At 52.5% G+C, this 57,017-nt stretch carries 58 protein-coding genes (2 of these 58 cut by a window edge); 43 read left to right on the top strand and 15 right to left on the bottom strand.

Annotated features, from left to right (window positions below):
• On the bottom strand, positions 1–307 hold the 5' portion of the coding sequence (gene erpA, locus ACMZ66_RS17525; RefSeq protein ID WP_416939115.1) for an iron-sulfur cluster insertion protein ErpA. The gene continues 35 nt to the left of window position 1, outside the view; the window shows 307 of its 342 coding nt (coding positions 1–307); its start codon is at positions 305–307; the stop codon falls past the left edge of the window.
• Positions 308–553: 246 nt separating this feature from the next.
• Here erpA and argS point away from each other — a divergent pair, with 246 nt between their 5' ends.
• The 14 genes from argS (at position 554) to ACMZ66_RS17455 (ending at position 13,589) form a co-directional block, all read left to right on the top strand.
• A complete protein-coding gene (gene argS / locus ACMZ66_RS17520) occupies positions 554–2,305 on the top strand; it encodes an arginine--tRNA ligase (RefSeq protein WP_416939114.1) in 1,752 nt (583 codons plus the stop codon).
• 3 nt (positions 2,306–2,308) lie between these two features.
• Positions 2,309–3,163, top strand: a complete 855-nt coding sequence (locus ACMZ66_RS17515; RefSeq protein ID WP_416939112.1) for an SPOR domain-containing protein — start codon at positions 2,309–2,311, stop codon at positions 3,161–3,163.
• Positions 3,150–4,220 (top strand): beta-N-acetylhexosaminidase, encoded by a 1,071-nt coding sequence (gene nagZ / locus ACMZ66_RS17510; protein ID WP_416939110.1) that lies wholly within the window; start codon positions 3,150–3,152, stop codon positions 4,218–4,220. The genes ACMZ66_RS17515 and nagZ overlap by 14 nt, the downstream gene beginning before the upstream one ends.
• Positions 4,217–4,900, top strand: a complete 684-nt coding sequence (locus ACMZ66_RS17505; protein ID WP_416939108.1) for a site-2 protease family protein — start codon at positions 4,217–4,219, stop codon at positions 4,898–4,900. Before nagZ ends, ACMZ66_RS17505 begins: the two co-directional genes overlap by 4 nt.
• A gap of 42 nt (positions 4,901–4,942) precedes the next feature.
• Complete coding sequence (locus ACMZ66_RS17500; RefSeq protein WP_416939107.1) at positions 4,943–5,815, top strand: segregation and condensation protein A; 873 nt, start codon at positions 4,943–4,945, stop codon at positions 5,813–5,815.
• Positions 5,816–5,834: 19 nt separating this feature from the next.
• Complete coding sequence (gene scpB, locus ACMZ66_RS17495) at positions 5,835–6,680, top strand: SMC-Scp complex subunit ScpB (RefSeq protein ID WP_416939105.1); 846 nt, start codon at positions 5,835–5,837, stop codon at positions 6,678–6,680.
• 106 nt (positions 6,681–6,786) lie between these two features.
• On the top strand, positions 6,787–7,830 hold the full coding sequence (locus ACMZ66_RS17490) for an ABC transporter ATP-binding protein (RefSeq protein WP_416939104.1): 1,044 nt from the start codon (positions 6,787–6,789) through the stop codon (positions 7,828–7,830).
• A 175-nt stretch (positions 7,831–8,005) separates the two neighbouring features.
• Positions 8,006–8,236 (top strand): twin-arginine translocase TatA/TatE family subunit, encoded by a 231-nt coding sequence (tatA, locus tag ACMZ66_RS17485; RefSeq protein WP_068519123.1) that lies wholly within the window; start codon positions 8,006–8,008, stop codon positions 8,234–8,236.
• A 35-nt stretch (positions 8,237–8,271) separates the two neighbouring features.
• Positions 8,272–8,667 (top strand): Sec-independent protein translocase protein TatB, encoded by a 396-nt coding sequence (tatB, locus tag ACMZ66_RS17480; protein ID WP_416939102.1) that lies wholly within the window; start codon positions 8,272–8,274, stop codon positions 8,665–8,667.
• A 2-nt stretch (positions 8,668–8,669) separates the two neighbouring features.
• A complete protein-coding gene (gene tatC, locus ACMZ66_RS17475) occupies positions 8,670–9,650 on the top strand; it encodes a twin-arginine translocase subunit TatC (RefSeq protein WP_416939192.1) in 981 nt (326 codons plus the stop codon).
• A gap of 100 nt (positions 9,651–9,750) precedes the next feature.
• Entirely contained in the window at positions 9,751–11,025 is a 1,275-nt protein-coding gene (serS, locus tag ACMZ66_RS17470) for a serine--tRNA ligase (RefSeq protein ID WP_416939100.1), read from the top strand.
• An 11-nt stretch (positions 11,026–11,036) separates the two neighbouring features.
• Entirely contained in the window at positions 11,037–11,804 is a 768-nt protein-coding gene (gene surE / locus ACMZ66_RS17465; RefSeq protein WP_416939098.1) for a 5'/3'-nucleotidase SurE, read from the top strand.
• Positions 11,801–12,454 (top strand): protein-L-isoaspartate(D-aspartate) O-methyltransferase, encoded by a 654-nt coding sequence (locus tag ACMZ66_RS17460; RefSeq protein ID WP_416939096.1) that lies wholly within the window; start codon positions 11,801–11,803, stop codon positions 12,452–12,454. The genes surE and ACMZ66_RS17460 overlap by 4 nt, the downstream gene beginning before the upstream one ends.
• An 82-nt stretch (positions 12,455–12,536) precedes the next feature.
• Positions 12,537–13,589 carry a peptidoglycan DD-metalloendopeptidase family protein gene (locus ACMZ66_RS17455; RefSeq protein WP_416939094.1) on the top strand — a complete coding sequence of 351 codons (1,053 nt, stop codon included), beginning with the start codon at positions 12,537–12,539 and terminating at the stop codon, positions 13,587–13,589.
• Between the two features lie 57 nt (positions 13,590–13,646).
• Here the strand turns inward: ACMZ66_RS17455 and ACMZ66_RS17450 are convergent, their stop codons facing one another.
• Complete coding sequence (locus ACMZ66_RS17450; RefSeq protein ID WP_416939092.1) at positions 13,647–14,510, bottom strand: ATP-binding protein; 864 nt, start codon at positions 14,508–14,510, stop codon at positions 13,647–13,649.
• A 235-nt stretch (positions 14,511–14,745) separates the two neighbouring features.
• Between ACMZ66_RS17450 and yajC the strand changes: the two genes are divergently transcribed.
• The 5 genes from yajC to ACMZ66_RS17425 all read left to right on the top strand — a co-directional run bounded on the left by yajC (position 14,746) and on the right by ACMZ66_RS17425 (position 19,281).
• Positions 14,746–15,117 carry a preprotein translocase subunit YajC gene (gene yajC, locus ACMZ66_RS17445; protein WP_416939090.1) on the top strand — a complete coding sequence of 124 codons (372 nt, stop codon included), beginning with the start codon at positions 14,746–14,748 and terminating at the stop codon, positions 15,115–15,117.
• A 143-nt stretch (positions 15,118–15,260) separates the two neighbouring features.
• Positions 15,261–16,835, top strand: coding sequence for a protein translocase subunit SecD (gene secD, locus ACMZ66_RS17440; protein WP_416939088.1), 1,575 nt, complete (start codon positions 15,261–15,263; stop codon positions 16,833–16,835).
• A 19-nt stretch (positions 16,836–16,854) separates the two neighbouring features.
• Positions 16,855–17,784, top strand: coding sequence for a protein translocase subunit SecF (secF, locus tag ACMZ66_RS17435; protein WP_416939085.1), 930 nt, complete (start codon positions 16,855–16,857; stop codon positions 17,782–17,784).
• A 108-nt stretch (positions 17,785–17,892) separates the two neighbouring features.
• Complete coding sequence (locus ACMZ66_RS17430; RefSeq protein ID WP_416939190.1) at positions 17,893–18,825, top strand: DMT family transporter; 933 nt, start codon at positions 17,893–17,895, stop codon at positions 18,823–18,825.
• Positions 18,826–18,900: 75 nt separating this feature from the next.
• Positions 18,901–19,281 (top strand): Mth938-like domain-containing protein, encoded by a 381-nt coding sequence (locus ACMZ66_RS17425; RefSeq protein WP_416939083.1) that lies wholly within the window; start codon positions 18,901–18,903, stop codon positions 19,279–19,281.
• Positions 19,282–19,292: 11 nt separating this feature from the next.
• Here ACMZ66_RS17425 and ACMZ66_RS17420 read toward each other — a convergent pair whose 3' ends face one another.
• Positions 19,293–20,645 (bottom strand): NAD(P)-binding protein, encoded by a 1,353-nt coding sequence (locus ACMZ66_RS17420; RefSeq protein ID WP_416939082.1) that lies wholly within the window; start codon positions 20,643–20,645, stop codon positions 19,293–19,295.
• A 109-nt stretch (positions 20,646–20,754) separates the two neighbouring features.
• Between ACMZ66_RS17420 and ACMZ66_RS17415 the strand changes: the two genes are divergently transcribed.
• The 3 genes from ACMZ66_RS17415 to ACMZ66_RS17405 all read left to right on the top strand — a co-directional run bounded on the left by ACMZ66_RS17415 (position 20,755) and on the right by ACMZ66_RS17405 (position 23,513).
• The gene (locus ACMZ66_RS17415; protein WP_416939080.1) at positions 20,755–21,927 is read left to right on the top strand and encodes a mechanosensitive ion channel family protein; all 1,173 of its coding nucleotides are present in this window, start codon (positions 20,755–20,757) and stop codon (positions 21,925–21,927) included.
• Between the two features lie 5 nt (positions 21,928–21,932).
• Positions 21,933–22,778, top strand: a complete 846-nt coding sequence (locus ACMZ66_RS17410) for a phytoene/squalene synthase family protein (protein WP_416939079.1) — start codon at positions 21,933–21,935, stop codon at positions 22,776–22,778.
• Positions 22,779–22,931: 153 nt separating this feature from the next.
• Entirely contained in the window at positions 22,932–23,513 is a 582-nt protein-coding gene (locus tag ACMZ66_RS17405; protein WP_416939077.1) for a hypothetical protein, read from the top strand.
• 54 nt (positions 23,514–23,567) lie between these two features.
• Here the strand turns inward: ACMZ66_RS17405 and trmFO are convergent, their stop codons facing one another.
• On the bottom strand, positions 23,568–24,914 hold the full coding sequence (gene trmFO / locus ACMZ66_RS17400) for a methylenetetrahydrofolate--tRNA-(uracil(54)-C(5))-methyltransferase (FADH(2)-oxidizing) TrmFO (protein WP_416939076.1): 1,347 nt from the start codon (positions 24,912–24,914) through the stop codon (positions 23,568–23,570).
• Positions 24,915–25,109: 195 nt separating this feature from the next.
• Between trmFO and ACMZ66_RS17395 the strand changes: the two genes are divergently transcribed.
• On the top strand, positions 25,110–26,087 hold the full coding sequence (locus ACMZ66_RS17395; RefSeq protein ID WP_416939074.1) for a hypothetical protein: 978 nt from the start codon (positions 25,110–25,112) through the stop codon (positions 26,085–26,087).
• Between the two features lie 38 nt (positions 26,088–26,125).
• On the opposite strand, the gene uvrA is transcribed toward ACMZ66_RS17395, so the two are convergent.
• The 7 genes from uvrA to ACMZ66_RS17360 all read right to left on the bottom strand — a co-directional run bounded on the left by uvrA (position 26,126) and on the right by ACMZ66_RS17360 (position 35,237).
• A complete protein-coding gene (uvrA, locus tag ACMZ66_RS17390; protein ID WP_416939072.1) occupies positions 26,126–28,954 on the bottom strand; it encodes an excinuclease ABC subunit UvrA in 2,829 nt (942 codons plus the stop codon).
• Positions 28,955–29,165: 211 nt separating this feature from the next.
• Positions 29,166–30,245 (bottom strand): class II fructose-bisphosphate aldolase, encoded by a 1,080-nt coding sequence (gene fbaA / locus ACMZ66_RS17385; protein ID WP_416939070.1) that lies wholly within the window; start codon positions 30,243–30,245, stop codon positions 29,166–29,168.
• A gap of 20 nt (positions 30,246–30,265) precedes the next feature.
• The gene (locus tag ACMZ66_RS17380) at positions 30,266–31,333 is read right to left on the bottom strand and encodes a Gfo/Idh/MocA family protein (RefSeq protein ID WP_416939068.1); all 1,068 of its coding nucleotides are present in this window, start codon (positions 31,331–31,333) and stop codon (positions 30,266–30,268) included.
• A 42-nt stretch (positions 31,334–31,375) separates the two neighbouring features.
• Positions 31,376–32,512, bottom strand: a complete 1,137-nt coding sequence (gene nagA, locus ACMZ66_RS17375) for an N-acetylglucosamine-6-phosphate deacetylase (RefSeq protein ID WP_416939067.1) — start codon at positions 32,510–32,512, stop codon at positions 31,376–31,378.
• Positions 32,512–33,555, bottom strand: a complete 1,044-nt coding sequence (locus ACMZ66_RS17370; protein ID WP_416939065.1) for an SIS domain-containing protein — start codon at positions 33,553–33,555, stop codon at positions 32,512–32,514. Before ACMZ66_RS17370 ends, nagA begins: the two co-directional genes overlap by 1 nt.
• A 42-nt stretch (positions 33,556–33,597) precedes the next feature.
• Positions 33,598–34,359 (bottom strand): GntR family transcriptional regulator, encoded by a 762-nt coding sequence (locus tag ACMZ66_RS17365; protein WP_416939063.1) that lies wholly within the window; start codon positions 34,357–34,359, stop codon positions 33,598–33,600.
• Entirely contained in the window at positions 34,356–35,237 is an 882-nt protein-coding gene (locus ACMZ66_RS17360; protein WP_416939061.1) for a BadF/BadG/BcrA/BcrD ATPase family protein, read from the bottom strand. The genes ACMZ66_RS17365 and ACMZ66_RS17360 overlap by 4 nt, the downstream gene beginning before the upstream one ends.
• 275 nt (positions 35,238–35,512) lie before the next feature.
• Between ACMZ66_RS17360 and ACMZ66_RS17355 the strand changes: the two genes are divergently transcribed.
• From ACMZ66_RS17355 to ACMZ66_RS17270, 18 genes are all read left to right on the top strand, one after another.
• Positions 35,513–36,400 carry an N-acetylmuramic acid 6-phosphate etherase gene (locus ACMZ66_RS17355; RefSeq protein ID WP_416939059.1) on the top strand — a complete coding sequence of 296 codons (888 nt, stop codon included), beginning with the start codon at positions 35,513–35,515 and terminating at the stop codon, positions 36,398–36,400.
• A 48-nt stretch (positions 36,401–36,448) separates the two neighbouring features.
• Positions 36,449–37,711: an ABC transporter substrate-binding protein gene (locus tag ACMZ66_RS17350; protein ID WP_416939057.1), complete on the top strand. Its 1,263-nt coding sequence runs from the start codon at positions 36,449–36,451 to the stop codon at positions 37,709–37,711.
• Between the two features lie 186 nt (positions 37,712–37,897).
• Entirely contained in the window at positions 37,898–38,836 is a 939-nt protein-coding gene (locus tag ACMZ66_RS17345) for a carbohydrate ABC transporter permease (RefSeq protein ID WP_416939055.1), read from the top strand.
• A gap of 12 nt (positions 38,837–38,848) precedes the next feature.
• Entirely contained in the window at positions 38,849–39,697 is an 849-nt protein-coding gene (locus ACMZ66_RS17340; RefSeq protein ID WP_416939053.1) for a carbohydrate ABC transporter permease, read from the top strand.
• 27 nt (positions 39,698–39,724) lie between these two features.
• On the top strand, positions 39,725–40,843 hold the full coding sequence (locus ACMZ66_RS17335) for an ABC transporter ATP-binding protein (protein WP_416939052.1): 1,119 nt from the start codon (positions 39,725–39,727) through the stop codon (positions 40,841–40,843).
• Between the two features lie 64 nt (positions 40,844–40,907).
• Positions 40,908–41,129: a hypothetical protein gene (locus tag ACMZ66_RS17330; RefSeq protein WP_416939050.1), complete on the top strand. Its 222-nt coding sequence runs from the start codon at positions 40,908–40,910 to the stop codon at positions 41,127–41,129.
• Between the two features lie 14 nt (positions 41,130–41,143).
• Positions 41,144–42,235 carry an extracellular solute-binding protein gene (locus ACMZ66_RS17325; protein WP_416939048.1) on the top strand — a complete coding sequence of 364 codons (1,092 nt, stop codon included), beginning with the start codon at positions 41,144–41,146 and terminating at the stop codon, positions 42,233–42,235.
• Positions 42,236–42,358: 123 nt separating this feature from the next.
• On the top strand, positions 42,359–43,468 hold the full coding sequence (locus tag ACMZ66_RS17320; RefSeq protein WP_416939046.1) for an ABC transporter ATP-binding protein: 1,110 nt from the start codon (positions 42,359–42,361) through the stop codon (positions 43,466–43,468).
• Positions 43,465–44,343 carry an ABC transporter permease gene (locus tag ACMZ66_RS17315; RefSeq protein WP_416939044.1) on the top strand — a complete coding sequence of 293 codons (879 nt, stop codon included), beginning with the start codon at positions 43,465–43,467 and terminating at the stop codon, positions 44,341–44,343. The genes ACMZ66_RS17320 and ACMZ66_RS17315 overlap by 4 nt, the downstream gene beginning before the upstream one ends.
• Before the next feature lie 10 nt (positions 44,344–44,353).
• Complete coding sequence (locus tag ACMZ66_RS17310; RefSeq protein ID WP_416939042.1) at positions 44,354–45,211, top strand: ABC transporter permease; 858 nt, start codon at positions 44,354–44,356, stop codon at positions 45,209–45,211.
• 433 nt (positions 45,212–45,644) lie between these two features.
• Positions 45,645–46,943, top strand: coding sequence for an extracellular solute-binding protein (locus ACMZ66_RS17305; protein WP_416939040.1), 1,299 nt, complete (start codon positions 45,645–45,647; stop codon positions 46,941–46,943).
• Positions 46,944–47,025: 82 nt separating this feature from the next.
• Positions 47,026–47,904: an ABC transporter permease subunit gene (locus ACMZ66_RS17300; RefSeq protein WP_416939038.1), complete on the top strand. Its 879-nt coding sequence runs from the start codon at positions 47,026–47,028 to the stop codon at positions 47,902–47,904.
• A 9-nt stretch (positions 47,905–47,913) separates the two neighbouring features.
• Positions 47,914–48,768 (top strand): sn-glycerol-3-phosphate ABC transporter permease UgpE, encoded by an 855-nt coding sequence (gene ugpE / locus ACMZ66_RS17295; RefSeq protein ID WP_416939036.1) that lies wholly within the window; start codon positions 47,914–47,916, stop codon positions 48,766–48,768.
• A 59-nt stretch (positions 48,769–48,827) separates the two neighbouring features.
• The gene (locus ACMZ66_RS17290) at positions 48,828–49,898 is read left to right on the top strand and encodes a sn-glycerol-3-phosphate import ATP-binding protein UgpC (protein WP_416939034.1); all 1,071 of its coding nucleotides are present in this window, start codon (positions 48,828–48,830) and stop codon (positions 49,896–49,898) included.
• Between the two features lie 144 nt (positions 49,899–50,042).
• Positions 50,043–50,516 (top strand): GAF domain-containing protein, encoded by a 474-nt coding sequence (locus ACMZ66_RS17285; RefSeq protein WP_416939032.1) that lies wholly within the window; start codon positions 50,043–50,045, stop codon positions 50,514–50,516.
• Between the two features lie 60 nt (positions 50,517–50,576).
• Positions 50,577–51,101, top strand: coding sequence for a single-stranded DNA-binding protein (ssb, locus tag ACMZ66_RS17280; RefSeq protein ID WP_416939030.1), 525 nt, complete (start codon positions 50,577–50,579; stop codon positions 51,099–51,101).
• Positions 51,102–51,225: 124 nt separating this feature from the next.
• Positions 51,226–52,098, top strand: coding sequence for a hypothetical protein (locus ACMZ66_RS17275; RefSeq protein ID WP_416939028.1), 873 nt, complete (start codon positions 51,226–51,228; stop codon positions 52,096–52,098).
• A gap of 64 nt (positions 52,099–52,162) precedes the next feature.
• Complete coding sequence (locus tag ACMZ66_RS17270) at positions 52,163–52,591, top strand: NUDIX hydrolase (RefSeq protein WP_416939026.1); 429 nt, start codon at positions 52,163–52,165, stop codon at positions 52,589–52,591.
• A 12-nt stretch (positions 52,592–52,603) separates the two neighbouring features.
• Here the strand turns inward: ACMZ66_RS17270 and ACMZ66_RS17265 are convergent, their stop codons facing one another.
• On the bottom strand, positions 52,604–53,113 hold the full coding sequence (locus tag ACMZ66_RS17265) for a YchJ family protein (protein WP_416939024.1): 510 nt from the start codon (positions 53,111–53,113) through the stop codon (positions 52,604–52,606).
• A gap of 628 nt (positions 53,114–53,741) precedes the next feature.
• Here ACMZ66_RS17265 and rpoH point away from each other — a divergent pair.
• Positions 53,742–54,611: an RNA polymerase sigma factor RpoH gene (gene rpoH, locus ACMZ66_RS17260; RefSeq protein WP_416939022.1), complete on the top strand. Its 870-nt coding sequence runs from the start codon at positions 53,742–53,744 to the stop codon at positions 54,609–54,611.
• A 70-nt stretch (positions 54,612–54,681) separates the two neighbouring features.
• Here the strand turns inward: rpoH and ACMZ66_RS17255 are convergent, their stop codons facing one another.
• Positions 54,682–55,134 carry an NUDIX hydrolase gene (locus tag ACMZ66_RS17255; protein WP_416939020.1) on the bottom strand — a complete coding sequence of 151 codons (453 nt, stop codon included), beginning with the start codon at positions 55,132–55,134 and terminating at the stop codon, positions 54,682–54,684.
• Complete coding sequence (locus tag ACMZ66_RS17250) at positions 55,121–55,390, bottom strand: hypothetical protein (protein ID WP_416939018.1); 270 nt, start codon at positions 55,388–55,390, stop codon at positions 55,121–55,123. The genes ACMZ66_RS17255 and ACMZ66_RS17250 overlap by 14 nt, the downstream gene beginning before the upstream one ends.
• Positions 55,391–55,591: 201 nt before the next feature.
• Here ACMZ66_RS17250 and ACMZ66_RS17245 point away from each other — a divergent pair, with 201 nt between their 5' ends.
• The gene (locus ACMZ66_RS17245; RefSeq protein WP_416939016.1) at positions 55,592–56,458 is read left to right on the top strand and encodes a DUF502 domain-containing protein; all 867 of its coding nucleotides are present in this window, start codon (positions 55,592–55,594) and stop codon (positions 56,456–56,458) included.
• Positions 56,459–56,530: 72 nt separating this feature from the next.
• Here ACMZ66_RS17245 and recG read toward each other — a convergent pair whose 3' ends face one another.
• Positions 56,531–57,017, bottom strand: partial view of an ATP-dependent DNA helicase RecG gene (recG, locus tag ACMZ66_RS17240; protein ID WP_416939014.1) — the final stretch only. It continues 1,601 nt past the right edge of the window; 487 of the gene's 2,088 nt are visible here — the last part of the coding sequence; the start codon falls outside the window, past its right edge; it ends in the stop codon at positions 56,531–56,533.

Raw genomic sequence — 57,017 nt, 5'->3', positions numbered from 1 at the left:
AGGTGGCATTCGGATTGTTGACGCGGAAGGCGGATCCCACCATTTCGCGTACAAAGTCAATTTCTGCACCACCCAAAAGATCAAGCGATACTTCGTCAATCACCATTTTCGCACCGTGATTTTCAAAGATCTGATCTTCGTCCGTGGTGTCTGAGTCCAGCGAGAATTCATACTGAAAACCACTGCAGCCGCCGCCAGAAACCTGCAAACGCAGCATGGTGTTCGCAGCGCCTTCGCTTGCGATCAGTTCCTGAATGCGTTTCGCAGCACTTTCAGTCATTTGAACTTGCCGTGAAGCTTCGGTCATTCAACACTCCTTGATCTCCAACCTGCCAGAATAAAGACAGGCAGGAAAAGTTACGATCCTTGATGCCAATGATAGCACGGTCAGAACGCAGTATTTAAGTCACTATTTAGCGCGCATGGCTGAAATGTCAAAACCTGTAATCAGTCTAATCAAGGGTGACTTGCGTTTTGAACCGAAATGGCTCAAAACAAGCCCCAGTCAAAAGGTCCAAGGGGCCAAAACCAAAGAAATGCAAAGTTCAAAGTCATGAATGTTTTCAGCCTGTTGAAAAGCGACATTGAGAACCAAATTCTCGCCCTTGAAAAAGACGGTGTTCTTCCTGAGGGAAGCGACACTGCGCGTATCACCGTGGAACCGCCACGTGACGCATCGCATGGGGATGCCGCCACCAATGCCGCGATGTTGCTGTCCAAGGCTGCTGGCATGAAGCCACGCGACCTTGCAGAGAAACTGGCTGAAAAACTGCGTCTGATCGATCACATCGAAACCGTTGAAATTGCGGGTCCTGGCTTTATCAATTTGCGTATGGCTGACCAGTTCTGGCTTTCACAGATCACCAAGGTGCTTGAAGTTGGCACCGCCTATGGTCAAAGCGACCTTGGCAAAGGTGAAAAGATTAACGTTGAATATGTCTCGGCCAACCCGACCGGACCGATGCATGTTGGCCACTGCCGTGGTGCTGTTGTTGGTGATGTTCTGGCCAATCTGTTGGCGAAAGCCGGTTACGCCGTAACCAAAGAATATTACACGAATGATGCCGGCGCGCAGGTTGATGTGTTGGCCCGTTCGCTTCACATGCGTTATCGCGAAGCACTTGGCGAAGACATTGGCGAGATCCCGCAAGGTCTTTATCCGGGTGACTATCTGGTCGAGCCGGGCAAGAAACTGGCCGAGCGCGATGGTAATAAGTGGCAGAGCGCAGCCGAGGAAGAATGGCTGGAAGAATTCCGTGCGTTCGCCATTGTCGAGATGATGGCGCTGATCAAGGAAGACCTTCGTCTTCTTGGCGTTTCTCATGACGTGTTCACTTCTGAAGATGGCCTTGTCAAAGCTGGTAAGGTTCAGGAAGCGTTCGAGCATCTTGAGAAAAAAGGCGATATCTATGTTGGTGTGCTTGAACCGCCAAAAGGCAAAAAGCCCGATGACTGGGAGCCGCGCCCGCAGACCTTGTTCCGTGCAACCGATTTTGGTGACGATGTTGACCGTCCGCTGAAAAAGTCGGATGGCAGCTGGACCTATTTCGCGTCCGATATTGCTTATCACTATGACAAGTATGAGCGCGGCTTTAACCTGATGATCGACATCTTTGGTGCCGACCATGGTGGTTACGTCAAACGCATGAAAGCTGCGACCAAGGCAATCACAGGCGGCGAGGGCGACCTTGACGTCAAACTGTGCCAGCTGGTCAGCCTGTTTGATAATGGCGAGCCGGTCAAAATGTCGAAACGTGCGGGCACCTTCGTGACCTTGCGTGACGTTGTCGAGCGCGTCGGCAAGGACGTTGTGCGCTTCATCATGCTGACCCGCAAAAACGACGCCGCACTTGAGTTCGACTTTGCCAAGGTCACCGAACAGTCAAAAGACAACCCTGTCTTCTATGTTCAGTATGCGCATGCACGTGTGAATTCTGTCTTCCGTCAGGCAGCAGAAGCGTTCCCGGGGCAGGACTTCTCGAAAGCTACTTTGGCTGGTGCTGATCTGTCGCAGTTGGGCACGGAAGAAGAAAAACTTCTGGTGCGTCGTATGGCAGAATGGCCGCGTATTGTTGAGCAGGCGGCGACCGCGCATGAGCCGCATCGCATTGCCTTTTTCCTGACAGAAATTGCCGCAGAATTCCATGCATTGTGGAACAAGGGCCGTGACAACACCGCACTGCGCTTCATCGTTGCTGATGATCTGGCCGCGACTCTGGCGCGTCTTGCAATGATCCGTGCTGTTGCAACCGTGATTGCATCGGGTCTTGAGGTGTTGGGCGTCAAGCCTGTCGAGGAGATGTAAGATATGAACGAAGAACACGGCCAAGGCCTTCATGCGCAGCGTGCAGATCACTATCAGGCGGAACCGCCAGCACGCAAAAGCATGGTCAAGGGTGTTGTTACCGTGTTCTTCGGCGTCGCCGTTGTGATTGGCGGCCTTGGTGGGGCAGGCTACTGGTTTTATAATCAGGGCCAGCCCATTCAGGATGATGGCAAACTGCCCATCCTTCTTCCTGATCCATCCCCGATCAAAATCCGTCCGGAAGATCCGGGCGGAATGGAAGTTCCGCACCGTGACACGACGGTTTATGACCAGCTAAACGACGTTGATCCGGACGCCAATGTGGTGTTGCAGGAACTTCCCGACATGCCGCGTGCACCGGAAGTTGTTGCGACGCCAAAGGCTCCTGAAACAGCACCTGAGGCTGCGCCGGTGGCACAAGCTGAACCCGCTGCTGAAGTTGCGCCGGAAACTTCGACTGCTGATGTTGCTGTCAAAGCCCCGGAAATTGCAGAGCCCGCGCTGACAGATGCGCAAAAAGCGGTTGCCGCAGCTGAAAAGCGTGCTCAGGAAGCAAAACCTGTTGCACCCGCAGCAACGACGTCGACCAGCAGTGCTCCGGTTTCCACGGGGGATTTCCGTATTCAGTTGGCGTCTGTCCGCGAAGAAAGCGGTGCGTCAGCTGAATGGAAAAGATTATCGTCGAAAAACAAAGACTTGCTTGGTAGTCTTCAGATGTTCGTACAGCGCACTGACGTCACCGATAAAGGCGTCTTCTATCGCGTGCAGGCAGGGCCGTTGGCTGATGCTGCTGCGGCAGAAAAGCTGTGTGCTGACCTGAAACAACGCAATGTGGGGTGCCTCATTGTCCGGCCTTGAAGTCAAGAAACCGCGCGCCTGTGTTCTGGGTATTAGCGGAACGGAGTTGAGCAACTGGGAAAAGGGCTTCTTTCGTGAAGCCGACCCGTACGGTTTCATTCTGTTTGCGCGCAATGTCGAAAACCGTGAACAGGTTCGTGCTCTAAACAATTCGCTGCGTGAAGTTGTCGCTAACAGCAACGTTCCGATCTTTGTCGATCAGGAAGGTGGCCGAGTCATGCGTCTGAAACCGCCACACTGGCGCAAAATTCCGGCTGCGGGCGTGTTTGGTGAGCTGTTTTCCCGCAATCCCGAAGATGCGCGCGAAGCGGCTTATATCAATGCACGTCTGATGGCGATGGATTTGCGAGATGCCGGGTTTAACACCACCTGTGCGCCGGTCTTGGATCTTCGTTTTCCGGGCATGAGCAACGTGATTGGTGATCGGTCATATGGGGCAGATGTCGCAACCATTGTGATGTTGGCCAGTGCAGTCGCCGCGGGTTTGCTTGATGGTGGAATTGCGCCGGTGATTAAGCATATTCCTGGCCATGGTCGCGCATCGGTGGATAGTCATAAGGACCTGCCGGTCGTTACTGCAAGCCGTGAAGACCTCGCCAAACTCGACTTCGCGCCGTTTGGGCAGATGAAAGATGTTTTGGCGGCCATGTCCGCACATCTTCTGTTCACTGCGATCGACGACCAACGACCGGGAACGGTCTCACCCACGGTCATTAATGACGTGATCCGTGATGAAATTGGCTTTGAAAACCTTTTGATCAGTGATGATCTGTCGATGGAGGCATTAGGCGGATCAATTGGTAGCCGCACCCATGAATGTCTTCGTGCCGGTTGTGACGTTGCGCTTCATTGCAATGGCAAACGCACGGAAATGGAAGAAGTTGTTTCCATGGCGCCGTTGCTGACCGGATCAGCTTTGCAACGCGCACAGGTCTTTACCAACCAGATCGCCGGCTTTAAGTCAGAAACGCCGTCTTCTAGCCAGCTGGCGGATTGGCGCATTCGTCTGGCAGAGCTTCTGTCACCTGTTTGGAAGTCAGGGGACGACAACGCGTGAATGACGTCATCGAACTGATCATTTCGGCATCCACGTGGGTGATCCCGGTGCTGTTTGCCGTGACACTTCATGAAGCCGCACATGGCTTTGCCGCCAAACTGTTTGGGGATGATACCGCTCAGCGTTTGGGGCGCCTTAGCCTGAACCCGATCCGTCATATTGATCCGGTCGGAACGATCTTGATCCCGGGCCTGTTGTTGGTGACAGCAGCACCGTTCCTGTTTGGCTATGCCAAGCCGGTTCCAGTGGCGTTCCATCGCCTGCAGCCGCAACGATTGGGCATCATTGGTGTTGCGATTGCCGGGCCAGCCACGAATATCGCGCTTGCCATTGCATCGATCCTTTTGCTGGTGTGGCTTCCAAGCTTTTCGCCGGAAGTGAATGAATGGCTTGCCACCATGCTTAATCAGTCGATCTGGCTGAACTGCATTCTGGCGGTGTTTAACATGTTGCCAATCCCGCCGCTTGATGGCGGGCGGGTTTTGACGGCGATTTCACCGATGCCCATAGCACGGGTCTTGGCGCGTATGGAAAAAACCGGCATGATCATTTTGATCGGCTTGGTCTTTTTGCTGCCTTATGTCACGACAAAGCTTGGAATTGATCTGCCGATCTTCCAATGGTTGGTACTTGAACCTGCCAATGCATTGGTCCGGCTTTTGGCGGATATCTTCGCCTGATCGCCGAAATGGCCCGGGGAAGCTATGGACATTTGGGGATAAATGGCAGACCAGTTCGAATTGGAAATTCCCGATGACGTCTTCGACAAGAAACCTGTCGATGATGAAGGGCCGAGCCTTGCCGAACGGTTGATCCTTGATCTGGACGGGTTTGAAGGCCCGCTTGATGTTCTGCTTGAGCTCGCCCGTGATCAGAAGGTCGATATCATCAAGATTTCGATCCTTGATCTGGCAGAGCAATATCTTGAATTTATCAATACGGCACAGGGCTTGCGCCTTGAACTGGCGGCAGACTATCTGGTGATGGCGGCCTGGCTTGCTTATCTGAAATCGCGCCTGTTACTGCCAAAACAGGAAAGCGACGAGGAAGAGCTTAGCGCCGAAGAAATGGCCGAGCTTCTTGCCTTCCAGCTTAAACGCCTTGAGGCAATGAAGGCTGCTGGTGAAAAGCTGCTTGAACGACCAAACCTTGGCCGCGATTTCTTTGGTCGTGGGGATCCGGAAGAAGTACGCGTAACGACCGCATCGGTCTATGATGCGTCGCTTTATGATCTATTGAAATCCTATGCGCAGATCATGCTGACCTCGGAAAGCAAAACGCTTGAGATTGAGGCGTTTGATCTTTATGCGATGGATGATGCAATCCAGCGTTTGCGCGATCTTTTTGGCCGGCGCGTTGTTCCCACCTGGACAAAGTTGCTTGAATTTATGCCACGCGGCCTTGGGTCACCGCTTAAAGCGCGTTCCGCATTGGCCGCACATTTCGTCGCAAGCCTTGAGATGTGCCGTGATGGTGAACTTGAAATCTCACAAGAAGAAACATTTGGACCGATCATGCTGAGATCACCACAAAAGCCGCGCGAGGGGGACTTGCCGCGCCGTGATGATGCATTTGCAGATTGGAATAAGGAATAGGTTGGGGCAGGGGTAAGATATGAGCAAAGACGCACAGCTTGAAATCGAAGGCGTAGATGCCGGACCGCAGATCGATTTTCAGCATGTCCGCATTGTTGAGGCCGTTCTTTTCGCATCAGCCGAACCGGTTAGCGAGCGCGTTATTGCCGCCCGTCTGCCCGAAGGGACCGATATTTCGGCAATCCTGAATGCGATTTCGGAAACCTATGCGTCACGTGGCATCAACCTGAACCGTGTTGGTGAAAAATGGGCATTTAGAACCGCAGTCGATTTGGCCGGTGATCTTCATATTGAGGTCGAAAAAGCCAAGAAAATGACCAAGGCGACGTTGGAAACCCTTGCGATCATTGCTTATCACGAACCGGTAACCCGATCCGAGATTGAGGAAATCCGTGGCGTTGCGCTGTCCAAGGGGACGCTTGATATTCTGCTTGAAGCAAAATGGATCCGTCCTCGCGGCCGTAAGCGTGTTCCAGGGCGGCCGGTTCTGTGGGCGACGACCGATGATTTCCTTGATCACTTCGGCCTTGAGAACCGTGATGACCTTCCGGGGCTTGCCGATTTGAAGGCCGCAGGGCTTCTTGATAGCCGCCCGGGTATGGGCCGCTATGGTGCAAGTTCCGATGATGATGCGTTGCCTGACCTGGTCGATGATGGCGATGTTACCGACGCAGTTGTTGAAGAGGCACTTACCACCCGTAATCTCGAAGAATTAGATGAAACAATCTATTCGGATAATCCCAACCTGCTTGATGAGCATGAGGTTGCGCCACAGCCAGCACCCACATCGGATTTTCTCGATGATGAGGTGCCTGACTTTGGTGCGGGTTACGGGGAAGAAGAAGATAACAAGGATTTGAATTGATCCATCTTCTTGCATCGCACGCTCTGCGACCTTAAGTTTCACGAAAGATTTCGCAAATCATTTGCACCTTTGGGTGCGCGTTCACTGTAGTTAAAAGAGTTCACTGATGACCGACGGCCTTAAGATGTCGAATGTATCGCACATGTTCGGTGATAACCGTGTGTTACGCGATATCAGTTTCGATGTCGCACCAGGAGAACTGGTGTGTTTGTTGGGGCCATCAGGATGCGGTAAGACCACAGCACTTCGGCTGGCCGCGGGGCTTGAGAAACTTCAAGTCGGTGAAATTTCGGTCAGTGATCAAGTGGTTGCGCGTCCGGGTGATTATGTCGAGCCGGAAAAGCGAGGCGTTGGCATGGTGTTTCAGGACTACGCCCTGTTTCCGCATCTGAATGTCGCCAAGAATATCGGTTTTGGCCTGCGTCATATGAACGAGGCGGACCGAACGGCTGCAATCAAAAAGGCATTAGCTCAAGTCGGAATGGCCGATTATATCGCGGCTTACCCGCATGAGCTTTCGGGTGGTCAGCAGCAGCGTATTGCATTGGCGCGCGCATTGGCGCCGACACCACGCATTATGTTGCTTGATGAGCCGTTTTCCGGTCTTGATGTCGCGCGCCGTGCAGATTTGCGCGATACCACGCTTCATGTTTTGAAAAATGCCGGTATTGCCACTGTCATGGTGACCCATGATCCGCAGGAAGCCATGTATATGGCGGACCGGATCATCATCATGAATGAAGGGCAGATCATGCAAGATGGTACGCCCGAGGCCCTTTATTTCAAACCGGACAACCGTTTTGTGGCCTCGTTCTTTGGCGAAGTGAACCGGTTCCCGTCAAAGGTTGCGAATGGCGCCATTTCAACCCCGGTCGGTGAGATCACGGATTGCGGTTACGAAGACGGCACGGAAGTCGATGTATTGATCCGTCCCGAGGGCCTTCATATCGGTGAGGCCGTTAATGGCCACGACATCATGGCAAATGTCGATGCAGTACGTGTTCTGGGTGAGGTCAATCTGATGCATCTTACCCTTGAGTCTGGGGTACATATACATGCGCGTGTGCCACGGCGATTTTCTTCATTAAATCAGAAATCTGTCGCTATAACGCTTGATCCCGAGATGACCTTCGTGTTTCCTATGTCCTGACGCGGCAAACTTTCCCGGCTTGCGAAATAGGGAAAGACTGCCAAATCAGGAAAGATCAACAGGTGTTTTGTAGTGCCGGTCTATTAACCAACCGTCGCATTGCACAGTGGGGGGCTTTCTGCCATTATCCGGGCATGTCGCCGGAAGGCAGAATGGATTTTTGGAGATTGAAGTTATGGGTATTGGCGTTTGGCAAATCGTTCTGATTCTTGCGATTGTCCTGATCATCTTTGGCGCAGGTAAACTGCCGAAGGTGATGGGTGACATGGGCAAAGGAATCAAGAGCTTCAAAGCGGGCATTAACGAAAAAGAAGAAGATGCTGCCGCTTCGGCCAAGACCATCGAAAACACGACCTCTGCATCGGTTTCTTCCGAAAGCAAAGACAAGGATTCTGTGAAATCCTGATCGTCTGTCGGATTTCCTTCAGATAGGCGTGTCAAATGTTTGATATCGGCTGGACCGAAATGGCTCTTGTGGCCGTCGTCGCGTTATTTGTCGTCGGCCCCAAAGAGTTACCGCATCTTCTGTACAAGTTGGCTGGCTATTGGAAAAAAGTGCGCGGTATGGCGCGTGAATTCCAAAGCGGCATCGATGACATCATCCGTGAGGCGGAGCTTGATGATCTGCGCAAGCAGGTCAGCAGTGCGCCTACCAGTGCATCAGACTTCGTAGAGAAAAGCATCGGCGCCCCCAAAAGCGACGACAAGGCGAAGGATACAAAGGCGAAAACTGCTGCGGACAAACCGTTCGAAACAGCAGCAAAGCCTGAGAAGACTGATGCCAAATCAAGCGCTGGCGAGAGCAAGAAGAATGACCACCCGGAGAGCCAGGCGTGAACATGCAGTCGCATGACAAGCAGATGCCAATTATGGAGCATCTGATAGAGCTCAGAAACCGCCTGACATGGGCTGTTTTGGCGCTCTTTATCACTTTTGGTGTTTGCTATTACTTCGTCGAGGACATCTATGGGTTCCTCGTGCGGCCACTAGCCGACATCATGGGACCGGATCGTCGCATGATCTATACCGCTTTGACCGAGGTGTTCTTCACCTATGTCAAAGTGTCATTCTTTGCTGCGTGCTTTGTCTCAGCCCCGGTATTTTTGGGGCAGTTCTGGGCGTTTGTTGCGCCGGGACTTTATAAAAACGAGCGTTCGGCATTCATGCCGTTCCTGTTTGCTACCCCTGTTCTGTTTTTGATGGGCGGTGCGCTTGTTTATTACTTCATCATGCCGCTGGCATGGAAATTCTTCCTAAGCTTCGAACAGGTCGGTGGGGCATCCGCACTCGCCATCCAGCTTGAAGCAAAAGTGGGGGAATACCTGTCTCTTGTGATGAAGCTGATCTTTGCCTTTGGTCTTTGCTTCCAGCTGCCGGTGTTGCTCACACTGATGGCACGCGCAGGCATTGTTACGGCGAATGGCCTTGCAAGTCGTCGTAAATATGCGGTCGTGATTGCCTTTGTGTTTGCGGCAGTGCTGACACCGCCTGATCTGATTTCGCAGGTTGGTTTGGGCATTCCGATCATCATTCTTTATGAAATCTCGATCATCATGGCGCGTATTTCCGAGCGCAAGCGTGCGAAAAAAGCCGCTGCCGAAGAAGACGAAGAAGATGATGAGGACGGCGAACAAGCTGAGGCATCTGGAACGGCTGTTGCGACATCTGATGACAGTGTCGATCAGCAGGCGGCTGCCGCTGCGTCCTATGATGATGGTCAAACGTCACTGACCCGATCATCCGAAGACGATGGCGCGCCGCGTTTGTCCGGACCTTCGCGAAAAGATGATGGCGAGGATGATTTCAACAACGCCCGTTGATTGAAATCCAAGGCCGAAAAACATCCGATTTGGCGGGGTGGACCTTGTGTCCACCCCATCGTATAAAGCCACAAATAGTAGACTGACAGGGTGCCGTTCGATGCACGACATTAAATGGATTCGGGATAACCCCGAGGCTTTTGACGCAGCGATGACTGCGCGCAAACAGGAAATTACCGCTCAGCGTCTGATCGATATCGACGTTGAGCGCCGCAAACTGATGACCGAGCATCAGGAAATGCTCGCACGCCGCAAAAACATCTCCGGCGAAATCGGCAAGCTGCGAAAAAATGGTGAAAATGCCGACGAGCTGATGGCCGAAATGGGCACGCTCAAGGACAAGATCAAGGATGCCGAAGACGGGCAGGCCGCGCTGAATGAACAGCTTGATCTTCTGCTGTCGTCATTCCCGAACATTCTTGATGCCGAAGTGCCGGTTGGCGAAGACGAAGACGACAATGTCGAAGTCAATCGCTGGGGCACGCCGGGCGAGTTCGATTTCCAGCCGGTCGAGCATTTCGAGATCGGCGAAAAACTTGGCATGATGGATTTTGAAACCGCAGCCAAACTGTCGGGTTCGCGTTTCGTTATTCTGCGTGGCGGTTTGGCGAAGCTTGAGCGTGCGCTTGCACAGTTCATGATTGATCTTCACACGACCGAACATGGTTACGAAGAAACCGTAACTCCGATGCTGGTGCGTGACGATGCGATGTTTGGCACCGGTCAGCTGCCGAAATTTGCCGAAGATTCGTTTAAGACTACCAATGATTACTGGTTGATCCCGACATCTGAAGTCACCCTGACCAACCAGGTGGCTGGTGACATCGTTGATCAAGCGAAACTGCCGCTGCGCTATACCGCATTGACCCAGTGCTTCCGTTCGGAAGCGGGTTCTGCTGGTCGTGACACGCGCGGTATGATCCGTCAGCATCAGTTCTCGAAAGTGGAAATGGTGTCGGTGGTCGAGGCAGAGAAATCTGACGAAGAGCTGACCCGCAAGACACGCTGTGCGGAAACCGTGCTCGAGCGTCTTGGTCTGCCGTATCGCACGGTCATTCTGTGCACAGGCGACATCGGTTTCTCGGCTGCGAAAACCTATGACATCGAAGTCTGGTTGCCGGGGCAGGGTAAATACCGCGAGATTTCGTCTTGCTCGAACACTCGTGATTTCCAGGCGCGCCGCATGAATGCACGTTACCGTGCCGCAGGCGACAAAAAGACCCAGTTCGTTCACACCCTGAACGGTTCCGGTCTTGCTGTTGGGCGTTGCCTGATTGCGGTGATGGAAAACTATCAGCAAGCTGATGGCTCGATCCGGGTTCCGGACGCGCTTAAGCCCTATATGGGCGGGCTTGAGGTGATTTCTCCGCGCTAAGGCATGACGGCATGATTGATCTGACCAACGCACGTATCCTGATCAGTAATGATGACGGCATTGATGCGCCGGGGATCAAGCTGCTTGAGAAGCTGGCACGGGAATTTACCGACGATGTTTGGGTGATCGCACCTTCGATGGAACAAAGCGGTGCGGGGCATTCATTGACCCTGCGCCGCCCATTGCGCATTCACAAACGCGATGAACGTCATTTTGCGGTCGATGGAACGCCAACCGATTGCGTTCTTTTGGGCTTGCAGCAGGTCATGCGAGACACGCCGCCCGATATTGTTTTATCCGGAATTAACCGCGGCGGTAATCTTGGCGAAGATGTGACCTATTCCGGCACGGTCGCGGCTGCGATGGAAGCAACCCTTCTGAATGTTCCGGCAATCGCGTTCTCGCAGTATTTCTCAGGCGAGATGATCGACTGGACGATTGCTGAGAAGTACCTGAAAGACGTTACTGCAACCTTGGTCAAAAATGGTTGGCCAAAGGGTGTTCTGATTAACGTCAATTTCCCGGAACACGAAGCACCTGGTGGTGCGACGGTCAAAATTTCCAAGCAAGGTCTGCGCAAGATCGGCGATCATATTGCTGAACGTCACGATCCGCGCGGCGAACCATACTACTGGATTGGTGCCATTCTTTCGGAATTACCCGAAGATCAAAGCGCTGATCTGCGTGTCATCGAGCAAGGCAATATTTCGGTTACCCCGATCAGCCTTGACTTCACCCATTACGAAACACTTGAAAAACTGACGAAAGCATTTCCGTGAACGAGCCGGTCATTACGCGTGAAACCGAAATAGCCAATTTGCTTCAAACGCTTCGCCATGATGGCATTCATGACGAGACGGTCTTGCGCGCGCTGGCTGACATCCCACGAGAGTCTTTTGTAGCCGAGCCCTTTGTCGATCGGGCTTGGGAAAACGTCGCCTTGCCAATCAGCAAAGGCCAGACGATTTCACAGCCTTATATCGTCGCATTGATGACCCAGGCGCTGGAGCTGAATGACCGGATGAAGGTGCTTGAGGTCGGTACCGGGTCTGGTTATCAGGCGGCGATCCTGGCAAAACTTGCACGGCGTGTTTACACGCTTGAACGTCACAAGCCGCTTCTGCGCGAGGCAGAGGAAAAGTTCCGCGAGCTTGGCTTGCATACCATTTCCACCCTTCACGCTGACGGCGGACTTGGGTGGAAGGCACAGGCACCGTTTGATCGTATCATTGTGACGGCAGCGGCGCAGGATGTTCCACCTGTCCTGGTCGATCAATTGGCCCTGGGCGGGATCATGGTCGTGCCTGTGGGTGAGGTTTCCCATACCCAGTTGTTGCTGCGCGTCTTGCGGACGCCAAGCGGGGTTGAGGTAACAGAACTTATGCCGGTTCGCTTTGTTCCGATGCTACCGGGTACTGAGGAATTCTAGGCCGAAAAGTCGGCCAATATTCCACCAAGTTGCCATCTTCTGCTTACTGATTGTTAACGGCTGCTCGGCGACAATCAGTAACATGATGGAAAATTGTGTCAAACGCGCTGTTGTGAATGCAAAACGACTGCTGCTTGTCGGTATGGCAAGTGCGGCGTTGAGCGGCTGTTTGCTTAATTCCGTCCCCGTACCGGTGGTGTATGGCGATGGCGCAAGCTACAGCCCATACAGCATGCCCAAGCTCAAGAATGGCGAACGGGTGATCACGGTTGAGCCGGGGGATACCGTTTCAGAGCTTGCAGCACGTTATAGCACGGACTTTGCGCAATTCACGTCGCGCAACGGACTTCGCAAACCCTACGTGATTTATCCGGGGCAACGGCTGGTCCTACCGCCCTGGAGTGCGGATTACGACAGCACACCGCCAACCGCTGTTGCGTCAAACCAAAGCAGTACGCGGACAGCAACTGTGACGATTGCGGGCAAACGTCAGGTCGTTAGTCTTCCGGCACCCGGCAACACATCAACGACAAGCGCGCGTCCCAGCACACAAACCGCACGTGTTGCACCGCGGTCGGGCGGTAATATTCCGACACCGGGTATCAAGCCGCGCGATTACGCCTCAGTGGCGGAACGGGATGTTGCATCAACGCGGACCTGGCAGTCTGATAGCAGACCAACGCCGGCCGCAGGGCAAGGCAGTGCCGTACGGACAGAAGTTGCTTTGGCTGAACCAGCAGACCGCAAAGGATTTATCTGGCCGGTGCAGGGCAAGGTTGTCCTGAAATACGGGGCAGGGACTGGTGGTTTGTTTAATGACGGGATCAATATTCAGGCCAACCGTGGTACGCCTATCTTGGCGGCCGAAAACGGTGTTGTGACCTATGTCGGCAACGAATTGCGTGGCTTTGGTAACCTAATCTTGATCAAACATGCCGATAACTTCGTTACGGCCTATGCGCATACGGAAAATCCGTTGGTCGCGCGTGGCGACGTGGTGACCCGGGGCCAGCGCATTTCAAGTGTTGGAACAACCGGTGCTGTCACGTTCCCGCAGCTTCACTTTGAAGTCAGGCAAGGACGCAAATCGTCCGATCCCATGAAGTTCCTGCCAAGTGTGATGGTATCGAGATAAGAAAAACGCCCGGACAGAACTCCGGGCGTTTGTATTTTGGCGATCGCGGTTGTGGCGTTAATCGAGTGATTTTCCGAGTTCGCCCGCAAGTTCCTGAATGAATTGCCAGGCCACACGGCCCGAACGGCTGCCGCGCGTGACGGTCCATTCCTTGGCGCGTGCATGAAGCTCTTCGATCGGGATGTCGAGATTAAACTCTTTGGCGTAACCCTCTATAATATCGAAATAAATATCCTGCGAAATATTGTGGAAGCCAAGCCACAGACCAAAGCGATCCGACAGTGATACCTTTTCCTCAACTGCCTCTGACGGGTTGATCGCAGTGGACCGTTCATTCTCGATCATGTCACGCGCCATTAGGTGACGACGGTTCGAGGTCGCATAGAAAATAACGTTCTTCGGACGGCCTTCGATGCCACCTTCAAGGACGGCTTTAAGCGATTTATAGCTTTCATCCTGGCCATCAAATGACAGATCGTCACAGAACAGAACCGTTCGCCGGCCACTTTCCTGCAAGATATGCAGGAGTTCCGGAAGGCTCGGAATATCTTCACGGTGAATTTCGACAAGTGCCAGTGCCGCCGGGCGTTCGGCATTGATTTTGGCATGCATCGCCTTGACGATGGAGCTTTTGCCAGTCCCGCGCGCGCCCCAAAGAAGTGCGTTGTTGGCGGGCAGTCCATCCGCAAAGCGTTTGGTGTTGTTGTAAAGAATTTCTTTTTGCTGACCAATGCCTTGCAGCAGATTGATATCAATGCGGTTCACATTTCGAACCGGTTGCAGATAACCATTTTCGGCCTGCCAGACGAATGCGTCCGCAACACTGAGATCATTTTCAAAACGTGCAGGTGGGGCCATGCGTTCGAGCGCTGTCGCGATACGTTCAAGGGTAGGCAATAACTTGTCGAATTCGGTACTCATCGAAGCCTCGGACGGTTCTTTTTATTGGTGACATGAATGGGTTGGCCGGAAAGCTAGCATATCCGGAGCGTTGTGGAACAGCGTGTTAATGGCGTTGCGCCCTTGAATGATCGTGAACAAAGCCACACGTGTGTTGATTTTCCTACCAATGATCCGGTTCTTCCTTGCTTTGGCGTAGTACACCGTTATATTCCGGCAGTTGATATTTTTTGTTCTGAGGAATTAGGAGTTCCTAATGTTTATTTCGACGGCTTACGCTCAGGCCGCTGGTGGAGCGGATGGTGCAGGCGCACTGATGCAGTTCGCACCGCTGATCCTGATTTTCGTTGTTTTCTATTTCCTGCTTATCCGTCCTCAGCAGAAAAAACAGAAAGAACATAAAGCAATGCTCGAGGCGATCCGCCGTGGCGACAAAATCGTCACTGCCGGTGGTCTGATCGGCACCGTTGCCAAGGTTGTTGGCGATGACGAGCTGTCAGTTGAGATTGCTGAAGGCGTTAAAGTCAAAGTGGCACGCGGCATGGTTTCGACGGTTCTGTCGAAAACCGAACCGGCCAAAGGCGACGCCAAAGAAGAAAAAGAAGAAGAAGAGACCAAGAAAGATTGATCTCTTCGCGCTAAGTGAGGCGGGGCACAAGGCTCCGCCTTCTTGCATTTTACCGGTGGCCTGAAGCGGTACAAAATACCCGTTGTTCCAAGAACCTTGGAACCAGACCAAGGTTGACCCAGACAGATCCGGTCAAAAAACACATGCTATATTTTACCAAATGGAAAGCTGCACTGGTCCTTCTGGTGTGTGCTTTGGGCGTAATTTACGCCGCACCTAACTTCCTGCCGTCCGGATCGCTCCCGAGTGATTCCGGCTATCTGCCAGGCAAGCAGATCAATCTTGGTCTGGACCTTCGCGGCGGCTCGCACATGTTGCTTGAAGTCGACACCGATAGTGTCCTGCGCGAACGCTATGACGCTTTGGCTGACAGCATCCGCACCGAGCTTCGTCAGGAACAGATCCGTAACCGCCCGCGCGAAGCAACCGCAACCGGCGCCGAGATCACCATCCTGCGTGCAGAAGACGTCGAGAAAGCCCGTGAAATCGCCCGTACGGCAGAACCAAATACGGAACTGAGCGGCGAGGGGAACAATATCTATGTTTCCTATAACGAGATTGCGCGTAAGGAACTGATCGACCGTGCAATTGCGCAGTCGCTTGAAGTTGTCCGTCGTCGTGTTGACGAGCTGGGCACGACCGAGCCGTCAATCCAGCGTCAGGGTGAAAACCGCATCGTTGTTCAGGTGCCGGGTCTTGATGATCCGTCGCGTCTGCGTGCGATCCTTGGCCGTACGGCGAAGATGAACTTCCATCTCGTGAATGCCGAGAAAACGGCTTCTGATGCACGTTCAACCGGCCTTCCGCCAGGCACCATGATCCTTCCGTCTGCGGATGCAGGGGATCAGGCTGCGGGCATTCGTGAATACCTGATTGATCGCCGTATCGTTGTCTCGGGTGACAACCTCGTTGATTCTCAGCCGACCTTCAGCGACGGCCGCCCTGTTGTTTCCTTCCGCTTCGATGCGGCAGGTGGTGCACGCTTTGGCGATATCACCAGCAAGAACGCCGGTCGTGGTTTGGCGATCGTCCTTGATGGAGAAGTGATTTCCGCTCCGCGCATCAACGAGCCGATCCTTGGTGGTAACGGTATCATCACTGGCCAGTTCAGTGTTCAGGAAGCAAATGACCTGTCACTGCTGCTGCGTGCTGGTGCGCTGCCGGCACCGATGCAGATCCTTGAAGAACGTTCTGTTGGTCCGGGCCTTGGTCAGGATTTGGTTGAGGCTGGCGAAATTGCAGCCCTTCTTGGTCTGGTCTTCGTCATCGCCTTCATGGTGATCAGTTATGGCCGCTTTGGCGTTTATGCCGATATCGCACTTCTGATGAACCTGATCCTTGTTCTGGCAGTAATGTCGGTTCTGCAGGCGACGCTGACCCTTCCGGGTATTGCCGGTATCGTTCTGACGGTCGGTATGGCGGTTGACGCCAACGTTCTGATTTTCGAACGTATTCGTGAAGAGCGCCGTAATGGTCGTTCCATCATCAATGCGATTGACGCGGGTTACCGTAGCGCGATGTCGACCATTCTTGATGCCAACATCACCACCCTGATTGCGGCATTGGTTCTGTTCAGCTTCGGTTCTGGCCCGATCAAGGGCTTTGCAGTCACGCTGGCAATTGGCATCATCACTTCCATGTTCTCGGCCATCTGGCTGACCCGTCTGTTGATTTCAGTCTGGGTCAAGCGCAGCCGTCCGACTGAACTGGTACTTTGAGGAAGGGCACAGGGAAGATATGAAACCTTTACATCTTGTCCCGGATGACGTGAACGTCCCGTTCCTCAAATTCCGGAAAATCTTCTATATCGTTTCGCTGCTTATGGTTTTGGGCTCTGTTGGTATGTTCTTTACCAAGGGTCTCAATTTCGGCATCGATTTCCGTGGCGGTATCCTGGTTGAGATCAAAACTAACGGTCCTGCGGATATCAATGCGCTGCGTGATAATCTCGGAAGCCTTGGTCTTGGTGACGTTTCGATCCAGGAATTTGGCGCACCTGATGATGTACTGATCCAGCTGCAGCGTCAGGATGGTGAAGAAGAAGCCCAGATGGCTGCACTGGCTGCCGTCACCGAAGCGCTTGGCGACGATGTAACCATTCGCCGTAGCGAACTGGTCGGCCCGAAGGTTGGTAGCGAGCTTAAGGAAGCTGGCTTCTATTCGGTCGTCATCTCGCTTCTGCTGATCATGGTCTATATCTGGGTACGCTTTGAATGGCAGTTTGCTGTCGCGTCGGTCGCAGCACTGCTTCATGACGTTCTGATCACCATTGGCTTCTTTGTCATTACCGGTGTTCAGTTCGACCTGGCGACACTTGCCGCGGTTCTGACGGTTGCGGGTTATTCGATCAACGATACGGTCGTTGTGTTTGACCGTATCCGCGAATATCTGCGCAAGTTCCGCAAGATGGAAATCCCGGATCTGCTTGATCTGTCGATCAACTCGACCTTGTCACGTACGACCATGACGTCATTGACCACCTTGCTGGCATTGATTGCGCTGTTCGTATTTGGTGGCGAGGCGATCCGTGGCTTCACCATGGCTTTGATCTTCGGTATCGTGATCGGTACTTATTCGTCGATCTGCGTTGCTTCTCCGCTGCTGGTTGTTTTGAACCTCAAACGCAAAATCCCCGAAGCGGAAGAAGGTCAGGAAGCAAGTGCCTGATCAATAACGTTGAATTGATAGATTTACACTAAGGCCGGGTTTGTGCGACAACAAACCCGGCCTTTTCTTTTGCAGGCTTTTATCGTTCGCGGCTTCTCGTTTCTGCCCATGGAGAGCCGGTTAAAAATCCTTCAAAACTGGCGTCCACCGATGACACTTCATGTTGCTTCAAACCCCGAGCATCGCGCAAATCTGACAGGCAGCCTTTGGATGATGACTGCGATGGTTGCCTTTGCCTTTGAGGATGCGTTCGTTAAGGCAGTTTCAGCGGCCCATCCTGTAGGTCAGGTTTTGCTTGTGTTTGGCTTCGGCGGTGCTGTGCTGTTTGCAGCCGTCGCGCGGATCGAGAAAAAGCGCCTGCTTAATCCTGACGTGCTGTCGCGTGCCATGGGCATACGGGTCGTGTTCGAAGTGGTTGGGCGGTTGTTTTATGTCCTGGCACTGGCGTTGACCCCACTTTCATCAACCACGGCCATACTTCAGGCGGCACCAATTATTGTCGTTCTCGGCGCGGCGATCCTGTTTGGTGAAAAGGTCGGTTGGAGAAGATGGACCGCAATCATCATCGGTTTGATCGGCGTTTTAATCATTTTGCGTCCGACCGCTGACAGCTTTTCTGCTTTGTCCTTGCTTGCCGTGATTGGCACGATTGGCTTTGCTGGGCGCGATCTTGCCAGCCGCGCAGCCCCTGTATCGCTAAGCACGTCCATTTTGGGGTTCTACGGGTTCGTGGCCATCATTCTGGCGGGCATCTCGTTTTCGATTTGGGATGGAAAAGCGTTCACATGGTTAAGTATGGAGAGCCTTTTGTATCTATTGGGTGCGGTCCTGATGGGGGCGTTTGCCTACGCAGCCTTAATGAAGGCAATGCGCATCGGTGATGTATCCGCCGTTACGCCATTTAGGTATACTCGGCTATTATTTGGGATTGCACTGGGCATGATATTGTTTGGTGAAGAGCCCGACATGATGATGATCATTGGATGTGTTGTTGTCGTTTTGTCCGGGCTATTCATTTTGTGGCGTGGAAAAACTGTCTAAGAACACCTCGACACTGAGTGAAATTCAGACTAAGTCCAAATCACGTTAAAAAGAACGACGGCAAATGGGTCCAAAATGTCTGTTGAAGTAAGTACGATGGTCGCCGAAGGCCGCAACCTGGTCTCAGGCTATGGTGATGGCCTGTTTCGGTTTGGCGATGAAAAAGTCACGGGTTCGGTGATCCTGTTTCCAGAAGCTATCTATTCCTGGAATGTCAAATCCATCGATGACATCACACCTGAATCATTTGCACGTGTCATCGAGAAGGCCGACGACGTTGAAATCCTGATACTGGGTATGGGAACACGTTTAACGCCGGTACCAATGGCTTGGCGTCAGGCGCTTAAGCCGCATGGCATCGTGATCGAGCCGATGGATACGGGTGCTGCTTGCCGTACTTATAATGTGCTGGTGGCCGAGGCACGTCGCGTTGCCGCCGCGATGATCGCGATCTGATCAGGCATAGTTTAATTCGAAAAGAACGCCTGCAATTGCTGGCGGACCTGTTTGACGCTGGTAAAGAGTGCAGCCGGTCCGGGTGCATGTTCAGCCGGGAACGAATCCCCACACAGGAACAGGTTTTTCCAAGGTGGCTGTAGCCTGTGACGCAGTGCAGCCAGTCCCGGGCTCAGTTCCGGGAAGGGGGCCTCTGCATCAATGAAACGATAGTTCGGGTGATCAAAGCCTTCGGCATTCTCAGAACGCACCTGTAAATCCAGATTTAGATACTGATCACACAGCCAAACACAGCGCTGCCATATCCGATGGGCAAACTGATCTATGGTTCCATCATTTGGAATATGGAGGCCGCTATTCAGAGAGACCTGAAGATGACGGCGATTGCAGTAGATGGCGCGCACGATATCGTCACTTACCAACAAGCATCGCGGTTCGGCAAATGGACGTTTTAGTTCAAACGCCATGGTTTGCCGTTTGGCCGGTGCTGGCGTCATACCGATATCAGGAACCGCATCACACAACGGCTTGGGATGAAGGGCCAAAACAACGGCGTCGTTCGGTTTAAGAACGATCTGGCTATCATCATCAAACAAAAGGTCGGTTGCGTAATCAGATGTGCTGTCGATATCACCAAGTTTGGTGTTGGCCTTGATACTGCCACCAGACGTGATGAAACGTTCACGCAATGCAGGCAGGGCAATATCGTTCAGGATAATCGGATCGATCGCAGAAAAGACCGGCTCATGACTTTTTGAAAACAGTTTGGACGCCTTGGGTGTCATGACCCGGCCCAAAAGGGCCTTCGAACAACGATGTGCGGGCATGGAAAAAAGAACTTCGGCAAGTACGGCCAGCGCATCGCGGTGATAGGTGCCAGGTACATTGGCTTGCTCGTCGCTTTCAAGCATGCCTGATGCGATGGTTCCTTCAACCCGGCTTTCTTCACTGGCATATCGGTTTTGCCACAGCGAAAATGCGGTATAGGCACGTGCAATGAAACCAAGTCTGCGGGCAATTAGCGCGCGTGATATACCCTGATCAAGGGTAATAATGGCCGGCTTGCGACGGCCGCGCTTTAGCCCCATGACGCAATGGGCGGGTCTGATCAGCTTTGTCGGGATTTCGGGCCATCTGGCGAAATAGTCGGCAACGACACCGTCTGGATCATGGAAAATCTCAGGCTCGGCAGTTTTGTGGCTTTCGGGAGCTGTTTGCATGCCACGTGTCCAGCGGCTTTCAAAGGGCTCTGCCTCATCGTAAAGCGTCACGTCAATGCCGTCTTCCGCCATGAGGGTTGCCAGGGCGGAACCCGCCAGGCCACCGCCAATAACGTGTAATCGTCCGGACGTGAAGGATGCCATATGCCTGCGCCATTTTAGTTGTTATACAAAGGCCGGAAATACATGTCTGCACGTATTAGTTTCATGTCGGTCGTCAAAATAACCTTAACAGCAGAATACCTTACAAGCCATGGATGAAATCACAACCGAACTGGGCAGCCTCAACGAAGAAGTCATTGGCCACATGAATACATGGGTCGATCTGCTTGGTGGTGGCGAGGTCGGAAGATGGGTTGGGGCAGCCTTAGTGCTGCTGATTTTCTTTATCTTCAAGCGCGTTTTGGTGCGCGGTGCTTTGGGCATTTTGCGCCGAATTGCCCAACAGCGTGCCCAAAGCATGATTGCCAATGTGCTCGATGCCTTTGCTTTGCCGCTGCAAGCCCTGGTGATGCTGCTTGGTGTCTATTTCGCGACAGAACTTCTCGCACTTCCGGATGCCATAAACACTGTCGGAATGGACGCGATTACGTTGGCATCGGCATTTTGCGTGTTCTGGGCTTTGTTCCGGGCGGTTGAGCCTGTTGCTGTATCGCTTAACCGTCTTGTCGGGCGATTTGGCGCCGGACTTGGCGATGATCTGCGGCAGTTTTTCATCCGGGGTGTCAAAACACTGATTGTTGTTATTGGCGGGGTGATCTTCCTTGAAGGATGGGGCATCGATGTTTCGGCCTTCCTCGGCGGCCTTGGTTTGGCCGGGATGGCCGTGGCGTTGGCCGCCAAGGATTCTGTTGCCAACATCTTTGGCGGTCTGACGATCTTTGCAGATAACCTTTATAAGCGCGGAGACTGGATCGAAACTCCGCATTTCGAAGGCACAGTCGAAGTGGTTGGCTTGCGTGCGACGAAGGTTCGGACTTTTGCCAAGGCACTGGTAACCATGCCCAATGCTCAGATCGTGGATTCTCCGGTGATCAATTGGTCGCGGATGACCCATCGCCGTATCAAGATGGTCATCGGGCTTGAATACCGAACCACGGCAAAGCAGATGGAAGCTATTGTCGAAAAGCTGCGCATGTTCCTGAAGGAAGATGACGACGTTGCGCAAACCGATGTGGCGCAGATGGTCCATTTGTCCGATTTTGGGGCCAGTTCGATAAATATCAATCTGTATTACTTTACCAAGACCACCGACTGGGTTACATGGCGGGATATTCGGAACCGTCATATCATCGCATTCAAGCGGATTGTCGAAGAAGAGGGCGCTGCATTCGCATTCCCGTCGCAATCTCTTTATGTTGAAACCATGCCGGAAACCTTGAGCAATCCCAATGACGATCTGCGTTCGACGCAAAAGATCGGATAGGCAAAATGACTGATACGCCAAAGCTTTCCCATTGCGCAGATTATGTCCGTCGTCATGACCGTGACCGTTTCCTGTGTGCCTTGTTCGCATCACCTGAACAGCGCGAAGACCTTTTCACGCTTTATGCGTTTAATCAGGAAGTCTCCAAAACGCGCGAAATGGTCACCGAGATCATGCTGGGTCATATTCGCCTGCAATGGTGGCGGGATACGTTAACTGAAATCGCCGAGGGCAAGGTTCGCAAGCATGAAGTGGTCGAACCACTGGCCGAGCTGGTTGAGAAGGGCCTGTTGACGACCTTTGATCTTGAACAGGTGGTTGCCGCGCGTGAATTTGATCTCGAGGACCGTCAACCTGCGGATATGAATGAACTTGATCGCTATGTCGATCAGACGTCCGGGAAAATTTCTGTTCTTGCTGCGCGCTTGTTGGGTGCAGAAGGCGAAGACGCAGACCATGCCGCGCGCCTTGCCGGAAATGCCTATGGGTTGGTTGGTATCTTGCGCGCGATGGTGTTCCACGGGCGGGCAAAGCGTCTTTATCTGCCAAAGGACCGCATGGAGCATCATGAGGTTGCCCAAGGCGATCTGTTTGAGTTCCGCAAAAAGGAACAGGTGCGCAATTTCACTCGCGAGATTGCCGAAGTTGCCCGTACTCGCATCAAGGATGCCCGCAAAGTACGTAAAGCGCTGCCGAAAAAAGCCCATGCGGCAGCCTTGCCCGTGGTTCTCGCCGATGGCTATTTGAAGAAGCTTGAAAAGGCCGAATTTGATCCGTTTTCTGCGGATTTCGGTCTGGCACGGCCAGCCAGTGTGCGCCTGATGCTCAATGGTCTGATCAAGCGATATTGATCAGAAATTCCTTGGTGGCTGGATATCGCGAAAATATCATCTAAATTAATGATAAAGGGTAGGGCAGTTTCGAACTGTCCATGTTAGCGTCCATAACGCTTTGATTATACGACGCAAGATTGGCTAAGCCACCCAAGGTGAGGACAGACCGTGATGACACATATGCATTCAATGTCTGAAAAGCATTGGTTACAGCGCCTGATGGGGGCTGGACTGTTTTGTGTTGTTACATTGCTACCAATGGTCTCGCAGGCCGCCAGCATTGACCCGTTTGTTGGCAGTTACCACGGTACAACGATTGAGCATGCCGAAGGCGAACTTCAAGCGCGCGACCTTGACGTTGTCATTCAGAAAACCGAACGCGGCTTTACCGTCGATTGGGCGACAGTGATCCACAAATCCGATGGCCGCGAAAAGAATGTGTCGCTAAATGTCGAGTTCTTCTCGACCGAGCGACCGGAAATCTATGGCAGTGCCATGCGTTCTGGCCTGTTTGGCAAACGTATCCCCAATGACCCGCTGAAGGGGGAGCCATTTTTCTGGGCGCGTATTGTTGACGCAACACTGACCATTCATGCGCTTTATATCACCGATGAAGGTGGATATGAGATGCAGGTCTATAAGCGTACGCTTGATGAAAACGGAAATATGGATTTGGTGTTCCGCCGTTTCCGTGATGGCGAACAGATCCGTGACATCACGGGCGAACTGGAACGACAGCCCGCCAAGTACTAATGGCACGGTTGGTCCAAAGAAAAAGCCGCATCATGTGATGCGGCTTTTGTCGTTTCAGGCGGCCGTGATGGCGCTAAGCCATTCATCAAATAGTGGGATTGCGCGATCGGTATAAAGCTTCTTGCGATCACGTCCCTTAACGCGTTTGGTCAGTTCCAGATCAGGGAACAGACCGAAATTGACATTCATCGGCTGGAAGGTGCTTTCATCCGCGCCACCGGTGATGTGGTTAAGCAATGCGCCCATTGCTGTGGCCAGCGGCGGCATTGGCAGGGTTTTGCCCGCTTTCTCGGCCGCAGTGAAACGTCCGACCATCAAACCAACAGCAGCACTTTCAACATATCCTTCACAGCCGGTGATCTGACCAGCAAAGCGCAGATCAGGACGCGACTTCAGGCGCAGGGTATTGTCCAACAAACGCGGTGAATTCAGGAATGTGTTGCGGTGAATGCCACCAAGACGGGCGAATTCCGCATTCTCAAGTCCCGGAATGGTTCGGAACACCTCAACCTGCGCACCGTATTTAAGTTTGGTTTGGAACCCGACCATATTGTAAAGCGTGCCAAGGGCATTATCCTGACGTAGCTGGACAATTGCGCGCGGCTTTTGCGTCGGGTTATGCGGGTTGGTAAGTCCAACCGGCTTCATCGGGCCATGACGCAGGGTTTCGCGACCACGCTCGGCCATTACTTCGATCGGCAGGCAACCATCAAAGTAAGGGGTGTCCTTTTCCCATTCTTTGAACTCGGTTTTTTCACCTTCGATCAGGGCATCGATGAAGCGGTTATACTCGTCTTCATACATCGGGCAGTTGATGTAATCCTTGCCATCGCCCTTGTCATAGCGCGATTGGAACCATGCCTTATCAAAATCGATGCTTTCCTTGTAGATGATCGGTGCGATCGCATCAAAGAAGGCAAGGCTTTCTTCGCCGGTCGCCGTGCGAATGGCTTCGGCAAGCGGGCCCGATGTCAGCGGGCCGGTGGCAATGATGGTCTGTTCCCATTCCTGGGGCGGAAGACCATCGATCTCGCCACGTTCCATTGAAATCAGCGGATGGTTTTCAAGCGCGTCAGTAACCGCCTGCGAGAAACCTTCACGGTCAACGGCCAAGGCAGCACCAGCAGGAACCTTATGTTCATCGGCGCAACGCATGATGATAGAGCCAGCACGGCGCATCTCATCATGGATCAGGCCGACAGCATTATATTCCTTGTCGTCTGACCGGAACGAGTTGGAGCAGACCAGTTCGGCGCATTTGTCCGTATGGTGCGCATCTGTCGGACGAACCGGGCGCATCTCATGAATGTTGACAGGAACGCCAGCTTCTGCAAGCTGCCAGGCGGCTTCACTACCAGCCAGACCGGCACCGATAATATGAACGGGTTTGACCGTGCTCACGTGTGCGAACTCCTCGCGAAGAATGGTTTTGAAATCTTGGCACACACATAGCGGTGCATGGGGGCAGATTTCAAGTCAATTGCGCATGAAAGCCGCCGATCGACTGCATGAGGGCATGAATTTTTCACAATGCCACAAACGCCACGTCGTAATGGCCAGAGCCGTTCTGTCCCTCAGCTACAAGATGACAGTCACATGAGCTATCCGCACCATCCTTATGGCTACGACCCAACGCATTGCCCGGTAATCGGACTTGTGCCGCGCCGACGTGCTTGGCGCGATGTGGAATGTCCGGCAGACCAGAAGCCAGATGCCCCGGAAAATGATGATGACCCGGGGGAACCACGTGAACGTCGTTTGGGTTTTCCATTTCCCCAGTTTGGCGATGGCGCGTTTAGCCCGGCGGATATCGAAGGGATGATCGAATATGTGGTAGCAACCCGGCAAGGTTGGCGGGCGTCACTGGTAATGCGGGCATTTTTGCGTTGGTGGCGCGATGACAGCCAATGGTCTGATACTGCGACGGATCGCAAGCAATCAGACGCTGTGATCATGTTGTTGGCTCTTAATCAGGGACGGGACGGCTTTGTGCAGGGATATCTGCACGATCTAAATGATGAGCAAAAAGAACGTCCAAAGCTTCTCTCGGACCACGCGCCAGTCGAGAAGGCATTTAACAAAAGCCTGCGTATCGCAGCCATTGCACTGGCGCTGTCGCCAATTGTGCTGATTTTCGCGGTGTTGCTGTTTGTTCAGGTCGATAACATCATCAGCACCGGCAGCGGCAAGATTTTCGGCTTTAGCTATGATCTGTTGTTCTTTGTTGGAAGCTTCGGCGCGATTGGTGCCCTGACCAGCATGATGATGCGACTTGGCAAGGACACACCCTGGAACGAAATGGAACCGGCATCGGTGTTCTTTAACTTCCTGTTCCGACCGTGCATGGGGTTCTGTTTTGCGCTGGTTGTTTTATTGGCGCTGCGTGCGGGCATTCTGCCAATCCCGCTTGATGAGCTCCATAACCTTGATGACCTTGATCAGATCAGCAATTCACCCGCCGCAGGTGAGCAGATATCCATCGTTCTCGTCTTTGCCTTCCTGTCAGGCTTTAGCGAAAGGTTGAGCACAGCATTGGTCAAACGGGTCGAGAACAGAGTGACCAATAGCGGTTGATCAAATGAAAAGGGGCATCCAATGCTGCCCCAATTTCGTTATTCCAGACCAAGATGGCGTTTCAGGTAACGACCTGTATAGCTTCGCTCATTCGCCATGATGGCTTCCGGCGTGCCCGTGCCGACCAGCTGACCGCCACCATCACCACCTTCCGGGCCGATATCAATGATCCAGTCGGCTGTCTTGATGACATCCAGGTTATGCTCAATCACAACAACCGTGTTGCCCTGATCGACCAGGGTATGCAGGACCTCAAGCAACTTGCGGATATCGTGGAAATGAAGACCTGTGGTCGGCTCATCAAGGATATAGATCGTTCGACCCGTTGCACGTTTGGAAAGCTCCTTGGCAAGCTTCACGCGCTGCGCTTCACCACCTGACAGGGTGGTGGCCTGTTGGCCCAGATGAATATAGGAAAGACCAACCTGTTTGAGGGTTTCCATCTTGTCGCGGATCGACGGGACAGCCTTGAAGAACTCCGCACCTTCTTCGACGGTCATATCAAGAACGTCGGATATCGATTTGCCCTTAAACGATATTTCCAGTGTTTCACGGTTATATCGTTTGCCTTTACACTGATCGCAGGTGACATAAACGTCAGGCAGGAAGTGCATCTCGATCTTGATGACACCATCACCCTGACAGGCTTCGCAACGACCACCTTTGACGTTGAAGGAAAAACGTCCGGGCTTATAGCCACGCGTTTTTGCCTCGGGCAACTGCGCGAACCATTCGCGGATCGGTGTGAATGCACCGGTATATGTTACCGGATTTGAACGCGGCGTTCTGCCAATCGGGCTTTGGTCGATATCAATGATCTTGTCGATCAGTTCAACGCCAACAATGGCATCATGGGCACCAGGATGCTGACGCGCGTTATGCATGCGTTTTGCCAGCGCCTTATAAAGCGTTTCGATGACAAGGCTCGATTTACCGCCACCAGAAACACCGGTGACAGAAATGAACTTGCCCAACGGGAAATCGACATCAATGCCCTGAAGGTTGTTGGCGGTCGCCCCCTTGATCGAAATCGCCTTGCCATTGCCTTTACGGCGTTCCTTTGGAACAACTATCTGCTCAACACCCACCAGATACTTGCCGGTCAAACTATCCGGGTTCTGCTGGATCTGTTCCGGTGTGCCTTGGGCGACGATACGGCCACCATGAATGCCTGCACCCGGGCCCATATCCACCACATAATCGGCTGCGCGAATGGCGTCTTCATCATGTTCAACGACCAGAACCGTATTGCCCAGATCGCGCAGGCGTTTAAGCGTATCAAGCAGTCGATCATTGTCGCGCTGATGCAAGCCAATGGACGGTTCATCAAGAACGTAAAGAACACCGGTCAGGCCCGAACCAATCTGCGATGCCAGACGGATGCGTTGGCTTTCACCACCTGATAGCGTGCCAGATGTGCGTGACATGGATAGATAATCCAAACCAACGTCGCGCAGGAACCGCAGGCGATCATTGATCTCACGAAGGATACGACGTGCGATCTCGGTTTCTTTTTCGTTCAGCTTGCCTTCAAGACTGATGAACCAGTCACCGGCCTTGGCAATTGAAAGATCCGTAACTTGAGAGATGTCGCAACCATCAACCTTAACCGCCAATGCTTCTGGTTTCAGGCGTTTGCCCGAACAGGTCGGGCAGTGCGAAACCATCTGATATTTCGAAAGCTCATCACGCGCCCATTGGCTGTCTGTTTCGCGCCAACGCCGCGACATGTTGGGAATAACGCCTTCAAACGGGCGCGATACCTTGTAGCTGCGTGAACCATCGTCATAGGTCACGGTAACTTCTTCATCGCCGGAGCCATTCAGGATGATGTCCTGGGCCTTCTTGGGTAGTTTTTCCCAAGTGACATTGGTTTTGAAGTCAAAATGCTTCGCGACCGATTTTAAGGTCTGCAGATAGTATTTTGATGTCGTGCTGGCCCAGGGTGCGACGGCACCGTCTTCAAGTGACTTGCTTTCGTCTGGTACGACCAGCATTGGGTCGAATTCCATCTGCGTGCCAAGGCCGTCACAGGCCGGGCAGGCGCCAAACGGGTTGTTGAACGAGAACAGGCGGGGTTCGATTTCTTCGATGGTAAAACCGGAAACCGGGCAGGCGAACTTGGCCGAAAATACGGTCGTCTCGCCGGTTTTGGCGTCTTCGGTGAGAACGATCCCATCGGTCAGTTCAAGTGCGGTTTCGAAACTGTCGGCAAGACGGGTTGCAATGCCTTCCTTGACGATCAGGCGGTCAACAATCACCGAGATATCATGTTTCAGCTTTTTGTTGAGGTCCGGTGCTTCGTCGATGTCATACATCTCACCATCGATCTTAACCCGCTGGAAGCCGCGCGCCCGAAGGTCCCGGAGTTCCTTTTTGTATTCACCCTTACGACCACGGACAATGGGGGCCAGAAGGTACAAACGCGTGCCTTCTTCCATCTCCATCACACGGTCAACCATTTGGGACACGGTCTGGCTAACAATCGGAAGACCGGTTGCCGGCGAATAGGGGATGCCGATACGCGCCCAAAGAAGACGCATATAGTCATAGATCTCGGTCACGGTACCGACAGTCGAACGCGGGTTTTTCGACGTTGTTTTCTGTTCGATGGAAATCGCCGGTGACAGGCCGTCGATATATTCCACATCGGGCTTTTGCATCAATTCAAGGAATTGGCGTGCATAGGCCGAAAGACTTTCGACATAACGACGCTGGCCTTCAGCATAGATCGTATCGAACGCAAGCGAGCTTTTGCCAGACCCCGACAGGCCGGTAATCACCACCAGAGAATCGCGTGGAAGTTCAACATCGATGTTCTGAAGATTGTGTTCTTTCGCACCGCGAACCGAAATTTTCGTCAGCATGTCGGGCCTTTTGTTCCTGAATTGTTCGGAAAGTGTATAGAGGGTCCAATCGCTATACGCAAGCGCGCCCCTGACAGTTCCTGTCAGTATTTGTCAGGAGACTGTCATTTCGCAAATGCGCCCACCATGGATGCACGAAAAAACCCGCCGAACAAGTCCGGCGGGCTTCACAATTCTTTTGACCAACTGGGTCAAGCTGACATCAACGGGATTAACCCTTGGTGACAGAACGGCCAGTTGCGCCTAGGTCCTTGAAAGCTTCTTCGAGGCGGGCTGCCATCGAAAGTTCTGCTTCACGGACCCACATGCGCGGGTCGTAGTTCTTTTTGTATGGTTTGTCCGTTTCCGGATCGACCTGATACTTGAACGCGCGAGAATTGGCTTCGACATATTCGCCGACCGGGCGGGAATAAGCGAACTGGGTGTCGGTATCGATATTCATCTTGAAGACGCCATAGCCGACTGCTTCTTCTATTTTCTCTTTTTCCGAACCGGATCCACCGTGGAACACGAAGTCCAGCGGGCGATCACCAAGGCCGTGTTTCTCGGAGACGAATTTCTGGCTTTCCAGAAGGATTTCCGGACGAAGCTTTACGTTGCCCGGCTTGTAAACGCCGTGCACGTTACCGAATGCCGCCGCGACCGAGAAATGGCCAAGCGGGGAAAGACGGCGATATGCTTCTTCGACTTCTTCCGGACGGGTATACAGGCGCGGATCGATTTCGTCGCTGGACGTATCGAGTTCGTGGCCAATACCGTCTTCTTCACCACCGGTTACACCGAGTTCGATTTCCAGGCTCATTTCGATGGCGGCCATGCGCTTCAGGAAGGTTTCACAGGTCGACAGGTTGTCTTCGAGCGATTCTTCGGAAAGGTCAAGCATGTGGGAGCTGTAAAGCGCGCTGCCGGTTTCGGCATAGGCTTTTTCGCTCCATTTCAGCATTTCATCGACCCACGGAACGAACTTGCGGTTCGCGTGGTCGGTATGCATGACAACAGCAACGCCATAATATTCAGCCAAAAGCTGAGCATGGCGGGCTGCGGAAACAGCGCCCAGAACACGGGCAGCTTCTGCGTCCTTGATGCCCTTGCCAGCAAAGAACTGTGCGCCACCATTCGAAAGCTGAATGATGATGTCAGAACCGGCATTTGCAGCGGCTTCAAGCGCAGCGTTCAGCGTGCTTGATGTGGTAATGTTGACAGCGGGAAGGGCGTAACCGTCCTGCTTGCAAGCAGCAACAAGGTCACGGTAGGCAGCACCGGTAACAACACCGGGTTTAACGGAAGGCATGTGGGTACTCCTCCTGGGGGTCAGAGTAAAACAGGTGCCCCCGTGCGAACCGATTGGTCCGCGGCAAGGGCAATCCGTAAAGAGCCCAATGCATCTTCCATATGCTGCGTCAGGTCAAGTTCTTCTGTTATAGACTTTAGGAAAAATTGCTGTTCGCGCAGGCACAGGCCATCATGATCGGGCTCATCGTCGGTTCGGATGATCTCGTCAGAATGTGTAAATTCTCCGGCACTGTTTGTGGCAGCATGGTGAAGTTTTAGCGCGTTTGTTTTGGTATGGGTGTCGATATCGGCCGATCCGGCGCCTTTTTCCTCGACATCGGTGATCGAAACGCAGCCCTTTGGCCCGATGACGTCCTTAACAAAGAAGGCGGTTTCACTGATCATGGGGCCCCAGCCGGCTTCATACCAGCCAACTGATCCATCATCAAAGCGTACCTGAAGCTGACCATAGTTATACATTTCTGGCGCAACCTCATCCGACAGCCGTACGCCAATCGCATTGACCGATACCGGCTTGGCCGCCGTCATCAGACACATCATGTCAAGATAATGCACACCACAGTCAACAATCGGTGACACGCTGTTGAGTAGGCGTTTATGGGTTTCCCAAAAAGCACCGCTGCTTTGCTGATTAAGGTTCATGCGCATGACAAGCGGTTTACCCAGCGTCTTGGCAATTTCGACAAACTTTTCCCATGACGGGTGATGGCGCAGGATATAACCGATTACAAGCTTGCGATTATGCTTCTTCGCACTTGCGACGACGCGTTCGGCATCTTCAACCGTTGCTGCCAACGGCTTTTCGATAAAGACATGCGCGCCAGCTTCGAATGCTGCTATCGCAAAATCCGCATGGGTTTCGGTATAGGTGTTGATCGATACCGCATCAGGTTTTGTTTCCGCCAGTGCCGCGAAATAGTCGGTGAATTGAGGGTAAGCGGCAAAGCCGTCTGGCAGCTTTTCGGCCGGAATGGTTGAGCGGGCACAAATGCCGACGATTTCATATCCGTCAAGCTGGTGATAGGTCTTTGCATGGGAAAGTCCCATATTGCCCAAGCCAACGACAAGAATACGAACCGGCTTCATTTTGTGCCTCCTGAAAACCTGATAATGATTTGATTGTTATGATTATTCTGCGCCGTTGATCCAGCTGCGGGTCACATTAAATGCATCGTCAAACAAGATGATGTCAGCGTTGTAGCCAGGTGCGATCCGGCCCATCTGATCATCCAGTTTAAGGAAGGCTGCGGGATACAGGGATGCCATGCGCAATGCTTCGCCAAGCTCAATCCCGACCATCTCGACACAGTTTTTAACTGCGGCAATCATATCAAGGTCAGAGCCAGCAAGGGTGCCATCGGCAAGGGCGCAGCGACCATCACTGGCAATGATTTCCTCACCACCAAGGCTGAAGCGCTTATCAGCAGCACCAACGGTCGGCATTGCATCAGTGACCAGCATGATCTTACCGGTTGCCTTTGCTTTGATAGCGATCTTAAGCGCTGCCGGATGTACGTGGTATCCATCAACAATCAAGCCGCACCATGTGTCGTCATCTGCCATCGCGGCACCGGCAACGCCGGGTTCACGATGGGTCATCGGGCTCATGGCGTTAAATAGATGCGTAAAGCCACGCATGCCTTCGCCAATTGCCTCTTGGATATGGTGGTAAGTCCCGGCCGTATGCCCGGCACAGACAAGAACACCTTTGTCTGCAAGCGCCCTGATCGTGCCTTTTGCGGCTTTTTCAGGTGCCATGGTGACAAGTATACGGCCGTTTGGAAGGCGTGTGAGCAATTTCAACGCGTCTTCTTCCATAGGGCGGATGATTTCGGCGGAATGCACACCTTTGCGCTCCGCATTGAGATATGGGCCTTCAAGGTGGATGCCAACGATACCCGGTACACCAGCATCAATCGCATCCTGAACAGCGCTAATGGCTGCTTCCATCTTGTCACGGTAATCTGTGATCAGGGTTGGCAGCATTGCCGTTGTACCGTATTTCCGATGGGCTTCCATGATCGCGCGAACGCCATCGACAGTAGGCTCATCATTTAAAAGAACACCGCCGCCGCCATTGACCTGCACGTCGATCAAGCCCGGCGCAAGGGTCTGGCCATTGCCGTCGATGACATCGATGTCTGCGGGCAGGGACTGCGCATCGCAAAGTGCTTCGATCTTGCCATCACGCACAATGACGGCTTTGCCTTCATGGAATTCTGTCCCGTCAAAAATCCGGGCATTGGTAATGGCAAATGCTGTCATTAGTGGGTCTCCGTGACTTTCGAAAGGTGCGGCGGCGCATCAGGATTGCAGCCACGCGCCAAGGCAACACTTTCGGCCAGGGTATAGAATGTCTGAATCATCGCGATCGGTGCCAGAAGCGGGTGGATATCCTCGACCACCGGAAGGTGGCCCTTGATATCGGCATAGCCCGTCTCTGCGGCAAACAGGTTGTCTGTCTTTGCCCGCATTTCCGAAAGGAAACCTTCGACGCTGTCACGCGATGCATCCTGCTGCGAAAAAACAAGCATCGGGAAGGTGGGAGTAACCAGCGCCATTGGGCCGTGCTTGACTTCAGCTGCGCTGAAAGCTTCGGCATGCAAGCTGCTGGTTTCTTTGAATTTAAGGGCTGCTTCCTGGGCAATCGCAAATGCCGGACCGCGACCAATCACATAAAGCCCATCAGACTTTGCAATGGTCTCGGATGCGCCCAACCAATCTTGATCCAGAGCAGTGCTCAAGGATTTGGGGAGTTTACCGATGCCTTCGTTGAATGCGGTGTCGCCGGTCCATGCGCCAACGATCTGCGCAATGGCAGAAAGGGTCGCGATATAGGATTTGGTCGCTGCAACACTGGTTTCCGGGCCAGCCATCAACGGGATCACGTGATCAACCGTATCTGCCAGCGGAGAGTCCACGACATTGACCAGCGCAACCGTGCGTGCGCCAGCATCGCGGGCGGCTTCGGCATTGATCACAAGGTCCGGGCTTTTGCCAGACTGTGATACGGCAATGAAAAGCGCATCTTTTGTGGCGATTGAACGGTTATAAATCGAAACGATGGACGGTGCGGCAGAAACAACGGGAATGCCAAGCTGGCTTTCAATCAGGTATTTTGCATAAAGCGTTGCATGGTCCGAGCTGCCACGGCCACAGGTCACAACGAATTTGGGCGGATTGGCACGAAGATCTTCGGCAAGTTTGGCGATAGCGTCCTTGTTGTGGTCCAATTGCTTGGCAACAACTTCCGGGGCTTCAGCCAATTCGCGGCCCATCTGCGTTTTCGGGCGCCAACTTGTCGTCATTTCCAGTCTTCCCTCAGTTTATGCATGTGCCCGACCGTTATGTCAGCGGGCATCTACCTGCATTTCAGCGATAAAGTCGTAACTGTCACCACGGTAGTAGGATCGGGTGAATTCGACAGGTGTTCCATTGGCAAGGAATGAGCGGCGCTCGATATAAAGTGCTGCGCTGCCATCTGGAACGCCCAGGATTTTGGCGGTTTCGCCATCAAATAGTTCCGCGCGAAGGCGCTGCAGGGCGCGTTCGGGCTTTTTGTTGTATTTGGCCAGCGCGTCATAAAGCGATTTGTCGACTTCATCGGGGCTAGGCAAAAAGGCCCGCGGGATCACCGCATATTCAAGCGCCATTGGTTTGTCGTTCGCGGTACGAAGACGACGCAGGCGGGTGACTTCGGTGCCGGGCGAAAGATTAAGCGCCATGGCTTCTTCTGGCGACGCGTGGCCCAACGTCTTTTCCAGCCAAACGGCACCCGGATCCATGCCTCGCGTGATCATGTCTTCGGTAAAGGATGTCAGGCGCGACAGGGCCTGTTCAACGCGCGGCGCAACAAAGGTGCCTGCGCCATGACGCTGAACCAGAACACCTTCTTCCACCAGCGAGCGCATCGCATTGCGCACAGTAACGCGCGAAATACCAAGTTCATTGGCAAGATCGCGTTCGCTTGGCAGGGCATCGTCAACTTGCAGGATGCCATCATCAATAACGGCCTTAAGCGCTGTTTGCAGGCGGCGATAAAGCGGTCCGTTGCCGGTATTTTCGATATCACGGGTGCGCAGATTGGCAATGATGTCCTGTGTAGCGATCATGCGGCCGTTCTTTCATGCTGTTTCGCCATCAGGATGGCCCCGTGCATTGCGTCATTCTTCGCTGGTACAAGCAGATTTTGGATGTCTTCTGGCATACGCATTGCCATCTGGTCACAAAGCCCGCCCATCAAGGTCAGGTGATCAGCGCCAAAGGCGACAAGCTTGCGCAGTATTTGAAGGTTTGCCTTTACTGCGTGACCGATGATGGTTGTTGCCGTTGCATCACCCGCGGCATCCGCGTCAAACACCATCGGGCAATAGGTGCCGTAATCACCCGGTTTTGCTGTTTCGGCGAATGCGACGATGTTTTCCGGATTGTTTTCAAACTTTGCCATGATGTCGCGCGTCAGATCGGTTTGATTTGCCAGTCCTTCATGGGCGAGAAGCGCCGTTTCAATCGCGGCCCGGCCGATACGCGCGCCGCTTCCGATATCGGAAATCTCAAAACCCCAACCGGCAACGGCGAGTTGTTTGTCATCGATGATGGCCTGGCCGCATGTCCCGGTCCCGACAATCAGAATCGCACCATTTGCGCCATCATGCGCGCCAAGACATGCTGTATAGGCATCGGTTGCAAAGCAAATGCTGGCAAACGGGTGTGGGTAGGCGGCAATCAGATTGCGTTCGCGTTCCAGTGGCAATCCAGCCAATCCAAGCCCGGCGTGAAGGTCACCTATGCGGGACTCGTCCAGATTGGCTTCTTTTAATGCCTGTTTGGCTGCGGCAGTGATTTCGCCAAAGATATGATCCATGCCTAAACGGGTATTGGCGCCACCACGAACAGCTTCTCCCAGAATGGTTCCGGATTCTGTTGCGATCCTTACACGGCAGCGGGTTCCGCCACCATCAACACCGAGATAAAGCCGTTCGTTTGTCATTTTTGGGATAGCTGCCTTCCTGTTTCTGATCGGAGCATAGCAGAGTGGTATCTTAAAAAGCAATACCAATATAATTCCAGTAAGCGGGTTAATGGTCTCTATTTGGTTTCAGTATATTTACGTAAGGCATGTAGTGGGGAGGAAAAAAGACGCAGTAACGTATTGATATAGCTAGTATATATGGGTGTAACTTTCTCTAAATCGGAAAATTTTTACGAAGTGGCTTGCGTCGCTGGTATCACAATGGTATTTAATTTGGAGAGGGAGACGGAAAAATGGCATCACGCACAGAAGATTTTGATTCGCGATTTGCCGGGTTGGACCAATGGTCCGACGCCGATTTCCTTATGGCCTTGTGGGAAGGCCAGATGCGCGCTGTTGCCTCGGTTGGTCCGGTCCTGGGGGATCTGGCGGCAGCGGCAGACGGGATAGCGCGTCGCCTGGGGGGCGGCGGGCGTCTCGTTTATGTGGGCGCGGGCACATCCGGTACTGTTGCATGGCAGGATGCCAAGGAACTTGGTGGGACGTTCGGTTGGCCCGAAGATCACACCATCGTTATGCTGGCAGGTGGTCTACAAAGTGCGCCGAACGAATTTAATGGTGCCGAAGACGATACTGAACTCGCAGCCCGCGAAATTTCCCAACACAATATTACAGATAAAGACGCGATCATCGGGATCGCTGCCAGCGGTTCGACGCCCTACACCATTCGCGCGCTTGAATTGTCGCGCGAACGTGGTGCTTTCACGGTGGGCATCTGCAACAACCCGGATGGCAATATCCTAAGTCTTGCTGAGTGCGGTATTTATCTTGAAAGTGCGCCAGAAGTTGTCGCCGGTTCGACCCGTATGGGGGCAGGGACTGCACAAAAGGCAGCACTCAATATCCTTTCAACGCTTGTGATGAATAAGCTGGGCCGTTTGTTTGACAACCTGATGGTTGGCATGCGGGCTGAAAACATCAAGCTGCATGGTCGCGCGATCCGTATCGTCGCGCATATTGCGTCTTGCGAAGAAGCGCAGGCCAAAGCGGCACTTGAACAATCCGATTTCGATATTCGCACCGCGGTGTTGGTCGTCAAAGGCCATACACCGACACGGGCAAAAGAAATTCTCGCGCTTTCTAATGGAAATCTCCGGACAGCGCTTGGATACAAGGACTGACATCTAAAAACGATGCCGGTCCGCCGACATTGATCAGAGGAGGCATAAATGTCGAATAAAGTCTTAGCAAAAGGCCTGGCCGGGGCCCTGGCGGCAAGTGTCGCCCTGGTTCCGATGATGGCATCTGCCGGTGATCTCGTAATCGAAAGCTGGCGTAACGACGATATTGATATCTGGAACGAGAAAATCATTCCGGCGTTCAACAAAGTACATCCGGACATCAATGTGTCGTTCAAACCGACCCCGCCGACCGAATATAACGCATCTGTGAACGCCAAGCTTGCTGGCGGCACCGCGGGTGACCTGATTACCTGCCGTCCGTTTGACGCATCGCTTGAGCTCTATAAGCAGGGCAACCTTGTTGCTCTTGACGACCTCAAGGGTATGGACAACTTCTCTGACGTTGCTAAATCCGCATGGCAGACCGACGACGGTTCGGCAACCTTCTGCCTGCCGATGGCATCGGTAATTCATGGCTTCATTTACAACAAAGAAGCCTTTGAAGAAGTTGGCATTGAAGTTCCGAAAACCAGCGAAGAATTCTATGCTGCCCTTGATAAGATCAAGGAAGACGGCAGCTACATTCCCATGGCAATGGGCACTGCAGACCAGTGGGAAGCCGCAACCATGGGCTTCCAGAACATTGGTCCGAACCACTGGGATGGTGAAGCAGGCCGTAAAGCGCTGATCGATGGCAGCGGTAAATTCACCGATGCAGCTTATGTCGATACCTTCAAAGAGCTGGAAAGCTGGAAGAACTATCTTCCGGACGGCTATGAAGCCATTTCCTATCCGGATGCACAGAACCTGTTCTCGCTCGGTCGTGCAGCCGTTTATCCGGCCGGCTCGTGGGATATCTCGCTGTTTAACAACCAGGCTGATTTCGCGTTTGGCGCATTCCCGCCGCCGGCAGCAGCTGGCGCTGGCACCTGCTATATCAGTGACCACACGGATATCGCACTTGGTCTGAATGCTGATTCCCAGAATGCCGAAGAAGCGAAGCTGTTCCTTGAGTGGATGACTGGCTCCGAGTTCGCTGAACTTTATTCCAACGCACTTCCGGGCTTCTTCTCGCTCTCGAACCACTCGGTCGAAGTTACCGACCCGGTTGCAAGCGAGTTCGTAAGCTGGCGTCAGGAATGCGAGTCTACCATTCGTAACTCGTATCAGATCCTCTCTCGCGGCACCCCGAACCTTGAAAACGACCTGTGGAACCTTTCTGCGCAGGTTATCAACGGTACGTTGACACCGGAAGACGCAGCTGGCGCTGCTGAAGCTGGTCTGTCGAAGTGGTACGCACCGCACCAGTAAATCTTTGAAAGGATGGCGGAGACGTCTGGTTTCTGCCATCCTTTCCACGCTGCCCGTTAAGGTGCTGCATCTTGAATGCCAAGGGCTTAGTCCCAACACCGGTGACCGCCGGGCAAAAGTGCGGTCCATGAAATTCGAAGGCGTACGTGACCTTCAATCTTTAATCTTGGAAATACAGGACAGGGTATGGCGCATTCCGGCCCCATGACCGATTGGCGCAAGGCAAAGCTGCCTGTGATTGCCTTTCTGGCTCCAGCAACGATCATCTACACATTGTTTATGATCTATCCGCTGCTCGATTCCATTCGTCTGAGTTTCTATACGACGCCAAGTGGCGGCGAGGCGACTTTTATCGGACTGGACAACTACAGAACCATTTTGGCCGATCCGGACTGGTCTGCGACCTTCTGGAACAGCTTCTGGAACAATATGAAGTTCTTTGCTGTTCACATGCTGGTTCAGAACCCGATTGGAATTGCCTTGGCTGGTATCTTGAGCCTGCCGCAGCTTCGGTTCCGCAATACCTATCGCACCATGATGATCATGCCGACCATGCTCTCCGTCGTGATCGTTGGTTTCATCTGGCAGCTGATCCTGAGCCCGGTTTGGGGTGTTGGTGCTGATCTTCTTGATATTGTTGGTCTGAAATCGCTGTTTGGTCCGTGGCTGGGCAAAGAAGGCACAGCACTTTTGACGCTGTCCTTTATTTCAGTCTGGCAGTGGGTCGGTATTCCGTTGATGCTGATCTATGCGGCACTTCTGGCGATCCCTGATGATCTGGTTGATGCAGCCATTGTCGATGGTGCGAGCCATTTTGAAGTGTTCATCCACATCAAATTGCCACTGGTCCTACCGACGGTTGCGATGGTATCGATCCTGACATTTGTCGGTAATTTCAATGCCTTCGACCTGATTTATGCGGTAAAGGGTGCGCTTGCTGGTCCGAACTTCTCGACTGACATTATGGGCACATTGTTCTATCGCACCTTCTTTGGCTATCAGCTTCAGCTGGGTAACCCGCACCTTGGTGCGACGGTTGCATCCCTGATGTTCCTGATCATTCTGGCCGGCGTTCTGTTCTATCTGTTCGCCATTCAGCGCCGTCTGGCGCGCTATCAGCTGTAATCGGGGGCGATGATGAGCTTTTCCAATATTCGCCGCGAGGACGCCAGTCGGGCAGTGATCGTTCACGCGATCCTCCTGACCTACACGCTGGTGGCGCTTTATCCGATCTTTCTTGTGATCATCAATGCCTTCAAAACACGTAAGGGCATTTTCCGTGATCCGATGGGCTTCCCGAACGCAGAAACTTTCAGCATCGAAGGTTTCACCAAGGTTCTGGCGAAATCCAATTTTGAGCTGTTTTTCTATAACAGCTTCTCGGTAACCATCATCACCATCGTGATCGTCTTGCTTTTGGGTGCTATGGCTGCTTGGGCGCTGTCGGAATATCGCTTCCCGGGCAATACCGCTTTGGCGCTTTACCTGGCAATCGGAATCATGGTGCCGATCCGCTTGGGGTCGGTTTCGATCCTGAACCTGATTGTTGATTTGGGTCTGATCAACACACTGACCGCACTGGTTCTGGTCTATGTGGCGCAAGGGTTGCCTTTGGCGATCTTTATCCTGACCGAGTTTATGCATCAGATCCCCAAGGATTTGAAAGAAGCTGCACGGTGTGACGGGGTCGGGGAGTTTACGATCTTCTTTGCGATCATCCTGCCACTGATCCGTCCGGCCGTTGCCACGGTTGCGGTGTTCACCATGATCCCGATCTGGAACGATTTGTGGTTCCCGCTGATCCTGGCACCAGGCGATGGCAAGCAGACCATTACCTTGGGTGTACAGCAATTCATTGGCCAGTATGTGACCGACTGGAACGCAGTTCTGGCGTCGCTGAGCCTTGCGATCATTCCGATCCTGATCCTTTATCTGATTTTCTCCCGACAACTCATTCGCGGCCTGACGTCTGGCGCGGTGAAGTAATTGTTGGTTGATTGGAGTTTTGAATAAATGGCTGACTTGAAACTTGACCAGATCCGCAAAAGCTACGGCGCGGTTGATGTGCTGCACGGCATTGATCTGGATGTGAAGGATGGCGAATTCGTTGTGTTTGTCGGGCCGTCGGGCTGTGGAAAATCGACCTTGCTGCGCATCATCGCCGGGCTTGAAGAAATCACCGGCGGCGATCTGATGATTGATGGCGATGTGGTGAACACCAAAAGCCCGCGTGATCGCGGGATCGCCATGGTGTTCCAGTCATATGCGCTTTATCCGCATATGACGGTCTATAAGAACATGGCTTTTGGCCTGAAGCTGGATAAACAGGACAAAGCGGCAATTGAAGCGCGCGTTCGCGAGGCGGCCCGTGTTCTGCAGCTTGATCAATTGCTCGATCGTCGACCGTCCGAGCTTTCCGGTGGTCAGCGCCAACGTGTGGCAATTGGCCGTGCGATTGTGCGCCAACCAAAAGTCTTCTTGTTTGATGAGCCGCTATCGAACCTTGATGCAGCGCTGCGTGTGCAAACCCGTATCGAGATCGCAAAGCTTCATCAGGACCTGAAATCGACCATCATCTATGTCACCCACGATCAGGTCGAAGCCATGACCTTGGCCGATAAGATCGTTGTAATGAACAAAGGTAATGTTGAGCAGGTCGGGTCACCGATGCAGCTTTATCATCATCCGGAAACCCGTTTTGTTGCAGGCTTCATCGGATCACCCGCGATGAACTTCACCAATGTGACCATCGATGGAGTGGAACAGGGCAAGGTAACGGTTTCTGTGCCTGGTGGTGACAAATCGGTTCTGCCGTTCGAAGTGCCGCAGTCAGAAGTCGGAAAATCCGTCGAGCTTGGTATTCGTCCGGAACATCTGTCGCTTGGCGACGCGGGCGAATTGACGGTCAGCGGTGTCGTTGATGTTGTCGAGAAGCTCGGTGATTCGACCTATCTTTATCTTAACCTTGCCAATGGCGACCGGGTGACTGTTCGTGCACCGGGGCATAGCCGGGTTAAGATGGGTGATGCAGTAACGGCGTCCGCGCCAGCAGGGGCTGCACACCTGTTTGACACGAGCGGAAAGGCCTATGTGAAGGTCGATTGCCCGGCTGAATTTAGTGCTGAGGACTGAGTGCAGGGCACCGTTCTGATATGTTGAAAATGAAAAGGCGCCCTTTGTGGCGCCTTTTTTGTGTTTGGCTGAACTGCGTGCCGCATTTCGCGAAAAACTGTTGCAGAACTTTAACTTGCCCTTCGCCGGGGCTGGCGCAAAAATGACTTCGATGTTTTCGAAGGAAAGAAAAATGTTCGTTTTTCCTTTCGTATCAACACAGAAGTTTGCGATACTGTCTGGGCCGGAAAACAACAAGATGCCGAAATGCATCGATCCGGTTACAGGGAAAAGCCATCACGTTTAAAACGAGGATTCAAAATGTCTAAAAAACACGGCGCATTGCGTGGTTCCTTGCTCGGCCTTACCGCCATCGCAGGAATGGTGTCGCTCGTTTCGGCCGCACAGGCTGAAGAGCTCCGTCTGCTGACCTGGGGCGGTTACGCTCCGGATGAAGTTGTCGAGCAGTTCGAAAAAGAAACCGGCATCGATGTTGAAGTGACGTTGTCCAACAACGAAGACATGATTTCCAAACTCCGCGCTACCGGTGGCGGCGGGTTTGACCTTGCTCAGCCATCCCAGGACCGTATCGCTGGCGCACAGCTTGAATACGGTATCTACAAGCCGATCGATCTGTCGAAAATCGATGCCGACAAATTCATCGCATCGATGCTTTCGGCAACCAAGTCAAACACCACCGTTGATGGCGAAGTTTACGCTGTCCCGCATGTTTGGGGTACCAGCGGCCTGATCGTTGACAAGACCAAAGCAGCCGGTGTTGTTGACTACACTGATCTTTGCTCCGCAGACGTTGCAGGCAAGGTTTCTTATCGCCTGAAACGTCCGACTCTGATCGGTTTTGCATATTCCATGGGCCTAGATCCGTTCGCAGCATATGGCGACGAAGCCAAGTATCAGGAAATCCTTGATGCGGTTGAAGCCAAGCTGATCGAATGTAAAGCCAACGTCAAAACCTATTGGGAAGGCGGCGATGCGCTTCTGAACCTCGTACGTTCGGGCGAAGTTGTTGCTGCAATGGCTTGGGATACCGGCGGTTGGAAGCTTAACAACGACAATGCCGACATCACCTTTGTCGCACCGAAATCCGGCGCGCTTGGCTGGATTGATACCTTTGTTCTTCCGCGCAAATCGAAAAACGATGATGCCGCTTACAAGTGGATCAACTTCGTGATGCAGCCGGACATCGCAGCAAAAATCACCGCAAACGCTGGTAACTTCACCGCGTCCAAAGGTGCTGACGAATTTGCTGATGACACCCTCAAAGCACAGTTCCAGGGCAGCTTCCCGCCGGCGGACCTTGATAACATCAAGTGGTATCCGACCGTTCCGGCTGGTCTTGAGGTTCTTGAAGGCAAGACCCTTGACCGTGTGAAAGCAGCACAGTCGAACTAAGGAAACATCTGTTTCCAGATAATTGTCCTCGGCACCATTTCGTGCCGGGGACATTCTGCTTTTCTGAACGGCAACCGTCGTTCGTCAGCTCCACCAACAAAGAAATAAGTGAACAGGGCGCCCATGGCTGACCAATTTGACCTTGAATGCCGAAATGTGGTCAAAACTTTTGATCAATTCACCGCAGTGAATGACATTTCGCTGGCCATTCCAAAGGGATCGTTTTTCTCCATCCTTGGACCAAGTGGCTGTGGCAAAACCACATTGCTGCGCATGCTCGCAGGATTTCAGGCGCCGACATCAGGCGACATCCTCATCAAGGGTTCTTCAGTTTTGGGGGTTCCGCCAAACCGTCGTCCGGTCAATATGGTGTTCCAGCATCTGGCATTGTTCCCGATGATGAATGTTGCCGAAAACGTTGCCTATGGCCTTAAGCGCCGTGGCGTCGATAAGGCAACCATCGCCAGGAAAGTGAACGAAACGCTTGCCCGCGTGGGTTTGCCGGATTCTGGTCCAAAACAGATCAGCCAGCTTTCCGGTGGTCAGAAACAGCGTATCGCGATCGCACGTTGCCTTGTGCTTGATCCGGCTGTTTTGCTGCTTGATGAGCCGCTTGGCGCGCTTGATCTTAAGCTTCGTGAGCATATGAAGGTCGAGCTCAAGCAGCTTCAGCACGAAATCGGTACCACCTTTGTTTACATCACCCATGACCAGTCCGAAGCACTCGTCATGTCTGATCAGGTTGCTGTGATGAATGCTGGCCGCTTTGAGCAAGTCGGCGCACCTCAGGACCTTTATTACAATCCGCAGACGGCCTTCGTTGCAGGCTTCGTTGGCGAAAGCAATCGCTGGAACGGCACTGTTAATGGTGGCAACGATCAGCAGATCGAAATCAGCCTGGCATCTGGCGGCAAGGTCTTTGCGAAGCGTGATGGTAATGCCAACATAACTGATGGTCAGTCGGTAGACGTGTTTGTTCGCCCCGAAGCAATTGCCATCAATGATGGTGGTTCATTTGAAAATACGCTCTCAGCCAAGGTTGAGAACGTATTGTTCAACGGTGCAGCCAGCAGTTTGCAGGTCCGTGAGAGCCTGACCGGACATGAAATGACCGTGGCATTGCCGCAGACCGGCGCCTTTGCATCCGTTCGCGCAGGTGATGAAATCAGTCTGACTTGGAATATAGAACAGACACGCTGCTTTGCTTCGAACGGGAATGGAGCAGGGGCATGAGCAACGCGTCTGCTGTAAAAGGCGGCGGATTTCGGTTCGGATTGCTTTTGCTGGCACTGCCACTGTTGCTGTGGCTGTTTTTGCTCGTGATCCTGCCGCATATCGATCTGCTGCTGGTATCGCTGCGTGAGCGGATTTCCTATGGGAAGTACGAGTTCAGCTTTATCAACTATATCGAATTCTTTGCCGAACCGCTTTACTGGAACACCTATGTCCGCACGGCGGTCATGTCGATCTTTGCGACGGTTTTGACCCTGGTCATCGGTTTCCCGGTTTCATACTATATTGCCAAGGTGATGCGCGGGAAGGGCAAGAACGCCCTGTTCCTGATGTGTCTGATCCCGTTCTGGGTATCAGAACTGGTTCGTACCTTTGGCTGGATGATCCTGCTGCGTGAAAGTGGTGTAATCAGTAACCTGCTTCAGTGGATCGGGATCGCCGATGGTCCGGTTGAGATGCTGTATAACGACGCCGCCATCATGGTCGGCCTTGTTTACACATCGATGCTGTTCATGGTCGTGCCGCTGGTATCGGTCCTTGATAGCCTTGATGACAGCTTGATTGAGGCTGGCTACGATCTGGGCGGGAACGCATTCACAGTGACGCGCGATATCGTCATTCCGCATGCGATGCCGGGCATTGCATCGGGCTGCATCGTTGTATTCATGTTGACCCTTGGTAACTATCTGACACCGAACCTGCTGGGTGGCAAAGACAGCCTCTGGTTTACCGAGCAGATCTATACCCAATTCATCACGCGCTTTAACTGGGAGTCCGGCTCTGCCTTTGGCTTCCTGTTGCTGATTTTGTCATCTGTCATTGTCTGGGTTGGATTGAAGCTCAGCAAGCAGACTTTGTCGCAGACCGTGGGCTAGGGGGTAGATTATGATTCCAAGTATTCCACAGCCCAAATTCTATAAGCGCCTGTACGCGGGCTATATCACGCTGTTCTTCATCTATCTCAGCGCGCCACTGATCGTGGTCAGTGTCTTTGCCTTTAATGACAGCCTTTTTCCGTCCATGCCATGGGAAGGCGGAACTCTGGCGTGGTTCTTTGGTGATAGCGATCCCTATATCGGCATTTTTAATGACAGCAAGTTGCTTGAAAGTGTCGGGGTGTCGGCCTTTGTTGCCTTTTGGGTGACGATCCTTTCAGTGACGGTCGGGACCTGTAACGCGTTCCTGTTTGAACGCAGCCATTTTCCCGGCAAGAACCTGCTTTATATTGTTTCTTTGTCGCCATTGGTGATCCCCGGCGTAATCCTGGGTATTTCGATTTTGGTGTTTTCCAACTTCATCGCCAATGGTGTCGAAGAAGCGATTGGCTGGGATCTTGAATTCCTGCGTCCGGGATTGTTCCTTGTGATTATTGGCCAGTTTGCCTTTGTCACGACGATCACGACGCTTGTGATATCCGCACGCCTTCGGAAGTTTGATGTCAGCCTTGAAGAAGCGGCACTTAATCTTGGCGCGTCGCGCAGGGCGGCATTGTGGACCATTACCATCCCGTTCCTCAAACCGGCATTGATCGGGGCAGGGATCGTTGCCTTCCTGATGTCGTTTGAAAACTTCAACACCACCTTGATGCTGGTGGGATCAGACGCGCCATTGACCATCGCGATGTTTGACCGCCTAAAGCAGGGGTCTACGCCAGTACTTAACGCACTCTCATTGTTGTTGATGCTGGTGTCCGGTGGATTGGCGTTGTTGTCAGTGTTTGTTCAGCGCGACAAGCAGGGCTGATCACGACGCAACAGTGTTCATAAGTGAACAATTGAAAAGGGCGGCATTCGTGTCGCCCTTTTTGCATTGGAAGGGATGCACGCTCTCCTTAAATCGTTGCAATTTGATGGAAGTGAAACAAAACAGACCCATAAATGTCATAATAAACAATGTTTTGTTTTACCTTCATCAACTGATTTGAGAATTGTCGTTCGGTTGGAATAAGAGCAATATGCAAGAATTTGCGCGTTCATACGAACATTTATAGTCATCATATCGCCGTTCTATGTGGCGATTAACTGCGCATTATTGATCATTTCTGCGTTCGAAAAGTAAATTTCCGAAAACTGTCACTTGAGGAAACAGGGCTCCCGACAGAAAACGAATGCGTTGCGGCGAACCGAACAACAGGCGGTTTGACGCAGATGTCTTTTTATTTGGGAGCTAACAGATCATGTTTCGCAAAACTCTAATGGCTGCTGCAGCTGTGTTTGCCCTTGGCAGCACCGCAGAAGCCGCAACCGAGATCACCTGGTGGCATGCAATGGACGGCGCGCTTGGTGGCGTTGTTGACCAGATCACCGCTGACTTCAATGCAAGCCAGTCCGAATACAAGCTTGTTGCTGTTAACAAGGGTGGTTACGAAGACACCATGACGGCCGGCATCGCAGCGTTCCGCGCGAAAAACCAGCCGAACATCATCCAGATCTTCGACGCCGGTGCAGCAACCATCATCAATGCGAAAGGCGCTGTTAAGCCGGTTCAGGACCTGCTTGAAGCCAACAACGTCAAGTTCGACATCAATGATTACATCCCGGGCGTTCGTTACTTCTACGCCGACTCTGACGGCAAAATGATCGGCATGCCTTTCAACAGCTCGACCCCGCTTCTGTACTATAACAAAGAAGCTCTGGCCAAAGCTGGTGTTGATGTTCCGAAAACCTGGCAGGAATTCGAAGCTGCTGCTCCGAAACTGAAAGAAGCTGGCTACACAGCGCTTGCTCAGTCGCACAGCCCGTGGATCTTCTTTGAGAACTTCATGTCGCGTCACAACCTTCAGATGGCGACCGCCAACAATGGTTATGACAGCACCGACGTTGAAATTCTTTACAACAACGACGCTCTGAAAGATCACTGGCAGCACGTCAAGGATTGGAAAGACGCTGGCTATTACGGTTACTATGGCCGCGCATGGGGTGCGAACCAGGATGCGTTCGTACAGCAGCAGGTTGCCATGTGGATCGGTTCTTCCGGTTCCTTCGGCGGTCTTCGTAAGTCCGCTCAGTTTGATTTTGGCACCTCGACCCTTCCGTATTGGGAAAATGTTGGTGACGCACCGAAGTCGACCTTCATCGGTGGCGCATCACTGTTCGCATTTGCGGGTCACAGCGCAGAAGAAGATGCCGGCGTTGCTGCATTCTTCGACTTCCTGACCAAACCGGAAACCCAGTACTACTGGCACAAAGAAACCGGTTATGTTCCGATCACCAATGCAGCTTATGAGCTTGCGAAAAAAGATGGCTACTACAACGAAAGCCCGGATGCAGAAGTCGGCATCCTGCAGCTTTCCGAGGAAGGTGGCGACTGGACCAAAGGTTACCGCCTTGGTTTCTACGTCCAGATCCGCGAAGTCATCTATCGTGAAGTCGACAAGATCATGAACGGCGAAGAAACCGTTGATGCGGCTTTCGCAACGATCGAAGAAGAAGCAAACGGTCTGCTGGATCGCTTCAACGACACCTATTCGAACTAATCTGCTTTACGCAAATGCGGGGCGGCCCTTGTTGGTCGCCCTGTTTTGCATTTTTCGGACTTGCTTTAAGGTGGCGTAGGCGATGAAGCGCGTACAATTTGAACATAGCGCGGTGCCATATCTTTTTATTGCACCCCAAATTTTGATTATTTCCATATTTTTCCTGTGGCCTGCAGCCCAGGCTCTATACCAGTCTTTCCTGCTTGAAGATGCATTTGGCCTGTCTTCGCAGTTTGTCTGGTTCCGTAATTTCGAAGATGTGCTGTCCAGCTCATCTTGGACGCGGTCGGCTATCTTTACCGTCGTGTTTTCGGTACTGGTTTCGGTCCTTTCCATCGCAATTTCACTGTTCCTTGCAGTACGTGCTGATGAAGTGATCCGGGGTGCCAAATCCTACAAAACCCTTCTGATGTGGGGATATGCCATCGCACCGCCTGTGGCGGGCCTTCTGGGTAACATGATGTTTAACCCGCTGATGGGGGATCTTTATAAGGTCTTCAACAATTTCGGGTTCGAGTTCAATCACATTGAAAACGCCAATGACGCGGCATTCGTCGTGATCCTGATTGCCGTATGGAAACAGGTTAGCGTGAACTTCATCTTCTTCCTGTCTGGCCTTCAGGGCATTCCCAAAGCGGTTCAGGAAGCAGCCACACTTGATTGTAAAAGTGCTGAACGCCGTTTCTGGACGATTACATTCCCGCTTCTGGCTCCGACGACCTTCTTCCTTCTTGTGATCAACCTGACATACGCCTTCTTTGAAACCTTTGGCATCATCGATGTGTCGACCAAAGGTGCGCCGGGCGGCTCGACCGCGACGCTCGTTTACAAGGTTTATGTTGATGGCTTCCTTGGTGCGGATATGGGCGGAAGTGCTGCCCAGTCAGTTCTTCTGATGATCATGGTCAGCGTTTTGACCGTGTTCCAGTTCCGCTTCATCGAACGCAAAGTTCATTACTAGGGGGCCGTCATGTATCAGTCGAAATGGCGTATCTTTACCAACCACACAATTCTGATCCTGGGCGCGCTCTTTATGATCATGCCGGTCTGGATTGCGTTTGCATCATCCACGCATACCCGTGAATTCATCTTCCAGAACGGTTTGCAGTTCTGGCCAGGTGACGCGTTCTTTAGCAACTATGGTGCGATCCTGTTTGATCCGGACGCGACAAAGGGCAGGGTGACCGCCCTTGAAATGCTGTTTAACAGTATGGTGCTGGGCCTTGGTTTTGCGATCGGCAAGGTCATCATTTCCATGATGGCGGCCTATGCGATTGTCTATTTCCGCTTCAAACTTGCGACACCTTTGTTCTGGGTGGTGTTCTCAACCCTTCTGCTGCCACTCGAAGTTCGCATCGTACCGTCTTACGAAGTGGTCGCAGATCTTGGCTTGCTGAACACCTATACCGGCCTGATCCTGCCTTTGATTGCATCGGCAACGGGGACATTCTTCTTCCGTCAGTTCTATCGCTCTGTGCCGGACGAATTGCTTGAAGCTGCACGCCTTGATGGCGCGGGACCAATCCGGTTCTTCATCGATATTCTCGTGCCGCTATCGGTCACCATGATCGCTGCGATCTTTATCATCATGTTTGTTGTCGGTTGGAACCAGTATCTCTGGCCGCTTCTGATGACGACCGATGATCAGCTTTACACGATCGTGATTGGTATTAAGCAGGTCTATAACTCGCTTTATGAAGGCGGGCAAATTCCGCAATTCCCCAAGGCATTCGCACTGACGATCATGGCAACCATCCCACCGGTTCTGGTGGTGGTGATCTTCCAGCGCATGTTCGTCAAGGGACTGGTCGAGACAGAGAAATAATCTCTGTCTCCCGCATCCCTTTGAATTGAAAACAACTGATCCGCATACAGGATACCAAAATGGCAACTGTTACTCTTAATCAGGCCGAAAAAACCTACCCGAACGGCTACAAAGCCATTCACGGCATTGATCTGAAAATTCAGGATGGTGAGTTCACTGTTCTGGTTGGTCCGTCGGGCTGTGGTAAATCGACGCTGCTGCGCATGATCGCCGGTCTTGAAGGCATTTCGAGCGGTGAAATCAGCATTGATGATCGCGTCGTCAACAAGGTCGCACCAGCTGACCGCGATATCGCCATGGTGTTTCAGAACTATGCGCTTTATCCGCATATGAACAACTACGACAACATGGCATATGGCCTTCGCAATCGCGGCCATAGCAAAGCGGAAATTGACAGCAAAGTCCGCGAAGCCGCGCGTATTCTTCAACTTGAAGAACTTCTAGAACGCAAACCGCGCCAGCTTTCTGGCGGTCAGCGCCAGCGCGTTGCCATGGGCCGCGCGATTGTGCGTCAGCCGAAAGTTTTCCTGTTTGATGAGCCGCTTTCAAACCTTGATGCCAAGCTTCGCGTTGATATGCGACTTGAGATCAAGAACCTGCAGCAACGTCTTGGCGTCACATCAGTTTATGTTACCCACGATCAGGTCGAAGCCATGACCTTGGCTGATCGTTTGATTGTCATGAATGGTGGTGTTGCCGAACAGATCGGAAGCCCGATTGACGTCTATGAAAAGCCGGCCACCAAGTTTGTCGCTGGCTTCATCGGCTCACCCGCCATGAATTTCCTGAGCGGCCGCGTTTCCGAGGACCGCAAACATGTCACGGTGGGTGACGGTGTGATGCTGGATCTAGATCATGATGTTGAAGGTGGGCGCGAAGTCACCGTTGGTATCCGCCCGGAACATCTTTCGCTGGTGGCGGATGGTGGCGGCAAGATCAATGCGGGGGTTCGCATGGTTAAGTCGCTTGGTGCCGAGACGCTTGTTTACCTTAATTTCGGTGCAAGTGCGGATAACGTGACGCTTCGCCTCCAGGGAACCCATCAGTTTGCCAAGGACCACAAACTAAGCCTTTCGGTCCCGGCTGACAAAATTCACCTGTTTGATCACGTAAGTGGTGCGCGGATCTAAATCCCGTCAAAACAGGCCAAACATTGCGCCTTCGGCGGTTCATGACCGCCGGAGGTGTTTTGTTTTTGGCATTCGGCGAATTTACCCTTGTCTCGAATGCGTCGAACGGGGTAGTTCGTATCCTCAAAGAGTGAGGAGAATATCGTGCAGGCAGAATTGAAAAAATCCCTGTATGCGGACGCCGAAAAAGAGCTGATCAGCATCACTGAAGGGGAAACCAACGTCACCGCATTGATGGCGACTGTGGCCTGTATCCTGTCAGAGAAGTTTGACTATTACTTCTGGACCGGCTTTTATGTTGTTGATCCGGAAAAAGAAAACGAACTGGTCGTTGGTCCGTATCAGGGAACGCTTGGCTGCCTTCGCATTCCGTTTGGTCGCGGCGTATGTGGCACAGCCGCAGCAACGCGCGAAACCCAACTGGTTGCCGATGTTCACGCTTTTCCGGGTCATATTGCCTGTGACAGCCGTTCGAACTCAGAAATCGTGGTTCCGGTCATCAATGGCGATGGAAAACTGCTTGCAGTGCTCGACGTTGATAGTGTCGAATATGGCTCATTCGATGAAACGGATCGCGTTTCACTTGAAACTTTAATGCAGCGCCTTTTTGCGCAATGATAATTCACAAGCCCTGATCCATTCGGGGCCGCGGACAACACAAACTTTGGAAGATAACCCATGGCTGGCAGTGTCAATAAAGTCATTCTCGTCGGGAACCTCGGGCGCGATCCTGAAATCCGGTTTACACAGGCAGGCAAAAAGATTGCCAATTTCAGCATCGCGACCTCCGAACAGTGGCGTGACCGTCAGTCTGGTGAGCGCCGCGAGCGTACCGAATGGCACCGCATCGTCGTTTTCAACGAAGGTCTGGCAGATGTCGTCGAGCGTTTCGTGAAAAAAGGCAGCAAACTTTACATCGAAGGTCAGCTCCGCACCCGTAAATGGCAAGGCCAGGACGGTAAAGACAACTACACCACTGAAGTCGTACTTGAAGGTTTCAACTCCAACCTGACCATGCTTGATAACCGCGGTGAAGGCGGCGGTATGGGTGGCGGCTCTTCTTCCGGCGGCGGCTATGGCGGCGGTTCGGACAATGGCGGCTACGGTGGCGGTTCGGACGCTGGTTGGGGTAATGGTGGTTCTTCTGGTGGTGGCTCGGCGCCGTCTGGTGCCCCGGACCTTGATGACGAAATCCCGTTCTAAGCTTCTGCTTGGAACACGAAATTGCAAAACACCCCGAAACGCATCTTGTTTTGGGGTGTTTTCACATTCAGCGTAGAGTGCGAATGAGATCACGCATTCCGCCGTTTAAGAGCATCATTGTGCCATGACCGCATCAAAACCACTGACACTTGAATTCATCACATCAAAGGCTGAGGAAGAACAAATTGCCTCGCCGAATTTCAAGCAGGTAAAACTGACCAAGAAATTCCTGATGCCAAAGGTCAAGGAACTTGAAGCAGATATGCTGGCATTGCGCGCGGCCTTTGATCAGGGTTTTGATATATCGACCAACAAATACGGCAAAACATACCCAGAAGGCTTCTGTCAGGAAATTACTCTTGGCGTTAAGGAGCTTCTTGAGAAGCAGCTGCCACAGGCAAAAACGCCCGGATTAATGGCGCTGCGTGACTTCATTGCGCAAGGCGGACTTGCCAAGCGCATTTGGGGCAATCTGCGCCATCAGTATTTTCAAAACGCGTTTCAGTTCGGCAATCTTTATGTCGATGTCGCCAATGACACAGTGACCATTACCAAGCCAAAGGTGGAAATCCTGCCGCTTGCCAAGGCGCGAATGTTTCCAATCAACGAATATGATGGCTATGCGGATGTGGCAGAAAAGTACTGGAAGGGCCAAGTATATCCCAACCGCATTCTGCCGGACCTTGCTGTGATGTTTCCGCTGTTTCTGATTACACCCAATGGCAAGGTTGCCTTGCATGCGAACTATCAGACGATCTTGTATCGAAACATGCAGTTTGATTTTGCCTTGGCTGAGAAGTTCCTGATGCGTAGCAAGCGTCGGGATATGCAACTACCAAAGCAGCATTTGGAACGGCTTGTGAATGAGTTTGGGGCGCGATCCGAGCCGATTGATGACGCTGAACTGAAACAATATTTTGACAGTGCGCGGGGCAGCGCATTACGGTTCGATTCAACAAGATGCCAAGCACTTCTCGATCGCGCTATCGCATTATAAACAAACGCATTAACTGCACCAAACGGGAAACGGACTTCACTTTGGAAAGGCAAGGATAGCCCTATTGGTTGGCCCGATATTTGGTACCCCGCGTATGGGGCAACATTATAACGTTCAGGATTGTTCTTATGCCGTCATCAAAAACGATGCGGGTGAGGTTGCAGTTGCGCGCACGCCAAAGGGCGTTGTGTTGCTGGGCGGCGGGGTTGAACCCGGCGAAAGTGAACAAGATGCCCTCCATCGCGAGGCATATGAAAAGTCCGGCTGCCGTATCAAGATCTTGTCGCGGCTCGGCTTTGCGTCCCAATATGTTAATAACGCCGCCAAAGGCCGTTATCGCCTGAAACGCGGAACTTTCTTTGAGTGCGCTTTAACCGAGCGGTTGGGCCCGCCCGTTGAAGATGATCATGAATTGGTCTGGATGCCGTTCGACGAGGCCCATGATAGCCTGATCAGACCATTCCATCGTTGGGCGCTTGAGCTCATCCGTTAAGGCATTAATCCCTTAACCACAGCATTTCTTGTATTTCTTGCCCGAACCGCACGGGCAGGGATCATTACGTCCTGCTTTGACAGCACTTGGCTCCGCATTGATCTTGGGCGTTTGGGTTTCCGGGAATACACCATCGACATAGAACCACTTTCCATCTCGACGTTCGAAATTGGATCGCTCGTGCAGGGAGTGGTTTTGTCCGTTCTCGGTAAAGTGCGCGATGAATTCCACTTTGCCTGACCAATCAAGAATGCCGCCCGCAACCCGGTCGATGATTTCAAGCCCGGTCCAGTTCGTTTCATCCCGCGCGATACTGTCGCCATCAAACCCGTTGCGTTTTTCTTCTGCCAAAGTCGCTGTCAGATATTCACCGTTTCTAAGGACAAAGGCGCTATAGCGCGACCGCATCAGTTTCTCGGCCGTTTCAGCATGTGCCAGCCCGGAATGATATTTGCCGCAGCAATCGGCATAGGTCGCGTTACTGTCACAAGGGCAGGGTGATTTTGCGGCTAAAATTGACATTTCTCGTTCCGTGGCATGGGCGATTGGTGCGATGCTCGCAACCTATCGCAAGACGCGAATGGATGCCAGATCGGTTCTCTTGGCGTTTACCCATCGGTTACCCGTTGGCGCGGTATATGACCAGAAGTCACTGGAAAGGTCGATTTCGGCGAGGTTGCCTTTGTTTCGCCTTATATCGATTTTACCGTGAATTATTGGCGTTTTAATACCTGACTGCATTTGTGGGTCTTGTTTTCTAAAACGCTGATATTGGTTGATTAATATAACTGAAACCTTGGTCAGAAGTTCTTGACGAATTTGGTCGGGTTTAGATATATTAAGAAATGCGGGTGGGGGCCCAAAGGCACCGCCGGATCAACGTCCGGCCAATTGGCGGACATGTAAATTGTCGATTTGCTTCATGTAAGGATGAGACACCATGAATGAACTTCTTATTAGCGTCTGCTGTCCTCTTCCATAGGTGACTATGGAATGAACTTGCGACCGGACCTAACAGATCTCCAGATAATATTTCCGGTCGTCCACGTGAATTAATTCACAACCGACAGTGTTTGCGCGTCATCTAACCTATGATGATTTACGTATCTATTAAAGATACTGACGCGTGAACCTCTCAGGAGGACATAGAATGAGCGCCATTAAATTACCAGCCGTTCCCCAGGATGAGGGTTTCTCGGGCTATCTGCGTGAAGTTTGGAAGTTTCCAATGCTCACCGCGGATGAAGAATACATGCTGGCACACCGTTATCAGGACCATGACGATACGGCTGCTGCCCACAAACTTGTCACCAGTCACTTGCGCCTTGTTGCCAAGATTGCGTTTGGCTATCGCGGCTATGGCCTGCCGATGGCTGATCTTGTTGCCGAGGGCAATACAGGCCTGATGCGTGCCGTACAGAAGTTTGACCCGGAACGCGGTTTCCGTCTGTCGACTTATGCGATGTGGTGGATCCGTGCTGCTGTTACGGAATACATCCTTCAGAGTTGGTCGATGGTGAAACTTGGCACCATGGCAGCCCAGAAGAAGCTGTTCTTCAGCCTGCGTAAGGCAAAGCGTCAGCTCAACATCTATGACAATGGTGAATTGTCACCTGATGAAGCTGATCAGGTTGCTGAAAAGCTTGGTGTTACTTGCCGTGAAGCGCTTGAAATGAACCGTCGCCTTGCGGCGCGCGATTTCTCGCTCAACACGCCGATGCCAAAAGACGAGGGGATGGAATATCTCGATACCTTGTCGTCTGATGCACCAAGCCCGGAAGCATTGGTTGCCGATGCAGAAGAGCGTGTTCTTCATAACGGTATGCTGAAAAATGCACTGGGTGAGCTTCCTGAACGTGAACAGGAAATCATCAAGGCCCGTTTCCTGAGCGACGATCCGATCACGCTTGAAAAACTGGGCGAGCGTTTCGGTGTTAGCCGCGAACGTGTTCGTCAGCTTGAAGCACGTGCTTTCAAGAAGATACAGGAAAGCGTTTTGCTCCAGCACGCTGAAGCGTAATGCTGAGCTACAGACATCAAAAAGGCGGCACCATATGGTTGCCGCCTTTTTTGTTTTTTAGCATTATCAATTAGCTACGAGATAAAACATCACGTGATTTGGCAATGACTTCGATGGTTTTGTTCCATAATCCGTAACTCGGTAAATCCTTAACATCGACCCACTTTGCATCTGCTGCGTCACCTCCAGCAGTAATTTTGGATGACTGCGCGACAGCCGCGAAATCAATCAATGTATAGTGGTACTTGATCTTTCCGTTCTTTACGGGGGATATCAGATCAACTGTATCCACCAAGATCGGATTGGAAATTTCAACGCCGGTTTCTTCATGCACTTCGCGGCAAACGGCGTCACGAATGGTTTCTCCAAGTTCCTGCGCGCCACCGGGAATGCTCCAGCTACCAATATTAGGCTCTTTGCCGCGTTGAATTAGCAGAACCTTTTCGTTATGCCAGACGACTGCGCCGACACCAATAAGTGGACGGGTTTGGAATGCCCGATCGTCGACCTTAGTAGTCGTCATCTTCGTCTTCCAAATCATCGTCAGGATCAGGGACTTCGTGAACGACCTTGCCGGTCATTTCACGGGCACGGATACCCGGTGTGCCAAGGAACTGTTCTTCGGATTCCGGGTGCAATGACATTACAAAATCTTTGGCAGGCGCATCGCCAAGGGCAAACTGGCGTGCTGTTTCATAGTCGGGGGCGCGAACCTTGGCGGTTTTGATCCCGACCGAGCCTTCGTCATCATAGATATATTCGACTATCCAGACCTGCAAAACGTCTCCACAACGGTTCTATTTTTGTAATTGCGGTTTGTTGGTTGCGCCGCAAACTTGAATACTGCTATCACTTCAATGAACGGGGAAATCCCCGATCCGATGTCGCAGCATTGCCATATTCTTACTTACAAATAGCAAAAGCCAAAGGCTAATCTTGAGTATTGGCATTCAGACGCGGCTCTTCAGCACAGGTGATCAATGAACGCCAAGCGCGACGACAGCAATGATACGGAAAATCAGGGTTCCGATCACGTAATTCCAAGTCCGGGTATGTTCGCCCGCATGCGGGCCTATTTCCTGACCGGTGTACTTGTCAGTGCGCCGCTTGCAATCACCTTTGGACTGGCCTGGTGGTTTATCGAGTTTGTCGATAGCAAGGTCATCCCGCTGATCCCTGCGCATTACAATCCGGAAAACTATCTGCCTATCGGCTACGAAGATTACGGCATTCCGGGCTTTGGCCTTTTGGTGGTTCTGGTCTTCATCACCGTCGTTGGTTGGTTCACCACCAACTTTGCCGGACGTGCGCTGATCAAGCTTTACGAGCGCATTCTGGGTCGCATTCCGGCCGTACGCAGCATCTATAGTGCTGTTAAACAGATCCTTGAAACTGTTCTGGCAAACCAGTCCAACGCGTTTCGTCAGGCCGTTTTGTTGGAATATCCACGTCGTGGCATGTGGGCGATTGGCTTTATCACTGGTGAAACCAAGGGTGAGGTGCAACACCTTACCGAAGACACAGTGATCAACATCTTCCTGCCAACAACGCCAAACCCGACATCTGGTTTCCTTTTGTTCGTGCCGCGTCGTGACATTGTCATTCTTGATATGACTGTTGAAGAAGCCATCAAGATGGTCATGTCAGGCGGCATTGTGACGCCACCAGATCGTCGTCCAGCCGAAGAACAAAGCGTGCCGAAGGTGGCAGCCAAGACATACGAGAATGTCGACGTCCTGCGGGAAAAGGAAAATGTTCCAATTCTGGTTTCACGCGATCTCTCGGCCAAGATTGACCCGGATGCGGGGCCCAAAGAACAGGATGGTAAAACCCGAGAAGATGCATAGTCCTTAAGGACTGGCCACCGGGTAAAACCCCAAACGAAAAGGGCGCTTCAAACGAGGCGCCCTTTGTCATTGTTAACCAGACCGGAAATACCGGACCGCTTCATCACGCTCAAAAAGATACAGCAGTAAACGTAATGCTTCCCCGCGCTTCTTCTGAAGGTCCGGATCAATTTCAACGATCAGACGGGCATCATCACGGGCGATCGCCAGCAAATCACCATGCAACTCCAAATTGGCTAGCCGATATTCCTGCAATCCGCTTTGGCGCGTACCCAGAACTTCACCGGCACCACGAAGTTTCAAGTCCTCCTCGGCGATGATGAAGCCATCCTCGGTCTCGCGCATGATTTTGAGGCGCGCCTTAGAAACCTGACCAAGCGGACTGCCATAGAGCAGCAAGCAGGTCGACGCCGCGTTACCACGCCCGATCCTACCGCGCAGCTGGTGAAGCTGCGCCAGTCCAAAGCGTTCGGAATGCTCAATAACCATGATGGTTGCTTCCGGGACGTTTACCCCGACTTCAATCACAGTGGTGGCAACCAGAATGGATGTGTCGCCA

It is taken from the genome of Thalassospira sp. (assembly GCF_048059015.1).
GTDB lineage: Bacteria > Pseudomonadota > Alphaproteobacteria > Rhodospirillales > Thalassospiraceae > Thalassospira.
Note: the sequence above shows the minus strand (reverse complement) of the source record. Positions and strands in the feature narration are given on the sequence as shown.

Excerpts from the sequence above, each read along its gene's own strand:
- ACMZ66_RS17425 (WP_416939083.1), top strand. The coding sequence starts at position 18,901 with ATGTCTGTTGAAGTAAGTACGATGGTCGCCGAAGGCCGCAACCTGGTC.
- ACMZ66_RS17420 (WP_416939082.1), bottom strand. The coding sequence starts at position 20,645 with ATGGCATCCTTCACGTCCGGACGATTACACGTTATTGGCGGTGGCCTG.
- yajC (WP_416939090.1), top strand. The coding sequence starts at position 14,746 with ATGTTTATTTCGACGGCTTACGCTCAGGCCGCTGGTGGAGCGGATGGT.
- ACMZ66_RS17315 (WP_416939044.1), top strand. The coding sequence starts at position 43,465 with ATGAGCAACGCGTCTGCTGTAAAAGGCGGCGGATTTCGGTTCGGATTG.
- ACMZ66_RS17305 (WP_416939040.1), top strand. The coding sequence starts at position 45,645 with ATGTTTCGCAAAACTCTAATGGCTGCTGCAGCTGTGTTTGCCCTTGGC.
- ACMZ66_RS17515 (WP_416939112.1), top strand. The coding sequence starts at position 2,309 with ATGAACGAAGAACACGGCCAAGGCCTTCATGCGCAGCGTGCAGATCAC.
- ACMZ66_RS17255 (WP_416939020.1), bottom strand. The coding sequence starts at position 55,134 with ATGACGACTACTAAGGTCGACGATCGGGCATTCCAAACCCGTCCACTT.
- ACMZ66_RS17380 (WP_416939068.1), bottom strand. The coding sequence starts at position 31,333 with ATGAAGCCGGTTCGTATTCTTGTCGTTGGCTTGGGCAATATGGGACTT.
- ACMZ66_RS17405 (WP_416939077.1), top strand. The coding sequence starts at position 22,932 with ATGACACATATGCATTCAATGTCTGAAAAGCATTGGTTACAGCGCCTG.
- ACMZ66_RS17410 (WP_416939079.1), top strand. The coding sequence starts at position 21,933 with ATGACTGATACGCCAAAGCTTTCCCATTGCGCAGATTATGTCCGTCGT.
- ssb (WP_416939030.1), top strand. The coding sequence starts at position 50,577 with ATGGCTGGCAGTGTCAATAAAGTCATTCTCGTCGGGAACCTCGGGCGC.
- secF (WP_416939085.1), top strand. The coding sequence starts at position 16,855 with ATGAAACCTTTACATCTTGTCCCGGATGACGTGAACGTCCCGTTCCTC.
- ACMZ66_RS17300 (WP_416939038.1), top strand. The coding sequence starts at position 47,026 with ATGAAGCGCGTACAATTTGAACATAGCGCGGTGCCATATCTTTTTATT.
- ACMZ66_RS17500 (WP_416939107.1), top strand. The coding sequence starts at position 4,943 with ATGGCAGACCAGTTCGAATTGGAAATTCCCGATGACGTCTTCGACAAG.
- ACMZ66_RS17345 (WP_416939055.1), top strand. The coding sequence starts at position 37,898 with ATGGCGCATTCCGGCCCCATGACCGATTGGCGCAAGGCAAAGCTGCCT.
- ACMZ66_RS17455 (WP_416939094.1), top strand. The coding sequence starts at position 12,537 with ATGATGGAAAATTGTGTCAAACGCGCTGTTGTGAATGCAAAACGACTG.
- surE (WP_416939098.1), top strand. The coding sequence starts at position 11,037 with ATGATTGATCTGACCAACGCACGTATCCTGATCAGTAATGATGACGGC.
- ACMZ66_RS17415 (WP_416939080.1), top strand. The coding sequence starts at position 20,755 with ATGGATGAAATCACAACCGAACTGGGCAGCCTCAACGAAGAAGTCATT.
- ACMZ66_RS17325 (WP_416939048.1), top strand. The coding sequence starts at position 41,144 with ATGTCTAAAAAACACGGCGCATTGCGTGGTTCCTTGCTCGGCCTTACC.
- secD (WP_416939088.1), top strand. The coding sequence starts at position 15,261 with ATGCTATATTTTACCAAATGGAAAGCTGCACTGGTCCTTCTGGTGTGT.
- ACMZ66_RS17340 (WP_416939053.1), top strand. The coding sequence starts at position 38,849 with ATGAGCTTTTCCAATATTCGCCGCGAGGACGCCAGTCGGGCAGTGATC.
- ACMZ66_RS17355 (WP_416939059.1), top strand. The coding sequence starts at position 35,513 with ATGGCATCACGCACAGAAGATTTTGATTCGCGATTTGCCGGGTTGGAC.
- ACMZ66_RS17450 (WP_416939092.1), bottom strand. The coding sequence starts at position 14,510 with ATGAGTACCGAATTCGACAAGTTATTGCCTACCCTTGAACGTATCGCG.
- ACMZ66_RS17430 (WP_416939190.1), top strand. The coding sequence starts at position 17,893 with ATGGAGAGCCGGTTAAAAATCCTTCAAAACTGGCGTCCACCGATGACA.
- ACMZ66_RS17320 (WP_416939046.1), top strand. The coding sequence starts at position 42,359 with ATGGCTGACCAATTTGACCTTGAATGCCGAAATGTGGTCAAAACTTTT.
- ACMZ66_RS17350 (WP_416939057.1), top strand. The coding sequence starts at position 36,449 with ATGTCGAATAAAGTCTTAGCAAAAGGCCTGGCCGGGGCCCTGGCGGCA.
- ACMZ66_RS17490 (WP_416939104.1), top strand. The coding sequence starts at position 6,787 with ATGACCGACGGCCTTAAGATGTCGAATGTATCGCACATGTTCGGTGAT.
- ACMZ66_RS17310 (WP_416939042.1), top strand. The coding sequence starts at position 44,354 with ATGATTCCAAGTATTCCACAGCCCAAATTCTATAAGCGCCTGTACGCG.
- tatB (WP_416939102.1), top strand. The coding sequence starts at position 8,272 with ATGTTTGATATCGGCTGGACCGAAATGGCTCTTGTGGCCGTCGTCGCG.
- tatA (WP_068519123.1), top strand. The coding sequence starts at position 8,006 with ATGGGTATTGGCGTTTGGCAAATCGTTCTGATTCTTGCGATTGTCCTG.
- ACMZ66_RS17395 (WP_416939074.1), top strand. The coding sequence starts at position 25,110 with ATGAGCTATCCGCACCATCCTTATGGCTACGACCCAACGCATTGCCCG.
- ACMZ66_RS17360 (WP_416939061.1), bottom strand. The coding sequence starts at position 35,237 with ATGACAAACGAACGGCTTTATCTCGGTGTTGATGGTGGCGGAACCCGC.
- ACMZ66_RS17245 (WP_416939016.1), top strand. The coding sequence starts at position 55,592 with ATGAACGCCAAGCGCGACGACAGCAATGATACGGAAAATCAGGGTTCC.
- rpoH (WP_416939022.1), top strand. The coding sequence starts at position 53,742 with ATGAGCGCCATTAAATTACCAGCCGTTCCCCAGGATGAGGGTTTCTCG.
- ACMZ66_RS17265 (WP_416939024.1), bottom strand. The coding sequence starts at position 53,113 with ATGTCAATTTTAGCCGCAAAATCACCCTGCCCTTGTGACAGTAACGCG.
- ACMZ66_RS17290 (WP_416939034.1), top strand. The coding sequence starts at position 48,828 with ATGGCAACTGTTACTCTTAATCAGGCCGAAAAAACCTACCCGAACGGC.
- ACMZ66_RS17370 (WP_416939065.1), bottom strand. The coding sequence starts at position 33,555 with ATGACGACAAGTTGGCGCCCGAAAACGCAGATGGGCCGCGAATTGGCT.
- ugpE (WP_416939036.1), top strand. The coding sequence starts at position 47,914 with ATGTATCAGTCGAAATGGCGTATCTTTACCAACCACACAATTCTGATC.
- serS (WP_416939100.1), top strand. The coding sequence starts at position 9,751 with ATGCACGACATTAAATGGATTCGGGATAACCCCGAGGCTTTTGACGCA.
- nagA (WP_416939067.1), bottom strand. The coding sequence starts at position 32,512 with ATGACAGCATTTGCCATTACCAATGCCCGGATTTTTGACGGGACAGAA.
- ACMZ66_RS17335 (WP_416939052.1), top strand. The coding sequence starts at position 39,725 with ATGGCTGACTTGAAACTTGACCAGATCCGCAAAAGCTACGGCGCGGTT.
- fbaA (WP_416939070.1), bottom strand. The coding sequence starts at position 30,245 with ATGCCTTCCGTTAAACCCGGTGTTGTTACCGGTGCTGCCTACCGTGAC.
- scpB (WP_416939105.1), top strand. The coding sequence starts at position 5,835 with ATGAGCAAAGACGCACAGCTTGAAATCGAAGGCGTAGATGCCGGACCG.
- ACMZ66_RS17365 (WP_416939063.1), bottom strand. The coding sequence starts at position 34,359 with ATGATCGCTACACAGGACATCATTGCCAATCTGCGCACCCGTGATATC.
- ACMZ66_RS17275 (WP_416939028.1), top strand. The coding sequence starts at position 51,226 with ATGACCGCATCAAAACCACTGACACTTGAATTCATCACATCAAAGGCT.
- argS (WP_416939114.1), top strand. The coding sequence starts at position 554 with ATGAATGTTTTCAGCCTGTTGAAAAGCGACATTGAGAACCAAATTCTC.
- uvrA (WP_416939072.1), bottom strand. The coding sequence starts at position 28,954 with ATGCTGACGAAAATTTCGGTTCGCGGTGCGAAAGAACACAATCTTCAG.
- tatC (WP_416939192.1), top strand. The coding sequence starts at position 8,670 with ATGCAGTCGCATGACAAGCAGATGCCAATTATGGAGCATCTGATAGAG.